Below are 56,007 nucleotides of genomic sequence, written 5' to 3' on the forward strand. Positions count from 1 at the left end.
CCGCCGACGCCGTCGTCGTTGCCGAGCCGGAACCCGCTGAATACGTCAGGATCTGCGACGTCTACGGCGCTGGCTACTTCTACATTCCCGGCACCGAAACCTGCCTGCGCATCGGCGGCTATGTCCGCTACGACATCGGCGTCGGCGACGTCGGCGCGTTTACCGGTGCTGAGAACGGCGACCACGAGGACGGCGACTTGCAGGATACCTACCGCAAGCGTGCCCGCTTCGCGCTGAAGACCTGGACCGGCCAGGAAACCGAGCTCGGCACGTTGAAGACGTACACCGAGACCCGCTTCAACTTCAACAACGCCAATGACCGTCTTTTCTACAACGAAGCCGACAACAGCGGCGCCTCGCTGAACTTCGCCTGGATCCAGCTCGGTGGTCTCCGCGTCGGTAAGGACGAATCGGCCTTCGATACGTTCATCGGCTACGCCGGCAACGTCATCCAGGATACGCTGGTTCCCTATGGCGGCTTCGACACCAACGTCGTCCAGTACTACTTCGACGCCGGCAACGGCTTCTCGGCCGTGGTTTCGCTCGAAGAAGGTTATGGCGACTTCACGATCGACAGCTACGTTCCGCATGTCGTCGGCGGCGTGAAGTGGACGCAGGGCTGGGGCGCCATCACCGGCGTCATTGCTTACGACAGCAACTACGAAGAAGTTTCCGGCAAGGTTCGCCTGGACATCACCCCGATGGAGAACCTGTCGCTGTTCATCATGGCCGGCTATGGCACGGACGACAACTTGACGGACGCCACCTGGGCAAAGCCTGCTGGCGGCCGCGGCATGTACAAGCTGTGGAGCGGCAACTGGGCAGTCTGGGGCGGTGGCACCTACACCATTAACGAGAAGACCTCGTTCAACGTCCAGGCGTCGTATGACGAAGGCGAAAACCTCGGCATCGCTGCCAACATTGCTTACGACGTCGTCCCCGGCCTCACGGTCACGGCCGAAGTCGACTACGTGCACGCAGGCGAGTTCGGCGAGCCCGGCTTCGACAACTGGACCAATGCCGACGACGAGGACAGCTTCGGCGGCATGCTCCGCTTCCAGCGCTCGTTCTAAGGGTTGAACTAATACAAGTGAAATTCAGCCCGGGCGCATCAATGCCCGGGCTGTTTTTGTTTCGTGACTGGAACATGGTCAAACAGAAGGAACAGGGGGTAACGGTAGCTGAATAAGGTCCGTGGGAAGATTTCGTGGGATCCGTCGATGGCGGATGAAATCACAACTGCGTGATCAAAAACTCTTGAAAGGGCGCTTCCAAGCGGATAGGTCTGATCCATCCACTCGGGGGTGTGGCGAATGATGACGAACGAAGCGATTCAAGAGGATGAACCCTCTGATCATTTTTCGGTTTTTTCTTCTCAAGTTTCCAAGATAAAATACAGTTACAACAAGGTAAGAGAAGTAAAATCGTACAGGGTTGGAGAGCTTTTTTCAGCATACCGGGACATACTTTGGGATGATGGGCGGCATAAATACAATGTCAGCTCCTTCATCGGCGAAATAGACGAGATTCTCCTCGGGGAGCGTTTCAGCGCCTTCGACCAAAGTACCTTGGACAACCTTATCGGCACCTTGCGCCAGCGCGGTAACAGCAACGCAACCATCAACCGGAAGATGGCTGCCCTCAGCAAACTGCTGCGCAAGGCTCACAAGATGGGAGATATCCACAGCCTGCCCGAGTTCCGCCGCCAGAAGGAGCGGGCGGGGCGGATTCGCTTCCTTGAGAGGGACGAAGAGGCCAGGCTGTTTGCCGCCATCAAGAGCCGCAGCGAGGATGCTTACCGGCTCTCTGTCTTTCTTGTTGACACCGGTTGCCGCCTCGGCGAGGCGCTGGGCTTGATCTGGAACGATATCCAGGAGCATCGCGTCAGTTTCTGGATCACCAAATCCGGCCGCAGTCGCACCATTCCGATGACCGAGCGGGTAAAAGAGGTGATCAAGCTGCCGCCCACCGAGGGCCGTCGGCCCAAGGGTCCGTTCACCAAGCTGAGCCAGGCACAATTTCGCGCCATCTGGAACGATGCAAAGGCCGAAATCGGCCTTGGCGCCGACGATCAGGTGGTGCCGCATATCTTGCGCCACACCTGCGCTTCGCGTCTTGTCCAGGGCGGTATTGACATCAGGCGTGTGCAGATGTGGCTCGGCCACCAGACGCTTTCGATGACCATGCGTTACGCGCATCTAGCCACCAATGACCTCGATGGCTGCGTCACTGTGCTGGAAACGCCTCGCGGCGGGGCGGCTGGGGGTGCCGAAAGCTCTGTGTTTTCGTCCCCATTGACGACGCCTTCCGCATCGCCGAGCGAGCATAAGGCGGAGCCTGCAGCCGCAAAGGCACCGAGGAAAAGCTCGAAAGCCAAGTAATCCCGGGCCATTGTCTATACTGCTGTAACCACCCCGGGACCGATCAGGTCTTGGGATTTTACTTTATTTGAACTTGAGTTCTGCCTGATTCAAAAAAGCGGCAATGGCACCGGGCAGGCCGCCGGTCTCAAGGAAAGGGGCATGGCCCTGGCCCTCGACCGTGATCGTCTCGATATGGGGATGACGCTTTCGCATCTGTTCGAGCGTTTCGACGGACAGCAGCTTCGAATTGGCGCCGCGTATGGCGAGCACCGGGATGGCCGCCAGCGCGTCGAACTGCGGCCACAGATCAGGCAGCTTCTGGGTGAAGTCGAGACCAGTCAGCGTGTCGACCAGCTTCGGGTCGAAATCCGAAACCAGCCCTTCATCCGTCTCGCGGTAAAGGGCCGCGACCATCCGCTCCCAATCCGCCTCGGCGAGCGCTGGAAAGTCGCTGCCATGCACGCCGCGCTGGGCTCCGAGCGCCTCGGCATGGGTTTTCGGCTTTGGCGCGCGCTCGAGATAGGAGCGGATATGGGCGAGACCGCCGGCTTCGACCACCGGGCCGATGTCGTTGAGCACGATAGCCCGTAGGATGGCCGGCCGCATCGCGCCGAGCACATGGATGATCAGCCCGCCACGCGACGTGCCGATGAACGACGCGCCCTCGATCCCCAGCACCGCCAGCCCGGCGAGGATATCGCTGGCTTCGACGCCGACATTGTAGTGGCCGATATCGGGGTCATAGGCGGACTGCCCGCGCCCGCGATAGTCGAAGGCGACTATTTTTCGTGGACTTTCCGCCCGCCTCGACAGGTGCAGCGCCAGCTCGTGAAAATCGCGGCAGTTGCGGGTCAGGCCAGGCAGGCAGACGACCGGCCTGCGGCCGGTATTCGCTTCGCCGTAGATGCGGGCGTGAAGTTGCAGCCCGTCCGGCGAGGCGTAGAAAAAATCGGAAAAACCGCTCGACATTTGGACTCGATTCCTCTCCGTTGCCGGATCGTCTCCGACTGCTACAGATGAGGACGGGCAGGGTCAAATCGAAGCGCCGGCGCACTGAGAACCTTCGAGATGTTGGAGGGACAGCGCCCCCCTCAGTCCTGCCGGACATCTCGCCCACAAGGAGGGAGATCGGCAGTTTCGCTGACTGCGCTTTTTCTGCAACGTTAACGTTGCAGGTTAGCGAAAACGGAGATGACAGCTAATCTCCCCCCAAGTGGGGGAGATGTCCGGCAGGACAGAGGGGGGCGCGAAGATCGCCGGCCTGTGCTGTGGCTGCTCGGCTCAATGGTCCCTCCCGTCAACTCCGCCCGTTCACCAGATCTCCCACAATGTCGTACTTGCCGGAAATACGCATCTTGTAGACTTCGTAATTCTCCATCACGCGCTGGACGTAACTTCTTGTTTCCGTGTAGGGAATCCGCTCGATCCAGTCGACGACGGCGTCGATGTCCATGCCGCGTGGGTCGCCATATCTAGCCACCCACTGGGCGGCGCGGTTGGGGCCGGCGTTGTAACCGGCGAAGGTCAGCACATAGGAGCCGTTGAAGCGGCCGAGCTGCTCGCCGAGGAAGGCGGCGCCCAGCGTCGCATTGTAGCCGGCGTCGGTGGTCAGCCGCGCCTGCGAGAAAGTCATTCCGGCCTTCCTCGCCAATTGCTTGGCGGTCCCCGGCATCAGCTGAAGCAGCCCGCGCGCGCCGGCGCTGGAGACGGCGCCGATGTTGAACTCGCTTTCCTGGCGGGCGATCGCATAGGCCAGCGCCTTGCCCGAGCCGGAAATGTCGGCGGTGTCGGGAATGACGCCGAGCGGATGTGACAGCGCGCCGACATCGATGCCGCGCGCGCCGGCGATCTTGCCGACTTTCAGGGCAAGGAAATGATTGCCCTGCTTTTCCGCCATCATGGCGAGCAGCGCCAGCTCTCCTGGACTGGTCAGTTGTCCGGCGAGGTCGCGGTAAAGCGTGTCGGCATAGCGCTCATAGCCCGCTTCCTGCAGCCGCTTGATGGCACTGACCGCTTCGCGATTGGCGAAACTCCGGCGGTCGGCGGCGCTCGGCTGTGGATGGGCGATGTTGAGGATCCGCCGGCCGACGCGCTCGCCGGCGAGCTGGCCGTAGAAGGTCGTGCCGTAACTGGCGGCACGGGTGAAATGATCCTTCGCACTGCCGGGACCGCCGGCTTCGGCCGCACGGCCCAGCCAGTAATAGGCGCGCGACAGCGACATCGGTCCCTGGGCGAGATCGGCGATCCGCGCGAAATGCCTGGCGGCGGTGTTGGGATCGTTGAGGCCGCGCAGCGCGTACCAGCCGGCATGGAACTCCGCATCCGCCGCGTTGGCGGCACTTTCGGCGGCATGTGCCGCGACGACTTTATAGGCGGTCTTCATGTCGCCCTGATCGACCAGTTCGCGCGATAGCACCCGGCGCTCGGCCCACCAGGCATCCGGGTCGACCAGCGCGTTGCGGTCGCTCGGCGCCTTCATCATCAGTGCGGCGGCGTCGGAAAATTTCTCCTGCTTGCGCAGATATTCGGCTTGCGCGAAGACATAACCGGCCGAACGCTGCGCTGCCGGCACCGCCTTCAGCAGTTTGGCCGCTTTCTTGTCGCCTTTGGATACCGCCGCCCAGGCGTCGGCCAATTGTTGGGCACCGGCGGGGCCGGCGACGCGCAGCGCGGAATTGACCCGGTCGGCATAGAACATGCGCTCCATGCGGAAACGGTGGTCGGCGGCTGGTATCAGTTTGCCGAATTCCTGGATGATCGCCGCTTCGTCCTTGGCGTCCAGTTTTTCGGTGCGCCAGAAAGGCGACAGCACCGAGCGCGCCGCCTTGACGTTTCCCTGCCACACATAGGAGCGGGCGAGGATCACCACGCCCTCGACTGTTTGTGGCTGGCTGCCGCCGAATGCCTGCACCACGACCTCAGGCGCGGGGTTCTCGCGGTAGAGTGCGCGTTCGCTGTTCTTGCGCAAGGCGATCATGCCCGGCCAGTTCGGCAGCATTTTCGCAGCATCGGCAATGTCGCCGCTCGGCACCTTGGCGCCGCCATAGAGCGCGATCGCCCAGGCAAGGATGTGCTGGTCGAGCGAATTGACCGGCAGGTCCTTGCGCACTTGACGCGCACCGGCGATGTCGTTTGCCGCCAGCGCATCGAGGCCGCTCTTCAGCCTGGCGACGCTGGCGGATGGAGAGCTGCCTGGATCCTGCCGGCCATCGTTTTTTAAGCCATTATTCTGCAGGTTTGGCATCGGGATGGCCGACGTGACCTGCGCATCGACAGTCCCGGCGGCCACAATGATCGGCGTCAGCAGGAGAATTGCGCCAAGCAGCGCGACAAAATGAGGCTGCCTGGTCGGCATCGTCTTCATCATTTCCTGTCTTACACACTATCAACAGGCACAGATCAACTGAAGCTAGTCGGCCGGGATGAAGGGCCCGTAAACAAAGGACTGCCAGGGTCGTTAAGATTACGCTTGCTGGCACTGCCGCCATGCTTGCCGCGCAACAGTGTCGAGACTATGGTGCGCGGCTTCGCTTTCGGCTAGAAGGCGCGCACGACAAACACCAAGACAAATACCCAAGAACCAAAGAAGTCCCAAGGAGTTGGACGACATGCTGAGAGGCTCGCTTACCGCGCTCGTGACACCGTTCGAAAAGAGCGGGCGTTTCGACGAGAAAGCCTTTCGCGCCTTTATCGCCTGGCAGATCGCCGAAGGCACGACCGGGCTGGTTCCGGTCGGCACCACCGGAGAGTCGCCGACGCTGTCGCATGACGAGCACCGCCATGTCGTCAAAGTATGCGTCGAGGTGGCCAAGGGCCGGGTTCCGGTCGTCGCCGGCGCCGGCTCCAACAACACCGAAGAGGCGGTCGGCCTGGTCCAGTATGCCGAGAAGGCGGGCGCCGACGCAGCACTCGTCGTCACGCCCTATTACAACAGGCCGACGCAGCGCGGCCTCTACGCGCATTTCGCTGCGGTCGCCAAGGCGACCAGCCTGCCGATCATCATCTACAACATTCCGCCGCGCTCGGTGATCGACATGACGCCCGAGACGATGGGTCAGTTGGTGCACGACTTCAAGAACATCGTCGGCGTCAAGGATGCCACCGGCAAGGTCGAGCGGGTTTCCGAGCAGCGCGCCACTTGCGGCAAGGATTTCATCCAGCTTTCGGGCGAGGACGCCTCGGCGCTCGGCTTCAACGCCCATGGCGGCGTCGGCTGCATCTCGGTGACGTCGAATGTGGCGCCGCGGCTATGCGCCGAATTTCAGGAGGCGACGCTTTCCGGCGACAGCGCCAAGGCGCTGGACCTGCAGGACCGCCTGTTGCCGCTGCACAAGGCGATCTTCGTGGAGCCCGGCGTATCCGGCGCGAAATATGCGCTGTCGAAGCTCGGCAAGGTCGAGAACGTGTTGCGTTCGCCGCTGGTGACAGTCGAACCGTCGACCGCCGAGAAGATCGATGCGGCGATGAAGCACGCCGGCTTGATTAATTAGGGATGAGGCGCCACCTCTCCGCATCATGAATCAAGTCAGAAAAGCCGATCCCAACAACAAGACCGTTGCGGAAAACCGCAAGGCGCGGTTTTCCTACGAGGTGCTCGACACGATCGAGGCCGGCCTGGTGCTGACCGGCACCGAGGTGAAGTCGCTGCGCCAGGGCCAGGCCAACATCCAGGACAGCTACGCCTCGGTCGAGGGTGGCGAGATCTGGCTGATCAACTCCTATCTGCCGGAATATCTGCAGGCCAACCGCTTCAACCACGAGCCGCGCCGGCGCCGCAAACTCCTGCTCAACAAGCGCGAGATGGCGAAGCTGGCGCAGAGTGTCGACCGCGAAGGCATGACGCTGGTGCCGCTAAAAATCTATTTCAATGACCAGGGCCGGGCCAAGCTGCTGCTTGCCGTCGGCCGCGGCAAGAAACTGCACGACAAGCGCGAGACCGAAAAGCAGCGCGACTGGTCGCGTGAGAAGGGCCGGCTGCTGAAGGAGCGTGGGTGAAGAGCAGACGAAAAAGTCATCATTTGGCTTTTCGAGCGACGAACGCCCGGAGCCATAGCGGAGGGCAGGGCGGCTTAACAGGGATAGGCCTCTCTTGAACAACCGGATCGTCCTTTGGGGTGCGGCCAGCCTGATCCTGGCGTGCCTCGTCGCGGCCGGCGGCTATTTTTATTTCCAACCGTTTTCTCCGGACCGCGGCCAATATCCGGTCAGGGGCATCGACGTTTCCCATCATCAGCGGCAGATCGACTGGCGGCGTGTTGCCGCCGATGATGTCGCCTTCGCCGTCATCAAGGCGACCGAGGGCGGCGATCATGTCGACGATGCCTTCGCCGCCAATCTGCGTGAGGCTCGCGCGGCCGGTCTGGCGGTCGGTGCCTATCATTTCTTCACCTTCTGCAGGCCTGGCGCCGATCAGGCGAAGAATTTCATCTCCGTCGTGCCGCGCGATCAACCGCTGCTGCCGCCGGTTGTGGATATCGAATTCGTCGGCAATTGTCCGCTGCGGCCATCGCCCGAAGAATTGAATGTCGAACTCTCGGCTTTCCTCGGCCCTGTCGAGGCAGCCTTCGGCAAGACGGCGATCCTCTATGTGACCGACGGGGCCGCGCAGGCCTATGCCGGCCAGATCGCTGGCCGCCCGCGCTGGGTTCGTTCGCTGGCGCTGCAGCCAAGTCATGACGACTGGATTTACTGGCAGTATCACGACAGGGGTCGTGTCGACGGCATCAGCGGCGATGTCGATCTGAACGTTCTTCAGGGTGGGCAGGAAACACTAACGACACTGTTCGCGGCGCCCGAATCTATTTCCTCAGAAACGCTTCTATCTCGCTGAAGACATTGACGAACATCGCTTCCGTCAGCACGCCGGTGTTGGTGTTGTAGCGCGAGCAGTGATAGCTAGAGAACAGCGTGACGCCATTGGCTTGCAGCTGTCCGCCGTGCCGGAAGGGATAGGCGACAACACGCTGGCCGAGCGCCCGCACGGTCGACTGGTGCGCGATCGAGCCCAGCGTCAGCACGGCGCGCAGGTTTTTGAACCGCGCGATCGTCGGCACCAGGAACGTCCGGCACGTGGCAATCTCTGCGCCGACCGGCTTGTTCTCCGGCGGTACGCAGCGCACCGCATTGGTGATCGCCGTGCCGACAAGCTCCAGTCCGTCGTCAGGCCTGGCTTTGAACTGGCCGCGCGCAAAGCCGTGTGCGATCAGCGTGTTGTAGAGAAGGTCGCCGGCATAGTCGCCGGTGAAGGGACGTCCGGTGCGGTTGGCGCCGCGCAGGCCCGGCGCCAGTCCGACGATCAGCAGCCGCACCGCATCCTCACCCTCGGGCGGCAGGAAGGTCGGCACCGGCGCATTGAACCAGGATGGCTCGCGCTGCCGCCACTCAGCGATGAAATCGTGCAGCCGCGGGCAGAGCGGGCAGTCGCGATCGGGCTCGGGAGAGGCGGCCAAGGGCGCGGTCAAGACCGCCGCCGTCAATAGTCGTCCTCGTCGACTTCGGCCGGCTCGGACCGGCGCACCGGCCGCTCGGACGGATCGCGGCCGACCTCGCTCTTCAGCGTCATCAGGTCGATGAAATGGTCGGCCTGGCGGCGCAAATCGTCGGAGATCATCGGCGGCTGCGAGGCCATGGTGGAGACGATCGAGACCTTGCGCCCGCGCCGCTGCAGCGCCTCGACCAGCGTGCGGAAATCGCCGTCGCCGGAAAAGATGACATAATGGTCGACGACATCGGCTATTTCCAGTGCATCGACGGTCAACTCGATGTCCATATTGCCCTTGATCTTGCGGCGCCCGGTCGAATCGGTGAATTCCTTGGCCGGCTTGGTCACCACCTTGAAGCCGTTATAGTCGAGCCAGTCGATCAGCGGCCGGATCGAGGAGTATTCCTGATCCTCGACCAGCGCCGTGTAATAGTAAGCACGCAGCAGGTAGCCGCGCTTCTGGAAGCTAGCCAAAAGTTTGCGGTAGTCGATGTCGAAGCCGAGCGCGCGCGACGTGGCGTAGAGGTTGGCGCCGTCGATGAAAAGGGCGATTTTTTCCCGTGGGTCGAACATGGAAAATATCCTTTTTTTGAAATATGGGGTCGTCTAAATGCGCAGGACCTATCGGCCGGCCTCGTAATAATGCTGCCGGCCTTTTATCATTCGAGATAACGCCAGTTTTACGGCAATCCAAGGGTGTGATGCTGCGCTGCAAGCAATTGTGATCGGCGCGGTATCGCCGCAGGCGGGGCGCGTGCCGATCCGGCATTGGCTTGGTATTCTCCCGATCCCGGTCCGCTATTGCCATGAAGCTTGTATTTTGACGGCGTTCGGGTTATGGACCGCGCCTGTTTTCCATCAAATCCAGGCATGAAAGGGGCAACTCATGGCCCGAGTAACCGTTGAAGATTGCATCGACAAGGTCGACAACCGCTTCGAGCTGGTGCTTCTGGCCGGCCACCGCGCCCGTCAGATCAGCCAGGGCGCGCAGATCACCGTTCCTCGTGACAACGACAAGAACCCGGTCATCGCGCTGCGCGAGATCGCCGAGGAGACGTTGTCGCCCGACGACCTCAAGGAAGACCTGATCCACTCGCTGCAGAAGCACGTCGAGGTCGACGAGCCGGAAGCCGACGGCGAGGCGATCGCCGACCAGACCGGTACCGCCGTTGCGGCAACCGACGCTGACGACGCCGAGGACAACATCGCCTTCGACCGCATGACCGAAGAAGATCTGCTGGCCGGCATCGAAGGTCTGGTGCCGCCCGAGAAAAGCGACGATTATTGATCTTCGCGGCGACTGCCGACACTTTCGCGTTGGCAGTTTCGTGGCTATCTATGACATGCGCCGCACGCCAGTGCGGCGCATGATTCATTTCAGCTTTGCGAGATTCCGCCCATGATGCGTCAGTATGAGCTTGTCGAGCGCGTCCAGCGCTACAAGCCTGACGTCAACGAGGCGTTGCTCAACAAGGCCTATGTCTACGCCATGCAGAAGCATGGTCACCAGAAACGCGCCTCCGGCGATCCCTATTTCTCGCATCCGCTCGAAGTCGCCGCCATCCTCACCGAAATGCACATGGACGAGGCGACCATCGCGGTTGCCCTGCTGCACGACACGATAGAGGACACCACGGCGACCAGGGCCGAGATCGACGAGCTGTTCGGTCCGGAAATGGGCAAGCTGGTCGAAGGCCTGACCAAGCTGAAGAAACTCGACCTCGTCTCCAAGAAGGCCGAGCAGGCGGAAAACCTGCGCAAGCTCTTGCTGGCGATCTCGGAAGACGTTCGCGTGCTGCTGGTCAAGCTCGCCGACCGCCTGCACAACATGCGCACCCTCGACCATGTGCCCGAAGCCAAGCGCCTGCGCATCGCCGAGGAAACGATGGACATCTATGCGCCGCTGGCCGGACGCATGGGCATGCAGGGCATGCGGGAGGAACTCGAGGAGATCGCCTTCCGCTTCATCAATCCGGAAGCCTACCGCGCCGTCACCGCGCGGCTCGCCGAGATCTTCGAGCGCAACAAGGGCGTACTGTCCGAGATCGAAAAGGCGCTGTCCACGCTGTTCGACAAATATGCGATCAAGGCCGAGGTCAAGAGCCGCCAGAAGAAGCCGTGGTCGGTGTTCCGCAAGATGGAAGCCAAGGCGCTGTCCTTCGAGCAGTTGTCCGACATTTTCGGCTTTCGCGTCGTCGTCGACACCGTCGAGGACTGCTACAGGGCTCTCGGCGCCATCCACACGACATGGTCGATGGTGCCCGGCCGTTTCAAGGACTACATCTCGACGCCGAAGCAGAACGACTACCGTTCGATCCACACCACCATCGTCGGGCCGTCGCGCCAGCGCGTCGAGTTGCAGATACGCACCTACCAGATGAACAAGATCGCCGAATATGGCGTTGCCGCGCATTCGATCTACAAGGACACCGGCGGCAAGGTGAATGGCACCGCGCATGCGATCTCGAAGGAGACCAACGCCTATGCCTGGCTGAGGCGCACCATCGAGCAGCTTGCCGAAGGCGACAATCCGGAGGACTTCCTCGAAAACACCAAGCTGGAACTGTTCCAGGACCAGGTGTTCTGCTTCACGCCCAAGGGCATGCTGATCGCGCTGCCGCGCGGCGCCACGCCGATCGACTTCGCCTACGCCGTGCACACCGATGTCGGCGACACCTGCGTCGGTGCCAAGGTCAACGGCCGCATCATGCCGCTGATGACCGAGCTGAAGAATGGCGACGAGGTCGAGATCATCCGCTCCAAGGCGCAGGTGCCGCCGGCGGCCTGGGAATCGGTCGTCGTCACCGGCAAGGCGCGCTCGGCGATCCGTCGCGCCACCAAGAATGCCATCCGCAAGCAATATTCGGGTCTCGGCATCCGCATACTGGAACGCGCCTTCGAGCGCTCCGGCAAGACCTTTACCAAGGAAAGCCTGAAGTCGGTGCTGCATCGGCTGGCGCGCAAGGACATCGAGGATGTGCTGGCTTCGGTCGGTCGCGGCGAACTTGCCTCCGCCGATGTCATGAAGGCGGTATTTCCAGACTACAAGGACGAGCGCGTTACGCTGGCCGCACCCAAGCAGCGCGAGGAGGGCTGGTCGAAGATCCGCAACGCCGCCGGCATGCTGTTCCAGATCCCCGGCCGCACGGCACGCAAGGACAAGGGTCAGCCGAAGGACGGCGCCGTGCCGATCCGCGGCGTCCGCGGCGACCTGCCGGTGCGCTTCGCGCCGGAAGGTGCTGTGCCCGGCGACCGCATCGTCGGCATCGTGCAGCCGGGAACAGGCATCACCATCTATCCGATCCAGTCGCCGGCGCTGCAGGCCTTCGACGACCAGCCCGAACGCTGGATCGACGTGCGCTGGGACATAGACGAGCGCACCAAGGAGCGGTTTCCGGCGCGGGTCTCGGTCACCGCCATCAACGCGCCGGGCTCGCTGGCCGACATCGCTCAGGTCGTTGCGTCCAACGACGCCAACATCCATACATTGTCGATGGTGCGCACCGCGCCCGATTTCACCGAAATGCTGATCGATCTCGAAGTCTGGGATCTGAAGCACCTGAACCGGCTGCTGTCGCAGCTCAAGGACAATTCGAGCGTCAGCGATGCGCGGCGCGTGAATGGCTAGACCATGATCCCGAACCGAAGGTCCGCGTAGCGAAAAGTGGGAACCGGTTTTCGGAAAAGATCATGGTCAATCAAAAGAGGCGCAGATGAACACCGACGAAGTGCTGGGCATTTTCCGCGAAGCCGGTGCCGTTCTCGAAGGGCATTTCATCCTCACCTCCGGCTTGCGAAGCCCGATCTTCCTGCAGAAGGCGCGGGTCTTCATGCATGCCGACAAGACCGAGCGCCTGTGCAAGGCGCTGGCCGAAAAGATCCGCGCCGCCGTGTCCGGCAGGATCGATTATGTCGTCGGTCCGGCGATCGGCGGGCTGATCCCGGCCTACGAGACGTCGCGCCATCTCGGCGCTCCGGCGATCTGGGTCGAGCGGGAAGGGGGCGAGTTCAGGCTCCGCCGCTTCGAGATCGCCAGGGGTTCGCGCGTCGTCATCGTCGAGGACATCGTCACCACCGGTTTGTCGATCCGCGAGACCGTCGACTGCCTGCGCGCGCTTGGCGCCGAGGTCGTTGCCGCGGCCTGCATCATCGATCGCTCGGCCGGCAAGACCGATGTCGGCGTGCCGCTGATCGCGCTCGCCGAATATGAGGTTCCGGCCTACCCGGCCGACAGGCTGCCGCCCGAACTCGCCGCCATACCGGCGATCAAGCCCGGCAGCCGCAACATATGACTGAGGGCGCTGCCGTGATCGCCGGCATCGATCATTTCGTGCTGACGGTGCGCTCCGTCGACGACACCTGCAGCTTCTACCAGCGCGTGCTCGGCTTCAAGCGCCTCGACGAACCGGACCGGCCGACGGCACTGCTGTTTGGAACGCAGAAGATCAATCTGCATGAGGTAGGGCGCACCTTCGAGCCCAAGGCGAAAGCGCCGATGCCCGGCTCCGGGGATTTCTGCCTGGTCGCTGCCCGGCCGCTCGCCGAGATATGCGCCAGTCTCGAGGCCAATGGCGTGGCGATAGAAGTCGGCCCGGTCGAGCGCGTCGGCGCCCGCGGCCCGATGATGTCGGTCTATTTCCGCGATCCGGACGACAATCTCGTCGAGGTCAGCGACTATGGTCGGTAGATAGCTCGCGGTCGCTGCTAACTTCCGTGGGCGAACTCGCCTCGTCAAATCCGCTGCGAGGGGCAAGACGCCGGTCCCGCAGGGCAATTGCACGTGGGCGCCACACGGTTGTTCTGCGGCCAGCGTATCGCTATATCAACTCGTTGTTGCCTTTCGGCGGCTGCGAAGCGCAAGGTGTGGCTGTCGCGCCCGGCCTGTGATGGTCGGAGCGGCATTCTTGGATATCAGGACAGGAACAGAGTGCTTTTTCGACGCCGCAAGCCTGGAACGGCCGGATGGGAAGTTCCCGCCGAATGATCATCGGTATCGGCAGCGACCTGATCGATATCAGACGCATCGAAAAATCGCTGGAGCGCCATGGCCAGCGCTTCATCCAGCGTATCTACACCGAGGTCGAACAGGCCCGTTCCGAAAACCGCGGCGCCCGCGTCGCCTCCTATGCCAAGCGCTTCGCCGCCAAGGAGGCCTGCGCCAAGGCGCTGGGCACCGGTCTGGCGCAGGGCGTTTTCTGGCGCGACATGGGCGTCGTCAATCTGGCAAGCGGCAAGCCAACCATGGCGCTGACCGGCGGGGCGGCGGCGCGGCTCGACAAGATCCTGCCTGAAGGACACAGAGCGGCGATCCACCTCACCATCACAGACGACTTTCCGCTTGCTCAAGCCTTTGTGATCATCGAGGCGTTGCCCGTCGAAGAAGCGCCATATTGATTGCATCTGACCACCGGCATGACGTTGCCCAGCGCGCGCCGAGACTCTATACCAACCAACGCATAATCGAGGACGACATGAGCGTGGCTGAAAAATCCCAGAAGAAATCCGGCGGGCTTGGCGAAACCGTCAGCGTCATCGTCCAGGCGCTTTTGCTCGCTCTGGTCATCCGCACGCTTCTTTTCCAGCCATTCTCCATTCCGTCCGGTTCGATGCGGCCGACCTTGCTCGAAGGCGACTATCTCTTCGTCACCAAATGGTCCTATGGCTTCTCCCGCTATTCGCTGCCGTTTGGGCCGGATATCTTTTCGGGCCGCATCTGGGGCGCCGAGCCGAAGCGCGGCGACGTGGCGGTGTTCAAGTTCCCGCCGGACCCCTCCGTCGATTACATCAAGCGCGTCATCGGTCTGCCGGGCGACAAGATCCAGGTCAAGGACGGCCAGCTCTTCATCAACGGCGTCGGCGTGCCACGCCAGAAGGTCGGGCAGATCGACAATCGCGACATCACCGAGGAAAACGGGCCGGTCGACGTCTATCGCGAGACATTGCCGAACGGCGTCAGCTATGACACGCTCGACCTGACGCCGAATTCGATCGGTGACAACACCCGCGAATTCGAAGTGCCGCCCGGCCACTATTTCATGATGGGCGACAACAGAGACAATTCCTCGGACAGCCGCTTCACCGTCGGTTTCGTGCCCGACGAGAACCTGGTCGGTCGCGCCAACCTCATCTTCTTCTCGATCGGCGGCAGCGCCAGCCCGCTCGAAATCTGGAAATGGCCGTCGCTGATGCGCGCGTCGCGCCTGTTCCATTTCGTCAATTAGGATCATGGCGGCGACAAAACGGCTGACCGCCGACGCGCTCGCCGAAGCGCTCATGGAGCGTACCGGCCACGCCTTTGCCGATCGCCAGCGCCTGCTCCGCGCGCTGACTCATGCCAGCGCCCGCAGCAGCCACGCCGGCGTCGACTATGAGCGTTTCGAATTCCTCGGCGACCGCGTCCTCGGCCTGGTCGTCGCCGACATGCTGCTGGCGGCGTTTCCGGACGCTGCCGAAGGTGAGCTTTCACTCAGGCTCAACGCGCTGGTCAATGCCGAGGCGCTGGCGGAAATCGCCGAGGAGATCGGCCTGCCGGAATTGATCCGCGCCGGCTCGGACGTGCGCGGCCTCGACGGACGCAAGCGTGTCAACCTGCGCGCCGATGCGCTGGAATCGCTGATCGCCGTGCTCTATCTCGACGGTGGTCTGGAGGCGGCCAGCGCCTTCATCCACAGATACTGGCGGCCGCGCTCGCAGGCCACGGGTGCTGCCCGCCGCGATGCCAAGACCGAACTGCAGGAATGGGCGCATCAGGCGGCGGGCGCTACGCCGGCCTACAGCATCGACAGCCGCGAGGGGCCCGATCACGATCCGCTGTTCACCGTCAGCGTCAGGGTTGGCGCCTATTCGCCGGCGATCGGCAGCGGGCGCTCCAAGCGCGAGGCCGAGCAAGCGGCCGCCACCGCACTGCTGCTGCGCGAAGGCGTCTGGCTTAGCGCATCGGCCCAAAAATCGGATTCGATTTTCGATGCATAAATTCAAGGTTTTAGAGCGCCCTTTGCGCGTCCAAAAGGACACGCGGCGCTCAACGCATCGGCCCAAAAATCGAAATCGATTTTTGGAAAGCACGATGCGTAGATTCAAAATTTTAGAGCGCCCTTTGCGCGTCCAAAAGGACGCGCGGCGCTCTAGTGAAGGGAGTGCGGCATGACCGCCACCGAAGACGCCCCACCGGCAACGGAAGCTGCCGCCACGCACTCCGGCTTCGTCGCGCTGATCGGCGCGCCCAATGCGGGAAAATCGACGCTGGTCAACCAATTGGTCGGCGCCAAGGTGTCGATCGTCACCCATAAGGTGCAGACGACGCGCGCCATCGTGCGCGGCATCGCCACGCATCGGAATGCGCAGATCGTGTTCGTCGACACGCCCGGCATCTTCAAGCCGAAGCGCCGGCTGGACACCGCGATGGTGACGACCGCCTGGGGCGGCGCCAAGGACGCCGATATCGTGCTGTTGCTGATCGACGCCGAGCGCGGCATCCGGGGCGACGCCGACGCGATCCTCGAACGGCTGAAGGATGTCCGGCAGCCGATGGTGCTGATCCTCAACAAGGTCGACCGGGTCAAGCCCGAGGCGCTGCTGGCATTGTCGGCGGCAGCCAACGAAAGAGTGCCGTTCAAGCGCACCTTCATGGTCTCGGCGCTGACTGGGTCGGGTTGCAAGGACCTGCTCGACTATCTGGCCGAAACCCTTCCTGCCGGCCCCTGGTATTACCCGGAAGACCAGATCTCCGACCTGCCGATGCGTCAGCTGGCGGCCGAGATCACTCGCGAAAAGCTCTATCTCAGGCTGCATCAGGAACTGCCCTATTCCTCCCATATCGAGACCGAGAAATGGGAGGAGAAGAAGGATGGCTCTGTGCGCATCGATCAGACCATCTATGTCGAGCGTGACAGCCAGAAGAAGATCGTGCTCGGCCACAAGGGCGAGACGATCCGCGCCATCGGCCAGGCGGCACGCATGGAGATATCAGGTATCCTCGAACAGAAGGTGCACCTGTTCCTGTTCGTCAAGGTGCGCGAGAACTGGGGCGACGACCCCGAGCGCTATCGCGAGATGGGGCTGGAGTTTCCACATTAACGTCACTATCGACACAGCTCTCGTGAGCCGGTTGGTCGCCACGCAATTTCCCCGGTGGAAAGATCTCGCCGTCAGGCCGGTTGCATCAGGCGGGTGGGACAATAGGACCTTCCGTCTCGGAGACCACATGCTCGTGCGGCTGCCGAGTGCGGCGGCCTATTCCTTGCAAGTGGAAAAGGAACACCGCTGGCTGCCAAGGCTGGCACCCCTGCTGCCGCTGCCTGTCCCGGTTCCCTTGGCGATGGGGGCCCCGGCCGACAATTACCCCTGGCATTGGTCCGTGTACCGCTGGATCGAAGGCGAGACGGCAACGCGGGAGCGTATTGCCAGCCTGCCGCAATTCGCGGCCAGCCTGGCCCAGTTCCTGGTCGCGCTGCAACGGATCGATCCCGCCGGCGGACCGGCGCCAGGTCAGCACAACTTTTTTCGCGGCGGACCACTGAGCGTCTATGACGGTGAAACCCGGCAAGCAATTGCCGCCCTCGACGGCAAGATCGACACAGGCGCCGCGAGTGCGGTGTGGGAGGCAGCGCTTGCCGCGACATGGCATGGCGCGCCCGTCTGGTTCCACGGTGACGTCAGTTGGGGAAACCTGTTGGTCGGGCAAGGCAGGTTGAGCGCCGTGATCGACTTCGGGACGTCGGGCGTGGGCGATCCCTCGTGCGATCTGGCGATTGCGTGGACGCTGTTCGAAGGGAAAAGCCGAGAGGTGTTCCGCGCCGGACTTCCCGCCGATGAAGCAATGTGGGCGCGGGGCCGTGGCTGGACGCTGTGGAAGGCGCTGATTACGCTCGCAGGACACATAGACGTCAATCCGGTCGAAGTCGAAAAATCGCGACGCGTGATCGATGAAGTGCTTGCCGATCACCAGCGCGCGGCATGATCACGCAGAATGTTAGTTCCGGCGTTGGGCGACTTCGAACGGGGCACCAAAGCGGAAGGCGGGCAAGTTTGTTCTTGCTTTGTGCCATCAGTTATGCTACTGATTTGAGCATGGTGCTGATTTGCGCCAGCGACCGCCGCCGAGGCGGTTTTTTATTTCAGGCTTCGCCATTCGTCGGCGCGGCTGCCCACAGACACTTGGTTAATCCGAGTTCGGAGCCCTGGCATACGAGGCTCCAATCTTGATTTCGCCACCGAACCGGTGACAAGCTCTCCTCATGGAGTGGCGCGACGAGGGAATCATTCTCGGCACCCGCAAGCATGGCGAGACCAGCGCCATTCTTGAGGTCATGACGCGTGTGCATGGACGCCACCTCGGGCTTGTGCGCGGCGGCCGCTCGCGCAAGCAGCAGCCCGTTCTGCAGCCCGGCAACCGCGTCGATCTGTTGTGGCGGGCGCGGCTCGATGAGCATCTGGGCACCTTCCAGACCGAGCCGATCGAGATGAACGCCGCCCGGCTGATGGACAGCGCCGTCGCCATCTATGGGCTACAGACCATGGCAGCGCACCTGCGCCTATTGCCAGAGCGCGACGCCCATGGCGGCCTCTACGAGACGCTGGCCGTGATGATCGCCCACCTCGACGATGCGGACGCCGCCGGCGAGCTGGTGGCGCGCTTCGAGCTGCTGGTTCTCGACGAACTCGGCTTCGGTCTCGATCTCAGCCAGTGTGCCGCGACCGGCGCCAGGCAGGATCTTGCCTATGTCTCACCGAAATCCGGGCGCGCCGTGTCACGCGCGGCAGGCGCGCCATGGCGCGACAAGATGCTGGTGCTGCCCGCCTTCCTCCAGCGCGGCTCCGGCCTGCGCGCTGATCCGGCGGCGATCGAGGATGCCTTCCGGCTGACCGGCTTCTTTTTTACCCGCCATGTCTATGAGCCGCGCGGCATCGAGGCGCCCGGCGCCCGCGCCGGCTTCCTCGCCGCCTTGCGCAAGCACTATGCGGCGGGCAAGGAGATTGGCGGCGAGACCGCCGCCGGAGAAATCATCACATGAGCGAAGTGGAACTTTATCCCGGCCGGGTCTCGCCGCTCGGCCTCGGCACCATTCCGCACAGCGACATCTCTAAGTATACCGGCCTGGAATTGCTCCAGCGCATCATCGACAACAAATACCCGGCGCCGCCGATTTCCTTCCAGCTCAGTTTCGGCCTGGCGGAAGTGTCGGAAGGACGCGCGGTGTTCCGCGGCATGCCGAACGAGCGCCATCTCAACCCTCTGGGCGGGGTGCATGGCGGCTGGGCCGCGACACTGCTGGATTCGGCTCTTGCCTGCGCGGTGCAGACGCTGCTCGACAAGGGCGAGGCCTATACGACGGCGGAGTTCAAGGTGAACCTGACGCGGCCGATCACGCCGAAGACCGGTGAAGTGGTGTGCGAGGGCAGGGTTGTGCATAAGGGCCGCACACTGGCGGTTTCGGAAGCGACGCTGAAGGACGCCAATGGCAAGCTGCTGGCTTTCGGCACCGAAACATGCTCGATCTTTCCGGCAGCCAATCTGGCGGCGCGTTGAGTTCACCTCGCCGCTTGGCGGCCGTATTTGCGTGTCAGTAAACTTGGCCAGGTTTGGGGGAAACCGCCATGTTCGAAAGCCTGATCGGCCTTGTCGCGATCATCGCGCTATTCGTCATTATTTCGCGCCAGCAGAGCCGCATCGGCCTGATTGAGCGCGAGCTTGGGGCGCTGCGCAGCCTCGTGCTTTCCGGTGCCGTGCCGCCTGCGGCCAAACCGGCCGAACAGGCAACGACGGAAGGCAAGCCGGCGGATGCGACCCCGGCCGCAGCGACAGACATTGCCTCGCTACCGGCAAAGGCGCTGGAAACACAGGCCACGGAAGCCGATGCCAGCACCGGCGAGGTCGTATCGGGACCGTGGACTTCCGGCGACGCGGCGCCGAAGGTGGCGGAGCCCGCCAGGAAGGACGCGGCAGCGGTGAAGGCCGCCCGCCAGACTGATGTCGAAACGGCGCTTGGCACCCGCTGGGCGGTCTGGGTCGGTGGCATCGCGCTTGCGCTGGGCGGCCTGTTCCTGATCCGCTACACCATCGAGGCCGGCATTTTCGGTCCCGGCGTCCGGCTTGTCATGGCGGCAATGCTCGGACTGGTGCTGGTCGCCACCGGCGAGTTCATCCGCCGCACCGGCTTCAGGGTGCCGGTGCAGGGGGCGACCGGTGCCTACATTCCCGCGATCCTGACAGCGGCCGGCGCCTTCATCCTGTTCGGCACGGTCTACGCCGCTTATGGCATTTACGGCTTCATCGGTCCGGCGCTCGCCTTCACGCTGCTTGGCGCCATCGGCGTGGCGACGATCGCAGCAGCCCTCGTTCACGGCCAGGCGCTGGCTGGCATCGGCCTGCTCGGCGCCATGGTGACACCGATGCTGGTCGCTTCCCAGGCGCCCAGTCCGTGGGCGCTGTTCGGCTATCTGGCAATCGTGCTTGCCGCCACCGGTGTCATCGCCCGTATGCGCGACTGGGGGTTGCTGATGGCGGCGGCCTTCATCGGCACCGGCCTCTGGACCGTCTTCTACATGACTGATGCGCCTGACGCCAACCTCTCCATCATCCTGTTCATCGATGCCATCACCTTGGCCGTGCTTGCCTTCGTCTGGCTCGGCCGTCGCGGCGGCGAAGCAGAACCAGCCAGGGGCTTCGACTGGCCTTTGATCGCACCTGGCTTCTTCGTCGGTCTTTCGGCGATGGTGCTGTTCATCGACCCGGCATACGGTGCCACCGGCGATGCTCTGCGGGGAACAGCCCTTATCGCAGCCCTGGTCGCGGTGGCGCTCTACCGGCCGCTGGCGCTGGCGCTCCTGCACGCCGCAGGGCTGGCGACGGTGCTGGTCTATCTCGGCATCATTCCGCCAACATCAATCGTTTCCGATTTCTCAGGTGGCGCTCTCGGCGTCGAAGGCCTGCCGGCGGCAGTGGCCGATACGCTGATGCTCAGGATCGGTATCTTTCTCGGGCTTGTCTTCATCGGAGCCGGCTTCTGGGCGGCGCGCAACCTTGCCGCATCGGCAAAAATCCGCGCCGCCTCATGGGCGGCATGGGGCGTTGCCGCGCCGCTGGTCATTCTCCTGACGCTCTGGTTCAGCTTGGGCAATCTCGACCGCGATCTTGCCTACGCGACGGTCGCAGCTCTTTTGGTCGTGGTCTTCGCCATCGGCGGTGAGTGGATCGCGCAGGGCGAGGAGCCGCCGCTACGGGGTGGTGCTGCCGTCTCGTTCGCGCTTGGCGGGGCGGCAGTCGCCACCTTGCTGATGCTGTACATGGCCTTCGGGTCCGGCTGGACCACCATCCTCTTGGGGGCCGCGGCCATCGTGCCGGCGTTGGCCACCCGCTGGCGCGCCTATCCGGTGCTCGGCTGGATTTCGGTCGGTGCGGTCATCGCGGTGCTCGGCCGTGTCGCCTTCGATCCGACAATCGTCGGCGCCGAATTCCTGTCGACGACGCCTGTCTTCAACTGGCTGCTGCCCGGATACGGCGTGCCGGCACTCGCCTTCGGCTTTGCCGCCTGGCAGCTCGCCCGCACCACCAATGGCCGCCCGCGCCTCGCCATGGAAGCGGGCACTGCGCTGTTTGCGCTGCTCACCGTTGCCATGCTGGTGCGCCACGCCATGCATGGCGGTGTCATCGACACCGGTGCTGCGACGCTCACCGAACAGGCGATCTACACGTTGATCGCCATCGGCGCTGGCGCCATCCTCGTTGCCATCGACCTGCGCTCGCCAAGCTCGGTGCTGCGCTACGGTTCGCTTGCCGCGGGCGTGGTCTCGGTTGCCTTCGTCGTCGTCCAGCATTTCCTGGTGCTGAACCCGCTGTTTACCGACGAATCGACCGGACGGATCCCGGTGTTCAACCTGCTGTTCCTGGCCTATCTCTTACCGGCCGTTGCGGCTGGAGGGCTCGCGCTCTATGCACGTGACGTCAGGCCGAAATGGTATGCCGCGATGCTGGCGCTGGTGGCGGCACTGCTTGCCTTCGCCTATGCGACGCTGTCGGTTCGGCGCCTGTTCAAAGGTGAGTTCATCGGCCTGTGGAGCGGCCTCGGCCAGCTTGAAACCTACACCTATTCCGCGCTGTGGCTGATCATCGGTGTGGCGCTGCTTACCGCCGGCGTCTGGCTGAAGTCGCAGGTGCTGCGCATCGCCTCGGCCGCACTGATCTCGGTCGCCGTGTTGAAGGTCTTCCTCTTCGACATGTCGGAACTGGAAGGCGTCCTGAGGGCGCTGTCCTTCATCGGCCTGGGGGCGGTGCTGATCGGCATTGGCCTGTTCTACCAGCGGCTGCTGACAAGAGCGGCGAGGGAAAAGCTTCAGACAAGCAATAGCTAACGGTTTTCAATCTGACCGGGAATAAATCGCCCACTGCCAGCGTTATTCAATCGCTTGGGTGACCGGGGCGGCGGACCGCTTCGCACTGGCCGCTTGCGCCGCGCCGGGAAGGCGCGTTCAATCGGGATAAGAAGGGCGGCTTCAGAACCAGCGGTCATGGACGAAAAGAAGGCAGCAATCCTTGGCGAAATACCGCGCCTGCGCCGTTATGCGCGCTCGCTGCTGCGCGACCGCGATTCCGCCGACGACCTCGTTCAGGACTGCCTCGAACGGGCGCTTGTGCGGCTCGACAATTGGCAGACTGGAGAAAGCCCCAGGAGGTGGCTGTTTACGATTATGCATCATTTGTTCATCGACCAGACGCGCAAGGTGAACCGGCGCGGCGAAGTGGCGATGCTGCCGCTGGAAGCGGGCGAAGCGCAGGCAATACCCGCCGAGCAGGTGGAGAACATCGCCTCGCGCGAGATTATCGACGCATTGCAGGCAATCAGCCCCGACCGGCGCGCTGCACTCGTCATGGTCGCCATCGAAGGCTTTTCCTATGCCGAGGCCGCCAACATACTCGGCGTGCCGGCCGGCACGCTGATGTCGCGCATCGCGCGCGGGCGTGAGGAGTTGCGCGGGCTGCTGGACGACACGGCGCGCCGCCGGGCGATAAGGATCGTCGAGAGATGACCCCGCGCGATTTTTCCGAACGCGACATCCACATGGCCCTCGACGGCGAGTTGCCGGGCGATGAGCGCGTGGCGTATGACGCCTGGCTTGACGCCAATCCTGAAATGAAGGCGAGGAGCGCCCGCTATGTCGCCGACCGCGCAGCGCTGCGTGCCGCCTTCGCCGGTGTGCTCGACGAGCCGGTGCCTGCGCGGTTGCAGAAGATCGTGTTTGGCGAAGCGCCGGTCAAGACGGCGGCATCGCGCTCGCGCTGGTGGCAGGCGGCTGCCGCAGCGGCGATGCTGGCCATTGGCGGTGTTGGCGGTTATGTCGCCGGCATCGACCGTCTCGGCCTGGAAGACCCCGCCGAGGACCATCTCGCCGAGCAGGCGATCGCAGCGCATGTCATCTATGCCGCCGAAAAACGGCATGCGGTGGAGGTGCCCGCCAGTGACAAGGATCATCTGCAGACCTGGCTGTCCAATCGGGTCGGCCTGAAGCTGGTCGCACCGGATCTGGCGGCGGAAGGGTTCCAGCTCGTCGGCGGCCGGCTGCTGCCTGCTGGCGAGAGCAAGGCTGCGATGCTGCTTTATGAGGACGACAAGGGCGAGCGCATCTCGCTGTTCGTCACCGCTGAATCGGCCGAGAAGGCCAAGGGCACCTACGGGTCGGAAGAGAACGGCCCCGAGGCCGTCTACTGGCTGGACAAGGGCTATGGCTGCGCCGTCGTCGGCTCGCTGCCGCGCGCGCAGCTGACTGCGGTGGCGAAGAGCGCTTACAGCCAGCTTCTGGCCGGGCTGGCCGGCTGAACCGCGGCTGTTTTCCCAAGCTGGCGCCACGGTTAAAACAGCGATCCTGTTCAAAGCCGTTGCACTGATCTGCAGTGCCACGCGTCCTCATGCGCCGGGCCGAAACTGTCACAATTCGGCCCGAATCGAGGTGCGATAGCGCTTGACGGATGCTGGCGCTTCGGCTGGTGTTATCGACGTTTCGACCAGGGCCTTTTCCACAACCCAATCGAGGTTTTCTGAGCCCGCATGCCTGCCGAGATTCGCACGGCCCGCGCGTCCGACGTCGATGAGCTCGCCGCCATCGAGAAGGCTGTTTTCTCGGGCGACCGCATTTCCCGCCGCTCCTTTCGCCAGTTGATCGAACGCGAAAGCGCCGAGATGCTGGTCGCCGAAAGCGACGGCCGCGTCGCCGGCTATGCGGTCGTGCTGTTTCGCAAGGGCAGCGGCGTCGCACGGCTCTATTCCATCGCCATCGGCCCCTTTTTTGGCGGGCTCGGCATCGGCCGCATGCTGCTGGAACGGGCCGAGGAGGTCGCTTTCGAGCACGACCGCATGATGCTGCGCCTCGAGGTGCGCGAGGACAACAGCCGAGCCATTCGCATCTACGAGCAGAGCGGCTACCGCAAGATCGGCCGCGAACCCGGCTATTACGAGGACGGCGCCACGGCGCTGCGCTACGAAAAGACCTTGCGCGGCGACATTCCGGTCGCCACCAAGGTGCCGTTCTACCAGCAGACCTGCGAATTCACCTGCGGCCCGTGCTGCCTGATGATGGCAATGGCCAATTTCGATCCCGGCTTCGTGCCCGACCCGGTCATGGAAATCCGTCTATGGCGCGAGGCGACCACCGTTTTCATGATGTCGGGACCGGGCGGCTGCGAGCCGTTCGGCCTCGCCGTTGCCGGCCACGAAAGCGGGCTCTCTGCCGAGATCTATGTCTCCTTCCACGGCGCGCTGTTCCTGCAGTCGGTGCGCAGCCAAGACAAGCGCCGGGTGATGGAGCTGGCGCAGGTCGACTTTCGCCGTCGCGCGGAACGTTACGGTATCCCGGTGAATTACCGTCCATTCGCCATAGACGATATCCGCGCCGCGATCGCAGAGGGAAAACTGGTGCTGGTCCTGATCAGCGGGTTCCTGATGTTCGGCAAGAAGGTTCCGCACTGGGTGCTGGCCATCGGCGACGACGGCGACCATATCCTGATCCACGATCCCTGGGTCGAGGACGAGAGACAGGAGACCATCCTTGATGCTGCCAACATTCCGGTGCCTTACGGCATCTTCATGAACATGGCGCAGTTCGGCCGCGATGGATTGCGTGCCGCCATCACTCTCGGAAAGCGCGACAGACAATGACCTGGGTCATCCTTACCGGCCGACAGAACGATCTCGACCAGGTGGCGACACCGCACAAGATCATCACCAATCGCGACTATCTAGCCCATCCGGCGCTATTTCGCGGCCAGCGGCCGAAAGTCATCAACCTGTCGAACAATTACGGCTACCAAAGCCGTGGCTACTATGCCTCGCTGCTCGCCGGCTCGCGCGGCCATAAGGTGATCCCGACGGTCGAGACGATGATCGACCTGTCCGAGCGCAAGCTCTACGAGCACGCGCTGCCGGAGCTGGAACTCGCGCTCAACAAATGCCGCAAGGATCTGGGCGGCGCCTTTCCGCAAAAAGTCTGCATCTTCTTCGGCATCGGCCCGTCGAAGATATGGGATCGCTTCGCCAAGCTTTTGTTCGACTGGTTCCGGGCGCCGGCGCTGGAAGTCCATATCACGGACAGCGCCGAATGGGCGTCGATCCGCAAGATCGGCTTCCATCCGCTGGCCAGGATGAGCGAGGAGGAAGAAAAGCGCTTCCTTCAGTGCCTCGAGACCTACACCAACCGCGAGTGGCGCGACACCAAGGGCCGCACGCCGGCGCGCTACACCTTCGCCACGCTGGTCGATCCGCATGAGGAATTGCCGCCGTCGCAGATCTCGTCGCTGCGCTACTGGGCCAAGATCGCCGAAAAGATGGGCGTCGAAATCGAGCCGATCACCAGGAAGGATCTGGCCAAGCTCGCCAATTACGACGCACTGTTCATCCGCGAGACGACCTCGATCTCCAACCACACCTACCGCTTCGCCCGCCGCGCCCAGCAGGAAGGCATGCCGGTCATCGACGATCCGCTGTCGATGATCCGCTGCACCAACAAGGTCTATCTCAACGAGCTGATGACCTACAACAAGGTGCCGGTGCCGCCGACGGTGATGATCGCCGGCATCTCGGACCTTGAAGTGGCGGCGCAGACACTGGGTTTCCCGCTGGTGCTGAAGATCCCGGACTCGTCGTTTTCGCGCGGCGTCAAGAAATGCGCCACCTTCGAGGAGCTGAAGACGCTTGCCACCGAATGGCTGGAGGACTCCGACCTCCTGATCGCGCAGAAATTCATTCCGACCGAATATGACTGGCGCGTCGGCGTCCTCGGCGGCCAGCCTCTGTTTGCCGTGCACTATCTGATGGCCAAGAAGCACTGGCAGATCGTTAACCACAAGGCCAACGGCAAACCCGACCAGGGTGGCATCAAGACCTTCACCTTGAAGGAGGCGCCGGCCCATGTCGTCGAGACGGCGGTGAGGGCGGCGCGCTGCATCGGCGACGGCCTCTACGGCGTCGACCTCAAGGAGACCAGGGACGGTGTCTTCGTCATCGAGGTCAACGACAATCCCAACCTCGACCATGGCTGGGAGGATTCCGGCGAAAAAGATGAGGTCTGGGTGCGGCTGACGCAGTGGTTCCTGGACCGGCTGGACCGGCCGGGACGACAATCATCCGAGTAGGGCACGGGTGGAGACTGATGATGTCATGCTCCTGCAGCGGCGGGTCATCGAATGGGCGGATCTGGTCGAATTCGAGATCGTTCCCGTGGCGACGAACAAGGACATGGTGGAGGCATTGAGCGGACACCTCTGACCGAAGAACTGCCGTCACTGGTCCGCCGATGGCCGAGTGATCAACGCCGGCGAACCCACTGAGCGCAGGCATTCATCGATCAGCCACTGCCTGAACGCTGCCACCACGTCGCGCCTCAAGCTTCGTTGCGGGATCGTCAGGCAATAGGGTTGGCGCAGCTCCAGCGCCTGTGCGACGGGCCTGACCAGCCTGCCGTCTTCCACCGCCTCGGCGCAGAAGACGCCCTGCGCAAGCGCGACGCCGAGGCCGGAGATGGCGAGGTCGAGCGCCGCCCGCGACGAATTCGCCGACAGACCGCGCTGGCTCGCGCGGCTGGACTCGATGCCAGCCGCCTCGAACCAACGGCGCCAGGACGGAAAGGAGGCGCCTGTCGGTCCCCAATCCGTGTGGATCAACGGCAAGCGGGCGAAGGCGGCGGCGCCTTCAAGATCGCTGATCCCCCTTGCCATCAAAGGTGCGCAAACGGGATAGACGGCGTCCCTCACGATGTCTTCCGTTGCCTGATCGCGATAGTGGGAGCGCCCATAGGAAAGACGTATGTCGATCGGGTCGCGGTCGAACGACACCGGATCGTCTTCGCCTCTCAGGGATATGTCGACCGCGCCATGGCTGGCGACAAAGCTTGCCAGTCGCGTCGAGAGCCAGCCCATCGCCATGGACGGCGGCACCGAGACGACAAGCCGCGATCGAAACTCCGCGCCGCTGAGTTCGCGTGACACGCTGCCGATCTCCTCGAAGGCCGTTGTCAGTCGAGGCAGCATTTCCCGGCCCGCATCGGTCAGCACGGCACTGCGGTTGACCCGGTGAAACAGCTTGCGGCCCATTTGATCCTCGATGGTCCGGATCAATTGGCTGACCGCCGCCGCGGAAATCGAAAGTTCTTCGGCTGCGGCGGCAAAGCTGCCGCAGCGCGCCGCAGCCTCGAAAGCCTGGAGTCCCCGTAAGGATGGAAGTGCGACCATGATAGGCCAACAGATAAGTTGAGCTTATCTAAATTGCAGAAATTCTCGTTTTGCGAAAGCTATTTTGGCGATTAAGCCATCTGATCGACAGTGCGGGATAAAGACCAATGGACCATCGCGACGTGATCGCATCGCTGACGCAGCAAGAGCGCGATCGGCTGACCGCCAAGTCAGATCGTCTCGGCTTGCTGCAGCTTGCCGGTCATTGGGGCGCGATCGTCGTTATCGGCTCGCTGATCGCCGCCAAGGTGCCGTTCTGGCCGCTACTGATGCTGCCGCAAGGCATTCTCATCGTTTTCCTGTTCACGCTTCTTCACGAGACGGTTCATCGCACGGCTTTCGAAACACAGCGGCTGAACGATTTCGTGGCGCGCGTCTGCAGCCTTGCGATCGCATTGCCGGCCGACTGGTTCCGCTATTTCCATTTCGCCCATCATCGCTTCACCCAGGATCCGGAGAACGACCCGGAACTGGCCTTTCCAAAGCCGGAAACACGCCGACAGTATATCGTTCACGTTTCCGGCATTCCGGTGTGGTGGGGCCACGTCAAGACGCTTTACGCCAACGCCACCGGCCAGTGTCGGGACAGTTACGTGCCGCCAAAAGGCTACGCCAAGGTGCGCGCCGAGGCCCGCGCCATGATTGCTTTCTATGCCATCGTGCTTGTGCTGACCCTCTGGTTCCGGGCAACCACGCTCATCTATGTCTGGATCGTGCCGGCGCTTCTCGGGCAACCGTTCCTGCGCCTCTATCTCTTGGCTGAACATGGCCGTTGTCCGTTGGTGGCAAACATGTTGGAAAATACCCGGACCACGCTGACCAACTGGTTTGTTCGCAAGCTGGCCTGGAACATGCCCTTCCACGCTGAACATCATGCCTACCCGGGTGTGCCGTTCCATCAACTGCCGGCGTTTCACACCCTGATTGAGCGCCATCTCAGAGAGATCGAAAACGGCTATGTGCGCTTCCACGAAAAATATATAGAAACATTGCGCTGATGGCCGATGACTGGCTCGGCCCTGTCGCACTCAGCCGGAGTGGCTGAGCGCCACGCTCGCCTTCAGCAGGCGCTGGATGTCTGCCGCCTTCGACGGTACGCCTATCAGGTAGCCTTGGGCCTCGACACAGCCTTCCTTTCGCAGGAACTCAAGCTGCGCTTCGGTTTCGACGCCTTCGGCGGTAACGGTGATCCCAAGCTGCGCACCGAGCCCGATGACCGTCCGCACGATCGCGGCGGTGTCGCGGTTGTCGATGTCGCGGATGAAGGAGCGGTCTATCTTGATCTTGTCGACCGGGAAGCGGCGGAGATAGCCGAGCGACGAATAGCCGGTGCCGAAATCGTCCAGCGCGATGCGGATGCCGAGGTCGCGCAACTGCCGGAGCGTCTTCAGCACCGTATCGCTCTCGTCCATCAGCACTGTTTCGGTGATTTCCAGTTCAAGCCGGTCGGCCGGTACACCGGAAAATGCCAGCGCGGAAATGACGCTGCGGGCAAAGGTGCCGCTTTTGATCTGCACAGCCGAGACATTGACCGCGATACGCAGCCCACGCGGCCAGCCCGCCGCAACCGTACAGGCTTTCCTCAGCGCCCATTCTCCCAGCGGCACGATCAGCCCAATCTCTTCGGCGACCGGGATGAAATCGTCTGGCGGCACCAAGCCGCGTATCGGCGAACGCCACCGCATCAAGGCTTCGGCGCCGACGATTTCGCTGGAAGCGATGTTCATGATCGGTTGGAAATCCAGCTCGAATTCACGCCGCGACAGCGCCGCCTCCAGATCGGTTTCGAGTGCGCGTCGTGCCCGCACAATCGCATCCATGCCCGGCTCGAAGAATCGATAGACGTTGCGTCCTTCGCTTTTCGCTCTGTAGAGGGCCATGTCGGCGTTTTTCAGCAGCGTGTCGGCATCCCTGCCGTCATCGGGGAAAAGGGCGATGCCGAGGCTGATGCCGACATGCATATCGCGGCTTTTGTCGCGAAAGGGTCTTCCGATGATGTCGACAATGCGTTTTGCCAGTTTTTCCGCATCACCGGCGCCTTTTGGGCCGGCACCTTTTGGATTGAACTGGATGATGACGAACTCGTCGCCGCCGAAACGGGCGACCACATCCGTTTCGTTGCGCAGGCACCGTTGCAGCCGCTCGGCGACGCATTTCAGCAGCCAGTCGCCGGCCGGGTGCCCCCAGGTGTCGTTGACGGCCTTGAAGCGGTCGAGGTCGAGCGAGAATATCGCCAGGTCGGTGGCCTCACCCAAGGCTTGGTCAAGCCTTTCGCGAAACATCGAGCGATTGGGCAGGTTGGTCAACGTGTCGTAATGCGCAAGATGGGTCATGCGCTCTTCGACGCGCCGGCGCTCGGTGACGTCGTCGAAGGTCGCGACCCAGCCGCCGCCACTCATCGGCCGCCGCACGACCAAAAGGGTTCTGCCGTCGGCAAGATGACGGTAGGTCGACCGCATTTCCCCGGCGTGAAGGCAGGCCGTGGTTTTCGAGATTTCGCTGTCGATGTCGATCTCTGCATAGATACCCAGACGCACGAGCTGCTCGAGCGTGTCGTGGTGACTCATGCCAAGCGGAAAATCGGCCGGCGTCACGTGGTAGAGTTCCAGGAAGCGTTCGTTGCGAACGATCAGCCTGCTGTCCGCGTCATACATCAAAAGGCCTTGCGACATGTTGGCGAGTGCTGCGTCGAAACGGCGGTGCTGTTCCTTCAACGCCTGCTCGGCGCGCCGTTGCTCGGTGATGTCTTCATAGATCGACACCCAGCCGCCCGAAGCCAGCGGCCGGTGCGAGATGTTGATGATGCGTCCATCCGACAGCGTTTCCTCATAGGTCGAGGGTTTCGCCTGGTCGATATAGGGTTTGCGGATGGCATAGAGTTCTTCGGCGCTGTGCGAGGCGACGCCGATGTCGACGCTGTGCTGGAGGATGTCGAAAAACCGGATGCCGGGCTGCACGATCTCGGCGTCGAGGCAGAAGATGCTGATATAATTGCTGTTGCAGATGATCATGCGCTCGTCGGCATCGAACATGCCCAAGCCATGCGACATGTTCTCGACGGCGGCCGAAAAACGATCATCCTGTTTGCGCAGTTCGTCTTCTATCCGTCGCGGCAGGCCTGTGCCTTTGGCCCTCCGTCCGCGGACGGGCGAATCAGCCTTGACATGGGTGACGGACATGAGGCGTGCCTGCAGACCGTGATCGAACACGGCACAATGTCCTTTTCCGGTTAATTTACCGTTTTTTCAGTCGGCAGGCTGCACCGTTTGGCGCCGTGATTTCTCGATCGCCGCATACCGTTTGAGGAAAGCGTTTTGCGCCCAGGTGACCGAACGCGGAGTGAAATCGAAGCGGTCGGCATTGAAGCCGCGCGGCCGGCCGAAGAATTCGGTTGCCTCGGCGGTCGAAAAGCCGGCAAGCAGCGTCGCCTCGAAATAGGCGGCGATCTGGTCGGCGCGCTTGATCTCCTTGCGCAGGCCCGCACCCGGTTCGACCGGCAGCGAAAAGCGCAGATGGATGGCGCGCTGCAGCCTGAGCTCACACTCCTTGTAGCTGCCGCCCATCACCGATTTGAACGGTGAGATCATGTCGCCGATGACATATTCCGGTGCGTCGTGCAGCAAGGCCGCCAGCCGCGCGTCGGCCGGAGCATCCGGTACCAGCTCGCCGAAAAGCGCTTCGACCAGCAGCGAATGCTGGGCGACGGAGAAGGCGTGTTCGCCGCTGGTCTGGCCGTTCCAGCGGGCGACGCGGGCAAGTCCATGGGCGATGTCGGAAATCTCGATGTCGAGCGGCGAAGGGTCGAGCAGATCGAGCCGCCGGCCCGACAGCATGCGCTGCCAGGCGCGCGGCGGCGCGCCGGCACGGTCGGCCGCCATCAGGCCTCCTCCGCGCCGACGGATTCCTGCGGGAAGGTGAATTTCGCCCAGGCAGGGATGGCGAGCGACACAGTGACGTCATCCGCCATGATCGGCTGGCCGGCGTCGAGCGCTGCCTTGACGCGGTCGATACGGGCTATGGCGAGGCCTGTCGTGCCGGCGGTGGAGCCAAGCGTGCCGACCGGTCGCCCGGCAACTGTCAGTTCGGTGCCATGAGCGGGCAGGGGCCGTTCGGCCGAAACGATCAGCACGCGCCGCCTGGCGGTGCCGCGATGCTGCATGCGCGAGACCACCTCCTGGCCGACATAGCAGCCCTTCCTGAAGCCGACACCACCGGTCTCGTCGAGCAGCACATCATGCGGGAAGGCATCGCCGAGCTGATAGTCGCTGCCGCTTTCGGCAATGCCATGAGCGATGCGCAGAACCTGCCATGCAGCCGGGTCGCCGCCCTCGGCCGTACCGCGATAAAAGCGGCTGACGGCCGCATCGAGGAACCGCGCATCGGCAACCGGCGCTGAATCGAATTGTGAAGTGGTTGAATCATCCCCCCACGCAACAATGACAACCCCCTGATCGGCCTTGGCAATTTCGACCTTGGCGCGCAGTTTATAGAGCATCAGCCGGCGCATGAAATCGCCTGATATATCGGCCCGGCATTCGAGGCGGAAGGAATTCTCGCCAGCGCGCGAGATCAGGAAGTCGAACAGGATCTTGCCTTGCGGCGTCAGCAATGCGCCGGGCTTTGCTTCGCCGGCAGCCAGTGCGTCGAGGTCGGTGGTCAGAATGTTCTGCAAAAAGTTCTCGGCATCCGGGCCTGACACGGAAACGAGTGCGTGGTCTTTCAACTGAGCAAAGGACATGGGCGGAAAAAGAACCTGATCTTGCAAAACGGTCGGCCATTACGTAAGCCGCTGACACTCCCCCCGCAAGAGACTGGATCAGCATGGCCACGACCTACGACCTCATCCTGACAGGCGGCACGGTGGTCAACCACGATGGTGAGGGCCGGCGCGACGTCGGCATCAATGGCGGGCGCATCGCCGCCATCGGCGATCTCGGCCAGGCATCCGCCGGCGAGACGGTCGACTGTCGCGGCCTGCACATCCTGCCGGGCGTCGTCGACAGCCAGGTGCATTTCCGCGAGCCGGGGCTTGAGCACAAGGAAGATTTGGAGACGGGCTCGCGGGCAGCGGTGCTGGGCGGCGTCACCGCCGTCTTCGAAATGCCCAACACCAACCCGCTGACCACCAGCGAAGCAGCCCTTGCCGACAAGGTTCAACGCGCCACCGGCCGCATGCATTGCGACTTTGCCTTCTGGGTCGGCGGCACCCGCGAGAATGCGAAGGACGCCGGCGATCTTGAACGGCTGCCGGGCGCGGCCGGGATAAAAGTCTTCATGGGCTCGTCCACCGGCGACCTGTTGGTCGAAGACGACGACGGCGTCGCCTCGATTTTGAGGAATACGCGCCGTCGCGCCGCCTTCCATTCTGAGGACGAATTCCGGCTGCGCGAGCGGCTTGGCGAACGCATCGAGAGCGATCCGTCCTCGCACCCGGTGTGGCGTGACGAGATCGCGGCACTGCGCTGCACCGAGCGCCTGGTGCGCATCGCGCGCCAGGTTCGCGCCCGCATCCACGTGCTGCACGTCTCGACCGCCGAGGAGATCGCCTTCCTCGAACAGCACAAGGATGTCGCGACCTGTGAGGCGACGCCGCATCACCTGACGCTGAGCGCGGATGACTATGCGCGGCTGGGCACGCTGATCCAGATGAACCCGCCGGTGCGGGCGGTGCGCCACCGCGACGGTATCTGGCACGGCATTGCGCAAGGCATCGTCGATGTGCTGGGCTCCGATCACGCCCCGCATACGCTGGCCGAGAAGGCAAAACCTTATCCGGCCTCGCCGTCGGGCATGACCGGCGTGCAGACGCTGGTGCCGATCATGCTGGATCATGTCAATGCCGGCCGGCTGACGTTGCAACGTTTCGTCGACCTGTCCAGCCACGGTCCGCAGCGCATCTTCGGCATGGCCAGGAAAGGCCGCATCGCCGCCGGTTACGATGCCGATTTCACGATTGTCGATTTGAAGCGCCGCGAGACCATCACCAATGCGCAGGCAGGCTCGAAGGCCGGCTGGACGCCCTATGACGGAAGGAAGGTGACGGGTTGGCCGGTCGGCACCGTCGTGCGCGGCCGACGTGTGATGTGGGAAGGCGAGATCGTCACCCCCGGACAGGGCAGGGCGGTGGAGTTTTCCGAGGCGCTGCCGGTCTAAATGGGCTTGTAGGCAAAGGCTGACGCTAACGCCGCTCAGTCTCCAGCGACGAAGAACGCCCACTGCCCATCCGGCGTGATGCCGACGCGGTAGAAGATGTAGGCGCCGAACTGCTTCATGCTGTCATAGTCGCCGGCGGTGACGATCTTGAACAGCTCGACCCGCTGCCTGGCGTCGAGCTTGTCCAGCGGCACCGCGAAGAAATACGGCCAGACATAGAGTTCCTGCGGCGTGCCGGCATCGACATGGACATAGCCGGCATTGAGCACCTCTTCCATGATGGCGAGGATCTCCTGGCCTTCCGCGTCGCCCGAAAGACCCTTCAGGAAGGTGATCGGGTCGCCTTCGATCTCGCTCAACGACAATTGGGTCATCGTGTCGCCCTTGCCGATCAGCGGCCGGAGCCTTTCGATATCGCCACTCTTGCAGGCCTCGACGATCAGGTCGTGCATGCGCCTGACCGGCTCCGGCAGCGTGCCGAGATCGTAGACGACCTCGGGCAAGGGTTCGTCCGGATCGGCACGCGGGTTGGCCATGCCACCATCGTCCGTTGGCCCCTCCGGTTCGACCTGCTCCGGCTCGTCGGGGGACGTCGGCTGGCTAGCCGCGGGCGGTGTCGTGCCGAGCGGGCCAGGCATCGGTACCCCGGTTCCGGGCGGCGACATGTTGTCGTCGGGGGGCGGCGCGACCGGAGAAGGAAGGTCCTCGCGCTTGATTTCACTCAGCGCATAAGCGGCGCTGCCTGCGAGGCAGAGCGCTAGCGGAACCGCGGCGCAAAAGACAGCGAGCCGGATGCTGAGGACCAAGCCACGCGGCTGGCCTGACATCGAAAAATTCACGGCTTGCCTCTCCAAAGAGCCTGATGCGGGTTCAGTGCCGCAGCCGTCCTGGTTCGAAGGCCCCGGCTATCACCTTTTCACGCATGCGGTCGAGCAGGGCAAGGGCCGAGGTTTCGCCATTGGCGCGCAGCATTTCGCCGAACGCGGTTTCAAGGGCTGCCTCGGCGATGATTTCCGGCTCGATTCCGGCCGAAAGTCCTTCCGCCCAGGCCTCGCTGTGGCTTTCCACGGCGGTCAGGCGCTTCTCTTCCCTGACCAGCGCGTCGATGTCGTTGACGCCATGTTCCATTGCGATGTCCACCCTTTTCAAGCGGCGATCCGACAGGTGCGGATCAGGCTTGGGCTGTCCCTTTTTACACGCAGGCTAAGTAAGTACTTGTAAATACGACATTTCTAGGGTCGTTTTCGACAAGGTCGGTAGCGTTTTGCAGACCTGCGTTCGATCCGACTTAAACTTAGCCGATTAGGCCGGCGAGGGGGACGAAAACCTTCAGTTTGAGTTAATTCCACATCCGCGCGATAAGGTTTCATTAATGCTGTTGCAGAAGTGCAACACAAGGATTGCACTAAGACATCACCAGATACAAGCCGGGAGGTGGCAAGTCAGTTGCCGTAGCGCGAGGCGATGTCGCGTGACAGCGTCTCGCCTTCCTTCATGTAGCGGCTGATGGCTTCCGTCGCCGAAGCGGTGCACTGCGTGTAGGTGCCGCTGAAGGAGCGGTAGCCGCGGTTGAAGCTGGCGATAAAGCGGGCGCGCCGCTCCGGGTCGGGATTTTCCGACGCGATCAGCTTTTCCATCTCGACCCGCCACTGGTCGCCCTTTTCGCCGCACAGATTGCGCAGGAAATGCAGCGATCCAAGCACCTCCGCCAGCCGCATCAGCCCGGGCTCGAACGGCGATTCGGCGGCCAAAGCCGGCCGCGCCCCGATTGCCGTGCTGGCGGCGAGGCAAGCTGCGAGAAAAAACACGGCGCGGATCATAAGTCTTTGTGGCGAAACAATTTGCCGCCCGCAAGGCGATTTTGGAGGTTTACGCCCCTGCATTCCTGAGCAATTCGTCGGCAACGGCAAACACCGAAGCGGCAAGCGGCATCGCCCTCATTTCGCTGAGCGTATAGAAGGCGGCGGTTTCGGCGTCGTCGCTGGCCACGGGTTCGCCGCTGGCATAGGTGGCGCCGAACACCGTCAGCAGATAGTCGACCGGATGCCCGTCGCTGCTGCCGTCGATGTGGATTTGCAGGAGGGGGCGGTAGTTGTGCGCCTGCAAGCCGGTTTCCTCACGCAACTCGCGTCGCGCGGCTTCTTCCAGCGTTTCTCCGGCCTCGACCTTGCCGCCCGGAAACGCATAAAAGCCTTGCGAAGGCTGCCGCGCCCGCTTGACCAGCAACACCGTGTTGCCGCGGACGATGGCGACCGAGACAGCCGGGAGTATCTTACGCACTTCGTCCATGGATCTCCGTTCGACCGCTGCATCACCTTGTGGACCAGCCGGCGGTGAACAGCTTTAGCGGTTGCGCGACGCCGGTTCCATCGTCACCGTCAGATGACATCAATTCGAAGAGCTTAGTTCATGTGCGGACGTTTTGCCTTGACCGCCACGCCTGACCAGACCGCCGCCTTTCTGGGGCTGGCGGAGCTGGAGGATTTTCCGCCGCGCTACAACATCGCACCGACGCAGCCGGTGCTGATGGCGGTCGCTGGTTTGCCGCAGGCGCCGGGCTCGAACCTTCCCGACCGGCAGCCGATGCTGGTGCGCTGGGGGTTGATCCCGACCTGGGTGAAGGACACACGCGCCTTTCCGCTGCTGTTCAACGCCCGCTCGGAGGGAGCAACGGAAAAGGCCTCGTTTCGCACCGCCATGCGCCACCGCCGCGCTTTGGTGCCGGCTTCCGGCTTCTACGAATGGCATCAATCAGGTGGCAAGAGGGGACAGCCCTATTGGGTGCGGCCGAAGCATGGCGGGCTTGTCGCCTTCGCCGGGCTGATCGAGACCTATGCGGAACCAGGCGGTTCGGAAATGGACACCGGCGCCATCCTGACCGTCAACGCCAATGCCGACATCGCCCATATCCACGACCGGATGCCGGTGGTGATCCATCCGCAGGATTTCGCCCGCTGGCTGGATTGCCGCACACTGGAGCCGCGCGACGTGGCCGACCTGCTCAGACCGGCACAGCTCAATTTCTTCGAGGCCGTCCCGGTTTCGGACCTTGTCAACAAGGTCGCCAACACCGGACCGGAGATTCAGGAGAGGGGCGTCGTGGGGCCGGAGCCCGAGAAGGCCAGGCGCCAGAAGCCCGGCGCGGACGACAGTCAGATGACCTTGTTTTAGCAGTATCTGCTATTTTCCTGAGGCGCTTCAGCGCCTTCATTGCCGGCGTCCCATTTACTGGCGACCGGCTGGCCGCACGTCACATCAGGCAGCGCGCGGCGATATGATCTTCTGCACCGGCTTTTTCTTCTTCGCTGTGTGGAGAAGGGCGGCGACGATCGCGGCCGGGCCGATCGCCCGATATTGACTGGCAAGCGCCGGTTGCTTGGCGCCGCTGGGTTCCTGCTGGGTTCGGGGCATTTCTCTCTTCCCTGGTAAGGTCTTCGTGTCCGCGTTTGCTGGTCGAATCCGACCAAATCGTGACACCTGGTGATCTAGCCGACGAATGTTTCATGACTGTGCCGAGATGTTTAATAAAATGTTTCGGTGCGTCATTACCTGTGATCCAGCGACCCTTTTGCCGAAAGTTGCGACTTGACGGCAACAGTGGGCGAGGCGATAAAGCCGCTTATGAGAACGTCTTTCGCCATTTGTGGCATTTGCATTATTGACTAGCTTCGCGCTGGTCCGGACGTTTTCGCCTATCTTCCTTCTAGAGTGGACAAACGCCCCGGCCAGCAGGCTGGAGCCTGATTTGCGTCTCGGCGCAAGGAAGGCTCCAACTCGAACAAGAGTATCGGACCGGGAAGGCACGGAATGTCTGACGCATCGAAGGGCCTGCGCCTCTACAACACGCTGACGCGGACAAAGGAGGATTTCTTCCCGATCGATCCGCGCAATGTGCGCATGTATGTCTGCGGTCCGACAGTCTACGACTTTGCCCATATCGGCAACGCGCGGCCGGTGATTGTCTTCGACGTGCTGTTCCGTCTGCTGCGCTATCTCTATGGGCAAGCGCACGTCACCTATGTGCGCAACATCACGGATGTCGACGACAAGATCAACGCCCGCGCCCTGCGCGATTTCGGCGGCGAGATCGCCTCGGGAAGACTGTCGCTGAACGAGGCGATCCGTCGGGTCACCGAAAAGACCGCCGACCAGTTCCACAAGGACGTGGCGACGCTCGGCTGCCTGGAACCGACGGTCGAGCCGCGCGCCACTGAGTTCGTCGAGCCGCGCGCCGATGGCAAGACCGACATGATCTCCTTGATTCAACGCTTGATCGAACGCGGCCATGCCTATGTCGCGGCAGGCGAAGTTCTATTCGACACCGTCTCGATGTCGGACTATGGCCAGTTGTCGAAGCGTCATCTCGACGAGCAGCAGGCCGGCGCCCGCGTCGCTGTCGATGCGCATAAGAAGAACCCTGGCGATTTCGTGCTATGGAAGCTGTCCTCGCCGGAAGAGCCGGGCTGGGACAGCCCGTGGGGCAGGGGCCGGCCGGGCTGGCACATCGAGTGCTCGGCGATGTCGGCCGCCTATCTTGGCGAGGTCTTCGACATCCATGGCGGCGGCCTCGACCTGATCTTCCCGCACCATGAGAACGAGATCGCCCAGTCGCGTTGCGCCCACGGCACTGGCGTGATGGCTAAGGTTTGGATGCACAACGGCTTCCTGCAGGTCGAAGGACAGAAGATGTCCAAGAGCCTGGGCAACTTCTATTCGATCAACGAGTTGCTGGAGACGGAGACCTTTGGCGGCCGCAAATGGCCGGGCGAGGTGCTGCGGCTCGCGATGCTGATGACGCATTATCGCGAGCCGATCGACTTTTCCGTGCGCAAGCTGGAAGAGGCGGAAAATACACTGCGCAAATGGAAGCGGGCGGCGGATCTGGCGCCGGCGGCGGCAAAGCAACTGCCGATGGAAGTCGTGGATGCCCTCTCGGACGATCTCGCCACCTATGCCGCGTTCCAGGTGATGACGCAGCTGGCCGGTGAGGCGGCCGACGGCAACGATGCTGCTGCTTCGCTGAAGGCAGCACTTTTGTTCCTCGGCTTCGATATCGGCGCAGCTAAGGTCGATGAAGGCGAGATCGCCAGGGCGATCGCCAAGCGCCTGGAACTGATCGCCGCCAAGAACTGGGCCGAGGCCGACCGCATCCGCGACGAGTTGCTGGCGCAAGGCATCCAGCTGAAGGACGGCAAGGATCCCGTCACTGGCGCTCGCATCACCACCTGGGAGGTAAAAAGATGATTGATCATCTTGGCATCACCGTTTCCGATTTCGACGCTTCCAAGGCCTTCTACGACAAGGCGATGGCGCCGCTGAGGGCCGCGCTTCTTTACATGGTGCCGCAGGAATACACTGGCAGCGCCAAGGTTGGCGGCTATGGCCGCGACCGGCCGGTGTTCTGGCTGCATGCGGGCAAGGACAAGCCGAAGGACCGCCAACATGTCGCCTTCACCGCACGCAGCCGCGCCGAGGTCGATGCCTTCCATGCCGCGGCCATCGCCGCCGGCGGTGAAGACAATGGTGGGCCGGGCCTGCGTCCGCACTATCATGCGAACTATTACGGCGCCTTTGTCTTCGACCCCGACGGCAACAATATCGAAGCCGTCTGCCACGCCCCGGAGTGACGCCATGAGCCTCGACAACAGACCGGTCTACACAGGCGGCTGCCAGTGCGGCGCCGTGCGCTTCCGTGTCGAAGGCGCACTGGGTGACGCCTCCGTCTGCCATTGCCGCATGTGCCAGAAGGCGAGCGGCAATTTCTATCTGCCGTTGGTGTCCGTGCGTGACGCAAAACTCGACTGGACGCGCGGTGAGCCCAAACGCTTCCGCTCCTCCAACGCCGCATTGCGTGGTTTTTGCGCCGATTGCGGCACGCCGCTGACCTTCGAGGCGCCCGACGGCATCGCGCTCGCCATCGCCGCCTTCGACGCTCCGCAGGAGATTGCGCCGACCATCCAGTGGGGCACCGAGGCAAAGCTCCCCTATGTGGATCACATCCACGACTTGCCCGGCGAGGACACGATGGCCGACATCTCGTCGGCCTCCTATCTTGCCGATCTTGTCTCTTATCAGCACCCCGACCACGACACCGAACAATGGCCGCCGGAGGACAGATCATGACCGATACCATTCGAACCGGCGGCTGCCAGTGCGGCGCCGTGCGTTTCCGCATTCGTGGGGCACTCGGACGCCCGTCCATCTGCCATTGCCGCATGTGCCAGAAACAATTCGGCTCGTTCTTCGGCGCGCTGGTGACGGTGCCCAAGGACGGCGTCGAATGGGTGCGCGAGGAGCCGAGCTATTTCCAGTCGTCGGTCAACATCGATCGCGGCTTCTGCGCTCGCTGCGGCACGCCACTGACCTACCGGCAGCCCGGTGGGCTCGAGATCGCCATCGGCGCTTTTGATGACCGCTCCGACCTCGCACCACAGATCCAGGTCAATTACGCCGCCCGGCTGCCGTGGGTGGAGAAGATCTTCGACGCGCCGATCCACGACGATCCCGATTACTACACCCGGCAGGAATCGATCATCTCCTTCCAGCATCCGGATCACGAGACGGCCAACTGGCCGCAGCAGGGCCTGAAATTATGAGCAGCGCGTTGCGTACCCTCTATCCCGAGATCGAAGCCTTCGAGACCGGCATGCTGGACGTTGGCGACGGCCACCAGGTCTATTGGGAACGCTCTGGCACCAGGGGCGCCAAGCCGGCTGTGTTCCTGCATGGCGGGCCGGGCGGCACCATCTCGCCGAAGCATCGGCGGCTGTTCGACCCGAAGCTCTACGACGTCATCCTGTTCGACCAGCGTGGCTGCGGAAAGTCGACGCCCAATGCCTCGCTCGAGGCCAACACCACCTGGCATCTGGTCGCCGACATCGAGCGCCTACGCGACATGTGCGGCTTCGACAAATGGCTGGTGTTCGGCGGCTCCTGGGGCTCGACTTTGGCGCTGGCCTATGCCGAGACGCACCCCGAGCGGGTCAGCGAGTTGGTGGTGCGCGGCATCTACACGCTGACGCGCGCGGAACTCGAACGGTATTACCAGTTCGGCGTCTCGGAAATGTTTCCCGACAAATGGGAACGCTTCCTGGCGCCGATCCCGGAGGCCGAGCGCGGCGACATGATGGCCGCCTATCGCAAGCGGCTGGTTGGCAGCGACCGCAAGGCGCAGATCGAGGCCGCCCGCGCCTGGAGCCTGTGGGAGGGCGAGACGATCACGCTGTTGCCGGATCCGGAAACCAGCGGCCCTTTTGGCGAAGACGACTACGCCGTCGCCTTCGCCCGCATCGAGAACCACTATTTCGTCCACGCCGGCTGGCTGGAGGAGGGGCAGCTGCTGCGCGACGCCTTCAAGCTTAGGGATATCCCCGGCACCATCATCCACGGCCGCTACGACATGCCGTGCCCGGCGCGCTATGCCTGGGCGCTGCACAAGGCATGGCCGAAGGCGGATTTCCATCTGATCGAGGGCGCCGGCCACGCCTATTCGGAACCGGGCATTCTCGACCGGCTGATCCGGGCGACGGATGAGTTTGCGGGGAAATGACCATGGCTCGCGAGCGCCTCTATATCTTCGACACCACACTGCGCGATGGTCAGCAGACGCCGGGCATCGACTTTTCCGTCGAGGACAAGATCGCCATCGCCAAGCTGCTCGACGAGTTCGGCATCGACTATATCGAGGGCGGCTATCCCGGCGCCAACCCGACCGACACCGCCTTCTTTACCGAGAAGCGTACGGCTAGAGCCAAATTCGTTGCCTTCGGCATGACCAAGCGGGCAGGGGTGTCGGCTTCGAACGATCCAGGTCTTGCCGCACTGGTCCAGTCGAGGTCGGACGCCATCTGTTTTGTCGCCAAGAGCTGGGACTACCATGTCCGCGTCGCGCTGGGCTGCACCAACGAGGAGAACCTCGAGGCGATCAAGGCTTCGGTCGAGGCGGCGGTCAGTGCCGGCAAGGAAGCACTGGTCGACTGCGAGCATTTCTTCGACGGCTTCAAGGCCAATCCGGACTTCGCCCTGGCCTGCGCCAGGATCGCCTACGACGCCGGCGCGCGCTGGGTGGTGCTGTGTGACACCAATGGCGGCACGCAGCCGTCGGAAGTGCGCGCCATCGTCGAGAAGATCATCGCGGCGGGCATCCCCGGTGACCGTCTGGGCATCCATGCCCATGACGACACCGGCCAGGCTGTTGCCAATTCGCTCGCCGCCGTCGAGGCCGGCGTGCGCCAGATCCAGGGTACGCTGAACGGCATCGGCGAGCGCTGCGGCAACGCCAATCTGATCTCGATCGTGCCGACGCTGGCGCTGAAGCCGGCCTTTTCCAACCGCTTCACAACAGGCATATCGGCCGAAGCGTTGGCCGGGATATCGCGCCTGTCCCGCGCCTTTGACGAATTGCTGAACCGCGCGCCGGAAGCGCAGGCGCCCTATGTCGGCGCTTCCGCCTTCGCCACCAAGGCCGGCATCCATGCCTCGGCGCTGGCCAAGGAGCCGGCGACCTACGAGCATGTGTCGCCGGAAGCGGTCGGCAACCGCCGCCGCGTCATGGTCTCGGACCAGGGCGGCAAGGCCAATTTCCTCGCCGAGCTGAAACGGCGCGGCATCGACGTGCCGAAGGACGACCATCGGCTCGACGCGCTGATATCGGTGGTCAAGGAGCGCGAGGCCGAGGGCTATGCCTATGAGGGCGCCGATGCCAGCTTCGAGCTTCTGGCGCGCAAGATGCTGCACGGTCTGCCGGAATTCTTCAGCGTCACCTCGTTCCGCTGCATGGTCGAGCGCCGCTTCGACGCCAACGGCCAGCTGAAGACGGTCTCCGAGGCGATCGTCAAGGTGCTGGTCGACGGCGAGGAGAAGATGTCGGTGGCGGAAGGGCACGGCCCGGTCAACGCGCTCGACATCGCGCTGCGCAAGGACCTCGGCAAGTTCCAGAGCGAGATCGTCGACCTCGAGCTTGCCGACTTCAAGGTGCGTATCCTCAATGGCGGCACCGAGGCGATCACCCGCGTGCTGATCGAATCGCATGACAGCACCGGCGCCCGCTGGTGGACGGTCGGCGTCTCCGAAAACATCATCGACGCCTCGTTCCAGGCGCTGATGGATTCGATCGTCTACAAGCTGATGAAGAACCGCGAGATGGCCGGGCTGGTCGCGGCGGAGTAGGTTGCTGCTCTTCTTCGCCCCCACTTCGTGGGGCGAGGAACCCAGGTTCTGCGAAGGCAGCCTCTTGAACCATCAGCGAAAGTCCATTGATCCATCAGAACTTTGCGATGGTCTTGGGCAAGCCGCTGGCGCATAGCATTGGGCCATGGCCACGCATTCAATTCAGCTCGAAGCAGACTCGAAGGCCCGTCGCGGCTTCCTGCTGGCGCTGGGCGCCTATCTCCTGTGGGGATTGCTGCCCTTCTACATGAAGGCGGTCGCACACCTGCCGCTGGCCGAAGTCATCGCGCACCGCATCGTCTGGTCGGTGCCGATCGCGGCCGTCGTTCTGGTCTGGGCCGGCCGCACCGCGGATTTCAAGGCCGCACTTCGTTCGCCGCGCACCATTTCGATGGCGGCGCTGACGGCGGCGCTGATCTCGGTCAACTGGGGCATCTATGTCTGGGCGATCGCGGTCGACCGTACCGTCGAGACCGCGCTCGGCTACTACATCAACCCGCTGGTCAATGTCGTCGTCGGCGCGCTGCTGCTTGGCGAACGGCTCGACCGGCTGCAGATCGCGGCGGTGGCGCTGGCCACGGTCGCGGTCACTGTGCTGACGATCGAGGGCGGCAAGCTACCCTGGGTGTCGCTGGCGCTTGCCTTTTCCTTCGCCGCCTATGCCTTCTTCCGCAAGACGCTGCCGGTCGGCCCGAGCCAGGGTTTCCTGCTTGAGGTGCTTTTGCTGTCGGTGCCGGCGCTCGGCTACATCATCTTCCTCATCGTCACCGGGCAGGACCATTTCGTCTCCGGCAATGCGACCGACACCGCGCTGCTGATCGGCTGCGGCCCGGTCACGGCGGTGCCGCTGCTGCTGTTCGCCTTCGGCGCCAGGCTCTTGCGTCTCTCGACCATAGGCATCATGCAGTACATCGCGCCGACCATCGTGTTCCTGATCGCCGTGCTGATTTTCGGCGAACCCTTCGGCAGCACTCAGGCCATCGCCTTCGGCCTGATCTGGACGGCGCTGGCGATCTACTCCTGGTCGATGTTTTCTTCGGCGCGCAAGGCCGGCGCTACATCCCGCGCCCCAGCCGCCTGACGAACAGATAGACGACCGCCGCGACAACCAGCGATATCGCCGACGCCACCCAAAAGCCCACCGGCGTGTCGACCAACGGCAGGCCGCCGACATTCATTCCGAACAGCCCGGAGATGATCGTCATCGGCAACAGCACCGCCGTCATCACCGACAGCATGTAGAGCAACTGGTTCGACTGCGTCGTCAGCTTGGCCATCAGCTCGTCCTGCAAAAGCCGGGCGCGCGCCTGCAATTGCTCGCCGTCATGGTGCAATGTATGGGCGCGGTGCGAAAGCCGCGCCGCCATGTCGTTGATCGCATCCGGCAAATCGTTGCGATGCGAATGGTCGAGATGGCGGAACAGGCTGGTCAGCGTCGCCATCTGCCGATGGATCACCACCAGATGCCGGCGCGCATCGACCAGCGCCTGCCGCTCATTGTGCCATGCGTCGCAGACAATGCGGTCCTCGATGCCGTCGAGCGTGTCGCCAAGGCTGCCGAGTTCCGTCACCATGCCGTCGAGCGACTGGCCCATGACAGCCTCGATCAATTCAGCCGGAGAGCGGAACTTGCGCGACCCGTTGTCGATCGCCTTGCGGATATTATCGACCGACCGTAGCGGCTGCTTGCGGCCGCCGATCAGCATCGTGTCGTTGAAGGCGAAGCGGAAATGGCCGAGCCCGCGCGCCTCCGCCGAATAGTCGTGGCGCAGATCCGGCAGGTCGCCATGGAGCCAGTCGCCCTCGAGGTCGATATGGCAGCCATGGCCGGCCGACAGGAAGGCGTCGCGCACTGGCGGCGGCAGCGCAGGTTCGGTGGCGATCTCATGGCGGGCACGCATGTCGGAGAGCTGGTAGCTGCGCCATGTCCAGTGCGTGGCGGCCGGGTCTTTGGTTCGCGTGCCCTCGGCGGTGAAATGATAGATGAAGAACAGCCCATGCTCGTCGGGCAGATAAGGCGACAGCTCGCTGCCTTCCGCGTTGAGAGCGATATTCATGGTCGCTTCGCCAGGGTCTCGAATACGGCGCCGCGCGGTGGCGGCCGGACTGTGATTCCTAGCACGGGCGAACCCGGTTTCGTGTGACGGTTTCTTGACGGTGGCTCAGAGCTTGTCGATCACCGACTGCACACCCTCGGTCGGCGCATCGACCGACGATCCAGCGACCATGATGGCGGCGACGATCGCTTCCGGGTCTTCGACCACCAGCGGCTTGACTCGCTGCGCGGTGTGGATGAAGCCTTCGGCCATCATATGGTCGAGCAGCGCCAGCATCGGATCCCAGAATCCGCCAACGTTGCCGAAGACGATCGGCTTGCGGTGATGGCCGAGCTGCGCCCATGTCATGATCTCGATGATTTCCTCGACCGTGCCGATGCCGCCCGGCAGTGCCACAAAGGCGTCGGATTTCTCGAACATGCTGTGCTTGCGCTCGTGCATGTTGTCGGTGATCACGAGTTCGTCGAGCCTATCAAGCGCGGTTTCGGTGGCCTCCCTGTTGATCAGGAAGCGTGGAATGATACCCGTCACCTTGCCGCCAGCCCGCAATGCGCCTTCGGCAACGGCTCCCATGATGCCCCTGGTGCCGCCGCCATAGATCAGACGCAGGCCGGACTTGGCGATCGAACGCCCAAGCAGGTGTCCGGCCTTGGCATAGGTTTCATCGCGGCCCGGAGATGAGCCGCAATAGACACAGACGGATCGAATCGTGTTCATGAGATGATTGGTGATTGGGTCTCTATTCATGGTCAAGCCCCGGGATGGGCTTTTTCTTGCTGGCTCCTTTTCTTGTCGGCCCCCTTTTTCTTGTCGGTTTGGGCAAAACAGGTTAGACCGGCATTAGGTGGCTAAGGGGCAGGGAAATATGGCAATTAATCCATTGAAGGCGTTTTTGTTCGCCGCCGGCGGCTCCGTCGCCGCTGCGGGAACCGCCTATGTGTCGGGCGCGCTCGACCCATATCTCAATCGCGCGCCGCCGGCGGAAGTGGCCTCGCTGAGCCCGCCGGCAGAGAAGCCGGCCGAGCCGGCCACCGAGGGACGGCTTCCGCCTGAGGCTACGGATGCGCCGGCCGCCGATGCGATGGCACCGGCAGCGCCGGCGACGGCACCGGCCGTGGCCGGGGTGGTCGCTCCAAGTTTCGATGTCGTGCGGGTGGAAAGCAATGGTTCCATCGTCGTCGCCGGCAGTGCGGCGCCCAACGCCAAGGTGGAGATCCTCAACGGTTCGACAGTTCTCGGCTCGACGGTCGCCGGTCCTGATGGCGCCTTTGCCATCGTTCTCGACGATCCGCTTAAATCCGGCGACTACACGATCACACTGCGTTCGACGACGCCCGACAATGTCGTGACCCCCTCGGCGCAGACCGCCGTCGTCTCGATTCCCCAGAATCCGGCCGGCCAGGTGCTGGCCATGGTCGAGGAGCCGGGCAAGCCGTCCGAACTGCTTACCGTTCCCACCGCCGAGACAAAGCCTGAGGCGCCCGCCGGCGGCGACCAGGCGGCTGCCCCGGCCCCCGAAGCGCCTGCCGCCGCAGCGCCGGCGCCGGCCTCGCCGGCACCTGCTGCCCCGGCTGCTACAGCCCCAGCCGCACCCGAGCCGGCCCCACCAGCGTCTGCTGCCGCTGTGGCGGAGCCCAAGATCATTGTCGAAGCCGTCGAGATCGACGGCAGCAAGATCTTCGTCGCCGGCCTCGCCGACCCCGGTCGCAAGGTGCGTGCCTACGCCAACGATATCTTGCTCGGCGACGCGAAAACCTCGCCCGATGGCCACTTCCTGGTTGAGGCGACGCGCGACATTCCAGTCGGCACCTACACGATTCATGTCGACGCACTCGATGCCGACGGGGTCAAGGTGGTGGCGCGTGCCGCCGTGCCGTTCGAGCGGGAGCCAGGCGAGTCGATCGCCGCCGTGGCACCCGCCGAGCCGAAGCCAGCCGAGGTCCAGTCTGCCACGCCGCCCGCCGCTGACGCGACCGCGCCTGCTGCTCCCGCTGCTGAAGCCCCGGCCGGAGTGGCGGCGGCAACGCCGGCGGCCAAAATTCCCGAGACGACGGCGCCCCAACTCGAGCATGCCGATGGCGCCGTCATCATCCGCCGCCACGACACGCTGTGGCGGATCTCGCGGCGGGTCTATGGCCACGGCGTGCGCTACTCGACCATCTATCTCGCCAATCAGGATCAGATCAGCGATCCCGACCGTATCTGGCCGGGACAGGTGTTCAAGGTTCCGGAAAGATCGCAGGAAGGCGAAGCCGCCGACCTCAAGGCAATGGGCGACCAGATGACAACGACCCCGACCAAACCCAACTAGACGTTTAACATCAGTTAGACGTTCAAGACTCCGTAGAAATCAATTTTCTTGGTTCGGGTCTCTTGCAGAAAGTTTGTTCATCGTCTATCGGCGATAGACGATGAACGCTCCCCTGATCGAGAAGACCTGCGGCTTCGCCGATAGCCAGTCCGTCGCCGCGAAGCTTGCCGCGCTTTCGCATCCGGCGCGGATCGAGATCCTCAGGCATCTTTCGGCCAACCGCTCCTGCTGCTGCCGCGAGGTCGTGGATCATCTCGACCTGGCGCAGTCTACCGTTTCGCAGCATCTGAAGATATTGGTCGACGCCGGGCTCGTCCGCTACGAACCGGACCGGCAACGCTCGCGCTACGAAGTCGACGGCCATGCGCTTGCCGACGTTTCCGCATCGCTGGCCGCGCTCGTCAATTCCTGCTGCTCCGGCCGCTAGACCATGATCCCGAAGCGGAGGACCGCGTCAGCGAAAAGTGGAAACCGGTTTTTACTGCGCTGACCTACGGTTCGGAAAGATCATGGTCAGGCAATAAGAGATAAGAAAAAAGGCAATAAAAATGGCCGAAAAAACCGTTTCCGCCGACTCGGGTTCGACTTTCAAGACATTGCGCAACCTTTGGCCCTATATGTGGCCCGCCGACCGCGCCGACCTAAGGGCACGGGTGGTGTGGGCGACCGTGCTTCTTGTCGTCGCCAAGCTGACGCTGGTTGCCGGCCCCTATTTCTTCAAATGGGCGACCGATGCGCTGGCCGGCGACGCCAGGTCGGTGCCGCCGCTGCCGGCCTTCCTGCTGGCGCCGGTCATGCTGGTCGTCGCCTACAATATCGTGCGGCTTTTGCAGCTCGGCTTCAATCAGCTCCGCGACGCGCTGTTTGCCCGCGTCGGGCAGTATGCGGTGCGCCAGCTCGCCTTCCGCACCTTCATCCACATGCATCAACTGTCGCTGCGCTTCCATCTCGAACGCCGCACCGGCGGCCTGTCGCGCATTATCGAACGCGGCACCAAGGGTATCGAGACGATCGTTCGCTTCACCGTGCTCAACACCTTGCCGACCATCCTCGAGTTCGCGCTGACGGCCGGCATTTTCGCTTATGCCTATGGCTGGAAATATGTCGCGGTCGTCGCGGTCACGGTCTGGCTCTATGTCTGGTTCACGGTAAGGGCGAGCGACTGGCGCATCGGCATCCGCCGCGACATGAACGACAGCGACACCGATGCCAACACCAAGGCGATCGACTCGCTGCTCAACTTTGAGACGGTCAAGTATTTCAACAACGAGGCCATGGAGGCCCAGCGCTTCGACCGTTCGATGGCGCGCTACGAGATCGCCGCGACCAAGATCTGGACTTCGCTTGGCTGGCTGAACTTCGGCCAAGGTGTCATCTTCGGTCTCGGCACAGTCATCGTCATGTGCCTTTCGGCGCTGGAAGTGCAGGCTGGCACGCAGACTGTCGGCGACTTCGTCTTCATCAACGCCATGCTGATGCAGCTATCGGTGCCGCTCAACTTCATTGGCTTCATCTACCGTGAGATTCGGCAAGGCTTGACCGACATCGAGCAGATGTTCGACCTGCTCGACGTGCCGCAGGAGATCGTCGACAAACCAGGTGCCAAACCGCTGGTCGTCGGCGCTGGCAAGGTCGAGTTCCGCGACGTACATTTTTCCTACGATCCCAACCGCAAGATACTGAAAGGGATCAGCTTCGAGGTGCCGGCCGGCAAAACGATTGCCATTGTCGGGCCGTCAGGCGCCGGCAAGTCGACCATCTCGCGGCTGCTGTTCCGCTTTTACGACATCCAGGGCGGCAAGATCCTGATCGACGGGCAGGACATTCGCGACGTGACCCAGGAGAGCCTGCGCGCGGCGATCGGCATGGTGCCGCAGGACACCGTGCTGTTCAACGACACCATCGCCTACAACATCCGCTACGGCCGCGTCGAGGCCAGCGAGGAGGACGTCCGCAAGGCGGCCGAACTCGCTCAGATCGGGCCGTTCATCGAGCGGTTGCCCGACGGTTACCGGTCGATGGTCGGCGAGCGCGGACTGAAACTGTCCGGCGGCGAGAAGCAGCGCGTGGCGATCGCCCGCACCATTTTGAAGGCGCCGCCGATCCTGATGCTCGACGAGGCGACCTCGGCGCTGGACAGCCATACCGAACAGGAGATCCAGGCGGCGCTCGATCTCGTCAGCCAGGGCCGCACCACCCTCGTCATCGCCCACCGCCTGTCGACGGTGATTTCGGCCGACGAGATCATCGTGCTGCAGGACGGCCAGATCGCCGAGCGCGGCACGCATGCCGCCTTGATGCGCAAGGCCGGTCTGTACGCCTCGATGTGGGACCGCCAGCGCGAAGCGACGGAGGCCGAGGAGCGGCTGCGGATTGCGCGCGAGAGCGACGAGTTCGGCGTCGTCGTCCGCCGCCGCACCTCGGAGGTGAGCTGACGTTTTGAGAACGAGTTGATTTTTCCGCTTGACCTCAACTTAAGTTGAGATCGTAGACCGTGATCGAAGGTACGTGGTGCACCTGTTCGCGATCGGAGATACGGAAATGGATCAGCTAAATCAACAATATGGCAATGGTAGTGTGTTCAGGGTCGACAAGTTCGTCGTCCCTGGCGCGGCCCGCGAAGAAATCATCGCCAAGGTCAGGATGACGCATGAATTGCTGCGCCAGCAGCAAGGCTTCGTGCAGGATTTCCTGCTCGAGCAATTCTCCGGGCCGGGCGAGTTCAACCTCGTCACCATTGTCGAATGGGAAAGCCAGGCGGCCGTCGACAAGGTGGTGCCGATCGTCAAGGCTGCGCATGAGCGCATTGCCTTCAACCCGCAGGAGACGATCGCCCGGCTCGGCGTCAAGGCCGACATCGCCAACTATCAGCGGATTCCCGGCGTGTAGGCTCTCTACGGCCAGCCGGCACCTGGTGCCGGTGCCTCGATGCTGAGCACCTGGCCGGTGCGGGCATTGCTGATCATGTATTCAAAGCCGCGCCATTCCGCGGTGACGATGAACAGCGTCTTGCCGTCGGCGCCGCCGAGCATGCAGGCAAAACAGCCGCGATCGGCGTCGATGCTCTCGAGCATCGCGCCGCCTTCGCGCACGCGTACACAGTGCCGGTTGGGCACGTCGGCATACCAGACGGCGCCCTCGGCATCGAGGCAGATGCCGTCGGGAAAGCCGTTGCCGAGGTTGGCCCAAAGCCGCCGGTTGGAAAGGCTGCCATTGGCGGCGATATCGAAGGCGGTCAGCCTGTTGGCGTAGGATTCGGCGACGATCAGCGTCTTGTTGTCAGGCGTCACCGCCATCCCGTTGGCGAAGGCAATCTTGTCCGCCACCTGCCGCATGGACCCGTCCGGGGTAATCAGCACAATGGTGCCGGGGCCGAAATGCTGGCCGGGAGCCGGCACTGGCCCGCCGCCATTGACGTAGATGTTCCCGCGCCCATCGACCACGATCTCGTTCCAAGGGCTCCTTGAAAGACCTCGCAGATCAGCATGGGTGACCAGCGTACCGTCTGTTTCTTGCCGCAGCACCAGTCCCTCACACCCGCAGACGACGAGCAGGCGACCGTCCGGCAGCCAATCGATCGAATAGGGCAGGGTGGCCGGCACGGTTAGCATGATGTCGCTGCTGCCGTCGGCGTCGACGGCGATGATCTGGCCGGTTCCCCAGTTGCAGAACCACAGCCGACCGTCATGCCAGCGCGGCGACTCGCCGAAGGCAAGGCCATTCGTGATGATATTCGCTTTCCTGGCGGCTGATTTCGGCGACGGCATTGGCTTGCTCCCTTGTTGCACGACGCCGCTCTTTCCGGAGCCGTCGCGAAGCGCTATCCGTCCAAGGACGAGCGACGGGGCGATGTTCCGACACGTTCCTCAGGATTCCCTGGCGATTGGCGCGCTTTTCTTCGCGCTTCGCATTGGAAGGCGTCGACAAACCAGATCAGTTGAATGCCTTTTTTCTTTCTCAGCAGATGATATCGTCTAGCCGGCAATAACCCGCCAGCTGTTGCTTGTGCGATTCAGGAGCACTTTGGATGTTCGGATTTTTTTCGCGCAAGCCTAAGAAGACGTCCGGGCAGCCGGCGACGCCTTCTGCAGGGCAGTCGGAAGTCCATCTGCCGCTGCCCATTGTGGTACGTCGCTCGGCCGTGGAAGCGGCGATGGACGAGCCCTTCGAACTCGTCTTCGCGGTCGAGAGGTTCATCCAAACTATGACTTCTGAAGGGGTCTACCATTATTCGGAAATCAGTCCAAAGGCGATGCAAGTTTATCACGCGGACTTGTATTCGGCCGAGGTGAAAAATGGCGGTCACAGCCAATTCATCCACAACGCAGGCCAGGAAATCGACGCCATCATCGCTAGCGCGCGTGCCGGTCTCGCCTCCATGGGCGCGAAGGAGCAGTTGGCAACTCTGGAAAAGATGTCTGTTTGGGTCGCCGAGCATCCTGATGAAGCTGCAGGACAGACCGGCTTCGAGGGCGGCCGCGACGACTTCCTCGATACGCTTGATGATGCTTTCTACGATGCTGACGAGGCTGAGCCGATGCAGCGCCTGACGGCACATTGGATCGCTTCATGGCCCGATCTGAAAATTGTCGATGATGACGACTACGACGATGCCATATATCAGTTGGTGATGGCCAATCCCCAGCGCGCTGGCAGGCTTCTTCATCGCTCGGTTACCAAGCTGGCACGGCAGATGATCGGCTGGCGCGCTGTCGGTGTCGGCCTTGCCTGCGCCAGGCTCTCGCCACCGGAAGTCAAGCTGGCGTTCGGCATGGCGAGGGTACTGAATGTCGAGGGCGAGCAGCAGATGACTTACCAACTCCGCACCAGCGCGAAGGAGCCCAGGCTGTGCGTCGTTACCGACGCGCACGCCGCTATCTATGAATATATCGCGCAGGAGGATCCGCCCATCGTACGCGCAGGTGAGAACCTGTTGGGAGCTAACGCCCCACGTGTCGGCACCAGACTTGCCCGCGTCGAAGCGTCGGAGATCACCACGGTCGTCAATCTGGCAGAGGAATACCACGCGCCGGTCGCCATTGACCTTTTGCTGCGCAAAGCAGGATTTGATCCGACCGACGCCATCGTCTCCGCAAATTCGGTCGTGCCGAAGGATGAAGGAGCGGTCTTGAACTGGGTGGTGATTGCTGGCGGCAAGGCTTTCTTTATCCAATCGTCTCCTAACGGAAGTGCGTTGTTGCGCGGCAAGGACGACGCAAAGCTGGCGGAAGCCTGGATGCCTGAGCTTGAGGAGCATTTTGCCCGCTCTGCCGCTGCGGGCTGAGCCGCTTCTGCGCATTCTGCCTAAACCCACTCCACGGCTACGGTATTGGGGCCGGAGACCTTCCCCATTGCCGCGTTGCGGCCACAGGGTGTTTCCGCTATTGAGGCCGGACCTGAAACAAGGGCTGCTCCCGTCCCATGGACCTCGTCGACACGATCAAGAAAACGTTCGTTCCGATCCATCGCGAAGGCTATCCGTTCATCGCGGCGTTCGCCGCGGTGACGCTTTTCCTCGGCTATTTCTCTTCGATCCTGTTCTGGATCTGCCTCATCCTGACGGCCTGGTGCGTCTATTTCTTCCGCGATCCGGAGCGCGTCACGCCTGTCGACGACCGGCTGGTGGTGAGCCCGGCCGACGGCATCATCACCGCGGTCGGTCCGGCCATGCCGCCGCGCGAACTCGGACTCGGCGGCACCGAAATGACCCGCATCTCGGTGTTCATGGACGTCTTCTCCTGCCATGTGAACCGCGCTCCGGTGCGCGGCCGCATCACAAGGATCGAGCATCGGCCGGGCGCATTCCTCAACGCCGCACTCGACAAGGCGAGTGCCGACAACGAGCGCAACGGCCTGGTCATCGAAAGCCCCAACGGCACAGTAGCCGCGGTGCAGATCGCCGGCCTGGTGGCACGGCGCATCGTCTGCTGGGCCGAGGCCGGCGGCACGATCGGCATCGGCGAGCGCTTCGGGCTGATCCGCTTCGGCTCGCGCGTCGACGTGTTCCTGCCCTCGACGGCGACACCGCGTGTCGCCGTCGGTCAGACCGCGGTTGGCGGTGAGACCATACTGGCCGAATTCGGCGGTGTCGCCGCAACGCCGCTCGTGCGGGTGTCCTGAGCCGTGGGCGCGCCATTCAAGAAATTCGAGGCGCATGGCGGCGGCGGCCCGCGCATCCGTGAAATCCCGATGCGCATGGTGCTGCCCAATCTCGTCACCGTGCTCGCCATCTGCGCCGGCCTCTCCGGCATCCGCTTCGGCTTCGAAGGCCGTTTCGAGCCGGCAGTGGTGATGGTGCTGCTCGCCGCCTTCCTCGACGGCATCGACGGCCGCCTGGCGCGAATGCTGAAGGCGACGTCCAAATTCGGCGCGCAGATGGATTCGCTGGCCGACATCGTCAATTTCGGCGTAGCACCCGCACTGGTGCTCTATGCCTTCCTGCTCGACCGGGCCGGCTCGCCGGGCTGGATTGCCGCGCTCCTGTTCACCATCGCTTGCGGGCTTAGGCTTGCCCGCTTCAACGTGCTCGACGAAGAGACCGACCGGCCGCAGTGGCAGGTCGAGTATTTCGTCGGTGTGCCAGCGCCGGCGGGTGCCGTGCTGGTGATGCTGCCGCTTTATCTGTACTTCCTGCGGCTTGGCCTGGAGCCATCCCGCCCTGCAGCCTACGTCGCCACCGGCTTCACCATTCTGGTCGCCTTCCTGCTGGTCAGCCGGCTGCCGGTCTATTCCGGCAAGAGCCTGAAAATCCCGGGCGACAGGGTGCTGCCGATCATCCTCGGCGTCGTCCTCTACATCCTGCTGTTGATGACCTACCCCTGGTACACGCTGACGGCGTCGGTCGCCGGCTATCTGATCTTCCTGCCGTTCAGCGTCCGCGCCTATAGCAGGCGTGCCAAGCGAGAGGGCGAGAAGGTTCCGCCTTCGGATATCGGTTGACAGGCCTGTCGCCAATTCGCTCCGACGGTCACCTGGTGCGGGAACCTGCCGGGCATCTCGACCGTTCTGTCTCAACGGGCGAGGCGCGCGACCTCCCGAAACGCCTCGCCACCGATCTCTCAAGCTGCTGTCCCAGGTGCAGCACCTGGAGAAGAGCGAGGAGAAATGGCTGTCGTCCTCATCGGTGCGTTGCTTATTGTCGCTGGCGTTGTGTACATGGCTGGCGCAGCCCTCGGGCGAGGGCGGCTCAGCGATCCGGAGCCTGTTCACACGGCGCCGGATCGCCCGACCCCAAAGCTCGCAACGCCAGGCCCGACACTGGAGCCGCGGCGGCGCGGTCTTGGTTTCCTCGGCCTGTCGCAGAACTGGCCGGGCCTGGCAATGATGGCGGTCGGCGTCATCCTGCTGTTGTCGGTGGTGGTCCTCTAGCGCTTTAAGCTGCCGCGTTGAGCCCCAGCCGGTCGATCGCCAGTTTGCGGGTCGAGACATAGTCGGTCTTGCCCGAACCCAGCACCGGGATTTCCTCGACCTTGACGATGTCGTTCGGAACCATCAGTTCGGCGGCACCGGCCTTTTTGCCGAACGTGCGCAATTCGTCGGGGTCGGCGTCATTGGCGGTGGTGACCAGCACGATGCGCTCGCCGCGGCGTTTGTCCGGCACCGCCACCACGGCGTGGTGCTCTTCCGGCCATAGCGACTGCACCAGCATCTCGACCGCGCCCAGCGACACCATTTCGCCGGCGATCTTGGCGAAGCGCTTGGCCCGGCCGCGAATGGTAAGGAAGCCTTCGCGGTCGACCGAAACGATGTCGCCGGTATCGTGCCAGCCGTCGCGCGGCTGCAATTCACCGGGTCGATCTGATGTCATGTAGCCCATCATCAGGTTCGGCCCATCGATCCACAACTGTCCGGCGCCGCTGACGCCCTCGACCGGTTCGAGTTTCATCCGCATGGCCGGCAATAGCCGCCCGACTGTGCCGTCGCGGCCGTGGATGGCTGTGTTGACGGCAACAACCGGCGCTGCCTCGGTCAGCCCGAAACCCTCGATGATCTCGGCCTGGAAGCGTTCACGGTAGACACGGCGCGTCTCCGGTCTCACCGCTTCGGCGCCGGCGACGATGAAGCGCAGGCTGGAGAAATCGCCGTCCTTGGCGGTGCGCGCATAGTTTGCGAGGAACGTATCGGTGCCGAACATGACGGTCGGCCTTGCCTTGCGCGCGACCTCGGGGATCAGCTTGTAGTGGAGCGGCGAGGGGTAGAGGAACAGTTTTACCCCGGTGACCAGCGGCAGGATGGTGCCGCCGGTGAGCCCGAACGAGTGGAACACCGGCAGCACGTTGAGCAGGATGTCGGCCGGGGAGATGGTGATGCGGGCTTCGGCCTGCATGGCGTTGGCGAGAAGATTCCTATGCGAGAGCACCACCGCCTTTGGCGTGCCCTCCGAGCCTGAGGTGAACAGGATCACCGCTGGCTTGGCCGCGTCCTGCCCCTGCAGCGGTAGGCGCCACAGCAAAGCGGCGGCGAGCTTGTCCAGCACGGTTACGCTGGCCCGCACATCCTCCAGCCATAGCAGCCTGGCGCCGCCTTCTTCCACCGCCGCGACGATGTCAGCGAGGCTTGCCTTGTCGATAAAGGCTCGCGACGAGACCACTGTGCGGATCTCCGTCGTGCGCACGGCTGCGGTGACGCTGGCCGGTCCTGCGGTGTAGTTGATCATCGCCGCCACCCGGCTCGCCGACAACAGCCCAATGAGCGACAGCACAACGCCGTTGGCGTTGGGCAGCAGCAGTCCAACCGCTTCGCCCGGTGCCGTCACAGCC

General features: G+C 63.1%; 57 protein-coding genes (1 of these 57 only partly in view). 40 read left to right on the forward strand and 17 right to left on the reverse strand.

Annotation, left to right across the window (positions count from 1 at the left end; translation table 11 throughout):
• On the forward strand, positions 1-1,073 hold a 1,073-nt coding region (locus tag E5X88_RS17045; protein WP_292163323.1), incomplete at its 5' end, for a porin.
• A gap of 240 nt (positions 1,074-1,313) precedes the next feature.
• Entirely contained in the window at positions 1,314-2,381 is a 1,068-nt protein-coding gene (locus E5X88_RS17050; protein ID WP_292163324.1) for a site-specific integrase, read from the forward strand.
• Positions 2,382-2,444: 63 nt separating this feature from the next.
• Here the strand turns inward: E5X88_RS17050 and E5X88_RS17055 are convergent, their stop codons facing one another.
• Positions 2,445-3,332 (reverse strand): alpha/beta hydrolase, encoded by an 888-nt coding sequence (locus E5X88_RS17055; protein ID WP_292163325.1) that lies wholly within the window; start codon positions 3,330-3,332, stop codon positions 2,445-2,447.
• Positions 3,333-3,660: 328 nt separating this feature from the next.
• The gene (locus tag E5X88_RS17060; RefSeq protein ID WP_292163563.1) at positions 3,661-5,718 is read right to left on the reverse strand and encodes a lytic transglycosylase domain-containing protein; all 2,058 of its coding nucleotides are present in this window, start codon (positions 5,716-5,718) and stop codon (positions 3,661-3,663) included.
• A 253-nt stretch (positions 5,719-5,971) separates the two neighbouring features.
• Between E5X88_RS17060 and dapA the strand changes: the two genes are divergently transcribed.
• The 3 genes from dapA to E5X88_RS17075 all read left to right on the forward strand — a co-directional run bounded on the left by dapA (position 5,972) and on the right by E5X88_RS17075 (position 8,193).
• Positions 5,972-6,853 carry a 4-hydroxy-tetrahydrodipicolinate synthase gene (gene dapA, locus E5X88_RS17065; RefSeq protein WP_292163326.1) on the forward strand — a complete coding sequence of 294 codons (882 nt, stop codon included), beginning with the start codon at positions 5,972-5,974 and terminating at the stop codon, positions 6,851-6,853.
• A gap of 25 nt (positions 6,854-6,878) precedes the next feature.
• Complete coding sequence (gene smpB / locus E5X88_RS17070) at positions 6,879-7,358, forward strand: SsrA-binding protein SmpB (RefSeq protein WP_023768487.1); 480 nt, start codon at positions 6,879-6,881, stop codon at positions 7,356-7,358.
• A 94-nt stretch (positions 7,359-7,452) separates the two neighbouring features.
• Complete coding sequence (locus E5X88_RS17075; RefSeq protein WP_292163327.1) at positions 7,453-8,193, forward strand: GH25 family lysozyme; 741 nt, start codon at positions 7,453-7,455, stop codon at positions 8,191-8,193.
• On the opposite strand, the gene E5X88_RS17080 is transcribed toward E5X88_RS17075, so the two are convergent.
• Both E5X88_RS17080 and E5X88_RS17085 read right to left on the reverse strand, forming a co-directional pair.
• Positions 8,162-8,824 carry a uracil-DNA glycosylase gene (locus E5X88_RS17080; RefSeq protein WP_292163328.1) on the reverse strand — a complete coding sequence of 221 codons (663 nt, stop codon included), beginning with the start codon at positions 8,822-8,824 and terminating at the stop codon, positions 8,162-8,164. The two genes, E5X88_RS17075 and E5X88_RS17080, sit on opposite strands and share 32 nt — an antisense overlap.
• A gap of 11 nt (positions 8,825-8,835) precedes the next feature.
• The gene (locus E5X88_RS17085; RefSeq protein ID WP_292163329.1) at positions 8,836-9,417 is read right to left on the reverse strand and encodes an NYN domain-containing protein; all 582 of its coding nucleotides are present in this window, start codon (positions 9,415-9,417) and stop codon (positions 8,836-8,838) included.
• Between the two features lie 313 nt (positions 9,418-9,730).
• On the opposite strand from E5X88_RS17085, the gene rpoZ reads away from it, so the two are divergent.
• The 17 genes from rpoZ to E5X88_RS33650 all read left to right on the forward strand — a co-directional run bounded on the left by rpoZ (position 9,731) and on the right by E5X88_RS33650 (position 26,597).
• Entirely contained in the window at positions 9,731-10,132 is a 402-nt protein-coding gene (gene rpoZ, locus E5X88_RS17090) for a DNA-directed RNA polymerase subunit omega (protein WP_126040481.1), read from the forward strand.
• 111 nt (positions 10,133-10,243) lie between these two features.
• Positions 10,244-12,472, forward strand: a complete 2,229-nt coding sequence (locus tag E5X88_RS17095) for a bifunctional (p)ppGpp synthetase/guanosine-3',5'-bis(diphosphate) 3'-pyrophosphohydrolase (RefSeq protein ID WP_292163331.1) — start codon at positions 10,244-10,246, stop codon at positions 12,470-12,472.
• A gap of 85 nt (positions 12,473-12,557) precedes the next feature.
• Positions 12,558-13,136 carry an orotate phosphoribosyltransferase gene (gene pyrE, locus E5X88_RS17100; RefSeq protein WP_292163332.1) on the forward strand — a complete coding sequence of 193 codons (579 nt, stop codon included), beginning with the start codon at positions 12,558-12,560 and terminating at the stop codon, positions 13,134-13,136.
• The gene (locus E5X88_RS17105; protein WP_292163333.1) at positions 13,133-13,531 is read left to right on the forward strand and encodes a VOC family protein; all 399 of its coding nucleotides are present in this window, start codon (positions 13,133-13,135) and stop codon (positions 13,529-13,531) included. Before pyrE ends, E5X88_RS17105 begins: the two co-directional genes overlap by 4 nt.
• A gap of 293 nt (positions 13,532-13,824) precedes the next feature.
• Complete coding sequence (acpS, locus tag E5X88_RS17110) at positions 13,825-14,238, forward strand: holo-ACP synthase (protein WP_292163335.1); 414 nt, start codon at positions 13,825-13,827, stop codon at positions 14,236-14,238.
• 77 nt (positions 14,239-14,315) lie between these two features.
• Entirely contained in the window at positions 14,316-15,065 is a 750-nt protein-coding gene (gene lepB, locus E5X88_RS17115) for a signal peptidase I (RefSeq protein ID WP_292163337.1), read from the forward strand.
• Between the two features lie 4 nt (positions 15,066-15,069).
• Positions 15,070-15,816: a ribonuclease III gene (gene rnc / locus E5X88_RS17120; RefSeq protein ID WP_292163338.1), complete on the forward strand. Its 747-nt coding sequence runs from the start codon at positions 15,070-15,072 to the stop codon at positions 15,814-15,816.
• 171 nt (positions 15,817-15,987) lie between these two features.
• Positions 15,988-16,920 (forward strand): GTPase Era, encoded by a 933-nt coding sequence (gene era, locus E5X88_RS17125; RefSeq protein WP_292163340.1) that lies wholly within the window; start codon positions 15,988-15,990, stop codon positions 16,918-16,920.
• Positions 16,916-17,803: an aminoglycoside phosphotransferase family protein gene (locus E5X88_RS17130; RefSeq protein WP_292163565.1), complete on the forward strand. Its 888-nt coding sequence runs from the start codon at positions 16,916-16,918 to the stop codon at positions 17,801-17,803. The genes era and E5X88_RS17130 overlap by 5 nt, the downstream gene beginning before the upstream one ends.
• A gap of 277 nt (positions 17,804-18,080) precedes the next feature.
• Positions 18,081-18,857 (forward strand): DNA repair protein RecO, encoded by a 777-nt coding sequence (gene recO / locus E5X88_RS17135; protein WP_292163342.1) that lies wholly within the window; start codon positions 18,081-18,083, stop codon positions 18,855-18,857.
• Entirely contained in the window at positions 18,854-19,372 is a 519-nt protein-coding gene (locus E5X88_RS17140) for a PaaI family thioesterase (RefSeq protein WP_292163344.1), read from the forward strand. Before recO ends, E5X88_RS17140 begins: the two co-directional genes overlap by 4 nt.
• A gap of 68 nt (positions 19,373-19,440) precedes the next feature.
• A complete protein-coding gene (locus E5X88_RS17145; protein WP_292163345.1) occupies positions 19,441-22,194 on the forward strand; it encodes a DUF2339 domain-containing protein in 2,754 nt (917 codons plus the stop codon).
• 156 nt (positions 22,195-22,350) lie between these two features.
• The gene (locus E5X88_RS17150) at positions 22,351-22,869 is read left to right on the forward strand and encodes an RNA polymerase sigma factor (RefSeq protein WP_292163346.1); all 519 of its coding nucleotides are present in this window, start codon (positions 22,351-22,353) and stop codon (positions 22,867-22,869) included.
• Positions 22,866-23,657 carry an anti-sigma factor gene (locus E5X88_RS17155; protein WP_292163347.1) on the forward strand — a complete coding sequence of 264 codons (792 nt, stop codon included), beginning with the start codon at positions 22,866-22,868 and terminating at the stop codon, positions 23,655-23,657. Before E5X88_RS17150 ends, E5X88_RS17155 begins: the two co-directional genes overlap by 4 nt.
• Before the next feature lie 228 nt (positions 23,658-23,885).
• The gene (locus E5X88_RS17160) at positions 23,886-24,992 is read left to right on the forward strand and encodes a peptidase C39 family protein (RefSeq protein ID WP_292163348.1); all 1,107 of its coding nucleotides are present in this window, start codon (positions 23,886-23,888) and stop codon (positions 24,990-24,992) included.
• The gene (locus E5X88_RS17165) at positions 24,989-26,464 is read left to right on the forward strand and encodes a RimK family protein (RefSeq protein ID WP_292163350.1); all 1,476 of its coding nucleotides are present in this window, start codon (positions 24,989-24,991) and stop codon (positions 26,462-26,464) included. The genes E5X88_RS17160 and E5X88_RS17165 overlap by 4 nt, the downstream gene beginning before the upstream one ends.
• A gap of 7 nt (positions 26,465-26,471) precedes the next feature.
• Entirely contained in the window at positions 26,472-26,597 is a 126-nt protein-coding gene (locus E5X88_RS33650) for a DUF3303 family protein (protein ID WP_292242296.1), read from the forward strand.
• A gap of 14 nt (positions 26,598-26,611) precedes the next feature.
• Here E5X88_RS33650 and E5X88_RS17170 read toward each other — a convergent pair whose 3' ends face one another.
• A complete protein-coding gene (locus tag E5X88_RS17170; RefSeq protein ID WP_292163352.1) occupies positions 26,612-27,559 on the reverse strand; it encodes a LysR substrate-binding domain-containing protein in 948 nt (315 codons plus the stop codon).
• Between the two features lie 107 nt (positions 27,560-27,666).
• Here E5X88_RS17170 and E5X88_RS17175 point away from each other — a divergent pair, with 107 nt between their 5' ends.
• Entirely contained in the window at positions 27,667-28,557 is an 891-nt protein-coding gene (locus E5X88_RS17175) for a fatty acid desaturase family protein (RefSeq protein ID WP_292163354.1), read from the forward strand.
• 30 nt (positions 28,558-28,587) lie between these two features.
• Here the strand turns inward: E5X88_RS17175 and E5X88_RS17180 are convergent, their stop codons facing one another.
• From E5X88_RS17180 to E5X88_RS17190, 3 genes are all read right to left on the reverse strand, one after another.
• A complete protein-coding gene (locus tag E5X88_RS17180) occupies positions 28,588-30,738 on the reverse strand; it encodes an EAL domain-containing protein (protein ID WP_366664807.1) in 2,151 nt (716 codons plus the stop codon).
• Between the two features lie 66 nt (positions 30,739-30,804).
• Complete coding sequence (locus E5X88_RS17185) at positions 30,805-31,437, reverse strand: HD family hydrolase (RefSeq protein WP_292163356.1); 633 nt, start codon at positions 31,435-31,437, stop codon at positions 30,805-30,807.
• Complete coding sequence (locus E5X88_RS17190) at positions 31,437-32,297, reverse strand: folate-binding protein YgfZ (RefSeq protein ID WP_292163357.1); 861 nt, start codon at positions 32,295-32,297, stop codon at positions 31,437-31,439. Before E5X88_RS17190 ends, E5X88_RS17185 begins: the two co-directional genes overlap by 1 nt.
• Before the next feature lie 83 nt (positions 32,298-32,380).
• On the opposite strand from E5X88_RS17190, the gene E5X88_RS17195 reads away from it, so the two are divergent.
• A complete protein-coding gene (locus E5X88_RS17195; protein WP_292163358.1) occupies positions 32,381-33,712 on the forward strand; it encodes a dihydroorotase in 1,332 nt (443 codons plus the stop codon).
• 35 nt (positions 33,713-33,747) lie between these two features.
• On the opposite strand, the gene E5X88_RS17200 is transcribed toward E5X88_RS17195, so the two are convergent.
• The 4 genes from E5X88_RS17200 to E5X88_RS17215 form a co-directional block, all read right to left on the reverse strand.
• Positions 33,748-34,551, reverse strand: a complete 804-nt coding sequence (locus tag E5X88_RS17200; RefSeq protein ID WP_292163361.1) for a hypothetical protein — start codon at positions 34,549-34,551, stop codon at positions 33,748-33,750.
• Between the two features lie 31 nt (positions 34,552-34,582).
• Positions 34,583-34,840 (reverse strand): hypothetical protein, encoded by a 258-nt coding sequence (locus E5X88_RS17205; RefSeq protein WP_077381793.1) that lies wholly within the window; start codon positions 34,838-34,840, stop codon positions 34,583-34,585.
• A 314-nt stretch (positions 34,841-35,154) separates the two neighbouring features.
• Positions 35,155-35,532 carry a TIGR02301 family protein gene (locus tag E5X88_RS17210; protein WP_292163363.1) on the reverse strand — a complete coding sequence of 126 codons (378 nt, stop codon included), beginning with the start codon at positions 35,530-35,532 and terminating at the stop codon, positions 35,155-35,157.
• A 49-nt stretch (positions 35,533-35,581) separates the two neighbouring features.
• Positions 35,582-36,001 (reverse strand): NUDIX hydrolase, encoded by a 420-nt coding sequence (locus E5X88_RS17215; RefSeq protein ID WP_292163364.1) that lies wholly within the window; start codon positions 35,999-36,001, stop codon positions 35,582-35,584.
• Positions 36,002-36,121: 120 nt separating this feature from the next.
• Here E5X88_RS17215 and E5X88_RS17220 point away from each other — a divergent pair, with 120 nt between their 5' ends.
• Positions 36,122-36,883, forward strand: a complete 762-nt coding sequence (locus E5X88_RS17220; protein ID WP_292163368.1) for an SOS response-associated peptidase — start codon at positions 36,122-36,124, stop codon at positions 36,881-36,883.
• Positions 36,884-36,967: 84 nt separating this feature from the next.
• On the opposite strand, the gene E5X88_RS17225 is transcribed toward E5X88_RS17220, so the two are convergent.
• Positions 36,968-37,123 carry a hypothetical protein gene (locus tag E5X88_RS17225; RefSeq protein WP_292163369.1) on the reverse strand — a complete coding sequence of 52 codons (156 nt, stop codon included), beginning with the start codon at positions 37,121-37,123 and terminating at the stop codon, positions 36,968-36,970.
• A gap of 396 nt (positions 37,124-37,519) precedes the next feature.
• On the opposite strand from E5X88_RS17225, the gene cysS reads away from it, so the two are divergent.
• The 7 genes from cysS to rarD all read left to right on the forward strand — a co-directional run bounded on the left by cysS (position 37,520) and on the right by rarD (position 43,961).
• Entirely contained in the window at positions 37,520-38,956 is a 1,437-nt protein-coding gene (gene cysS, locus E5X88_RS17230) for a cysteine--tRNA ligase (protein ID WP_292163371.1), read from the forward strand.
• A complete protein-coding gene (locus tag E5X88_RS17235) occupies positions 38,953-39,339 on the forward strand; it encodes a VOC family protein (RefSeq protein ID WP_292163373.1) in 387 nt (128 codons plus the stop codon). Before cysS ends, E5X88_RS17235 begins: the two co-directional genes overlap by 4 nt.
• A gap of 4 nt (positions 39,340-39,343) precedes the next feature.
• Positions 39,344-39,835 (forward strand): GFA family protein, encoded by a 492-nt coding sequence (locus E5X88_RS17240; RefSeq protein ID WP_292163375.1) that lies wholly within the window; start codon positions 39,344-39,346, stop codon positions 39,833-39,835.
• Positions 39,832-40,308, forward strand: a complete 477-nt coding sequence (locus E5X88_RS17245) for a GFA family protein (RefSeq protein WP_292163377.1) — start codon at positions 39,832-39,834, stop codon at positions 40,306-40,308. The genes E5X88_RS17240 and E5X88_RS17245 overlap by 4 nt, the downstream gene beginning before the upstream one ends.
• Entirely contained in the window at positions 40,305-41,261 is a 957-nt protein-coding gene (pip, locus tag E5X88_RS17250) for a prolyl aminopeptidase (protein ID WP_292163378.1), read from the forward strand. The genes E5X88_RS17245 and pip overlap by 4 nt, the downstream gene beginning before the upstream one ends.
• Complete coding sequence (cimA, locus tag E5X88_RS17255) at positions 41,258-42,880, forward strand: citramalate synthase (RefSeq protein WP_292163379.1); 1,623 nt, start codon at positions 41,258-41,260, stop codon at positions 42,878-42,880. Before pip ends, cimA begins: the two co-directional genes overlap by 4 nt.
• A 145-nt stretch (positions 42,881-43,025) precedes the next feature.
• Entirely contained in the window at positions 43,026-43,961 is a 936-nt protein-coding gene (rarD, locus tag E5X88_RS17260) for an EamA family transporter RarD (protein WP_292163381.1), read from the forward strand.
• Here rarD and E5X88_RS17265 read toward each other — a convergent pair.
• Positions 43,936-44,937: a transporter gene (locus E5X88_RS17265; protein ID WP_292163383.1), complete on the reverse strand. Its 1,002-nt coding sequence runs from the start codon at positions 44,935-44,937 to the stop codon at positions 43,936-43,938. The genes rarD and E5X88_RS17265 overlap by 26 nt on opposite strands.
• 105 nt (positions 44,938-45,042) lie before the next feature.
• Positions 45,043-45,654, reverse strand: coding sequence for a TIGR00730 family Rossman fold protein (locus tag E5X88_RS17270; RefSeq protein ID WP_126040556.1), 612 nt, complete (start codon positions 45,652-45,654; stop codon positions 45,043-45,045).
• Between the two features lie 148 nt (positions 45,655-45,802).
• Between E5X88_RS17270 and E5X88_RS17275 the strand changes: the two genes are divergently transcribed.
• From E5X88_RS17275 to E5X88_RS17290, 4 genes are all read left to right on the forward strand, one after another.
• A complete protein-coding gene (locus E5X88_RS17275) occupies positions 45,803-47,248 on the forward strand; it encodes an Ig-like domain-containing protein (protein WP_292163384.1) in 1,446 nt (481 codons plus the stop codon).
• Between the two features lie 100 nt (positions 47,249-47,348).
• Entirely contained in the window at positions 47,349-47,675 is a 327-nt protein-coding gene (locus E5X88_RS17280; RefSeq protein ID WP_292163385.1) for a metalloregulator ArsR/SmtB family transcription factor, read from the forward strand.
• A gap of 121 nt (positions 47,676-47,796) precedes the next feature.
• Positions 47,797-49,683, forward strand: a complete 1,887-nt coding sequence (locus E5X88_RS17285) for an ABC transporter ATP-binding protein/permease (protein WP_292163386.1) — start codon at positions 47,797-47,799, stop codon at positions 49,681-49,683.
• 106 nt (positions 49,684-49,789) lie between these two features.
• Positions 49,790-50,137, forward strand: coding sequence for an antibiotic biosynthesis monooxygenase (locus tag E5X88_RS17290; protein WP_292163388.1), 348 nt, complete (start codon positions 49,790-49,792; stop codon positions 50,135-50,137).
• A 5-nt stretch (positions 50,138-50,142) separates the two neighbouring features.
• On the opposite strand, the gene E5X88_RS17295 is transcribed toward E5X88_RS17290, so the two are convergent.
• Positions 50,143-51,015 carry an SMP-30/gluconolactonase/LRE family protein gene (locus E5X88_RS17295; RefSeq protein ID WP_292163389.1) on the reverse strand — a complete coding sequence of 291 codons (873 nt, stop codon included), beginning with the start codon at positions 51,013-51,015 and terminating at the stop codon, positions 50,143-50,145.
• 260 nt (positions 51,016-51,275) lie between these two features.
• Here E5X88_RS17295 and E5X88_RS17300 point away from each other — a divergent pair, with 260 nt between their 5' ends.
• The 4 genes from E5X88_RS17300 to E5X88_RS17315 all read left to right on the forward strand — a co-directional run bounded on the left by E5X88_RS17300 (position 51,276) and on the right by E5X88_RS17315 (position 54,616).
• A complete protein-coding gene (locus E5X88_RS17300; protein ID WP_292163391.1) occupies positions 51,276-52,532 on the forward strand; it encodes a DUF4375 domain-containing protein in 1,257 nt (418 codons plus the stop codon).
• A gap of 137 nt (positions 52,533-52,669) precedes the next feature.
• Positions 52,670-53,368 carry a phosphatidylserine decarboxylase gene (locus E5X88_RS17305; RefSeq protein ID WP_292163393.1) on the forward strand — a complete coding sequence of 233 codons (699 nt, stop codon included), beginning with the start codon at positions 52,670-52,672 and terminating at the stop codon, positions 53,366-53,368.
• A 3-nt stretch (positions 53,369-53,371) separates the two neighbouring features.
• Positions 53,372-54,187: a phosphatidylcholine/phosphatidylserine synthase gene (locus E5X88_RS17310; protein WP_292163394.1), complete on the forward strand. Its 816-nt coding sequence runs from the start codon at positions 53,372-53,374 to the stop codon at positions 54,185-54,187.
• A gap of 165 nt (positions 54,188-54,352) precedes the next feature.
• Positions 54,353-54,616, forward strand: a complete 264-nt coding sequence (locus E5X88_RS17315; RefSeq protein ID WP_292163395.1) for a hypothetical protein — start codon at positions 54,353-54,355, stop codon at positions 54,614-54,616.
• A gap of 4 nt (positions 54,617-54,620) precedes the next feature.
• Here the strand turns inward: E5X88_RS17315 and E5X88_RS17320 are convergent, their stop codons facing one another.
• A protein-coding gene (locus E5X88_RS17320) for an AMP-binding protein (RefSeq protein WP_292163396.1) crosses the window boundary here: on the reverse strand, positions 54,621-56,007 show its 3' portion. Its footprint extends 836 nt past the window's final position; the window shows 1,387 of its 2,223 coding nt (coding positions 837-2,223); its start codon lies beyond the right edge, outside the window — the gene reads right to left on this strand; it ends in the stop codon at positions 54,621-54,623.

Origin of the sequence: Mesorhizobium sp., from assembly GCF_004962245.1 — a bacterium.
Lineage (GTDB): Bacteria > Pseudomonadota > Alphaproteobacteria > Rhizobiales > Rhizobiaceae > Mesorhizobium.

Coding starts and splice junctions, on each gene's coding strand:
- E5X88_RS17180 (WP_366664807.1), bottom strand. CDS start 30,738: ATGTCCGTCACCCATGTCAAGGCTGATTCGCCCGTCCGCGGACGGAGG.
- E5X88_RS17150 (WP_292163346.1), top strand. CDS start 22,351: ATGGACGAAAAGAAGGCAGCAATCCTTGGCGAAATACCGCGCCTGCGC.
- E5X88_RS17170 (WP_292163352.1), bottom strand. CDS start 27,559: ATGGTCGCACTTCCATCCTTACGGGGACTCCAGGCTTTCGAGGCTGCG.
- E5X88_RS17225 (WP_292163369.1), bottom strand. CDS start 37,123: ATGCCCCGAACCCAGCAGGAACCCAGCGGCGCCAAGCAACCGGCGCTT.
- lepB (WP_292163337.1), top strand. CDS start 14,316: ATGAGCGTGGCTGAAAAATCCCAGAAGAAATCCGGCGGGCTTGGCGAA.
- recO (WP_292163342.1), top strand. CDS start 18,081: ATGGAGTGGCGCGACGAGGGAATCATTCTCGGCACCCGCAAGCATGGC.
- E5X88_RS17185 (WP_292163356.1), bottom strand. CDS start 31,437: ATGGCGGCCGACCGTGCCGGCGCGCCGCCGCGCGCCTGGCAGCGCATG.
- E5X88_RS17085 (WP_292163329.1), bottom strand. CDS start 9,417: ATGTTCGACCCACGGGAAAAAATCGCCCTTTTCATCGACGGCGCCAAC.
- E5X88_RS17215 (WP_292163364.1), bottom strand. CDS start 36,001: ATGGACGAAGTGCGTAAGATACTCCCGGCTGTCTCGGTCGCCATCGTC.
- E5X88_RS17300 (WP_292163391.1), top strand. CDS start 51,276: ATGTTCGGATTTTTTTCGCGCAAGCCTAAGAAGACGTCCGGGCAGCCG.
- pyrE (WP_292163332.1), top strand. CDS start 12,558: ATGAACACCGACGAAGTGCTGGGCATTTTCCGCGAAGCCGGTGCCGTT.
- era (WP_292163340.1), top strand. CDS start 15,988: ATGACCGCCACCGAAGACGCCCCACCGGCAACGGAAGCTGCCGCCACG.
- E5X88_RS17050 (WP_292163324.1), top strand. CDS start 1,314: ATGATGACGAACGAAGCGATTCAAGAGGATGAACCCTCTGATCATTTT.
- cysS (WP_292163371.1), top strand. CDS start 37,520: ATGTCTGACGCATCGAAGGGCCTGCGCCTCTACAACACGCTGACGCGG.
- E5X88_RS17290 (WP_292163388.1), top strand. CDS start 49,790: ATGGATCAGCTAAATCAACAATATGGCAATGGTAGTGTGTTCAGGGTC.
- E5X88_RS17095 (WP_292163331.1), top strand. CDS start 10,244: ATGATGCGTCAGTATGAGCTTGTCGAGCGCGTCCAGCGCTACAAGCCT.
- E5X88_RS17235 (WP_292163373.1), top strand. CDS start 38,953: ATGATTGATCATCTTGGCATCACCGTTTCCGATTTCGACGCTTCCAAG.
- rarD (WP_292163381.1), top strand. CDS start 43,026: ATGGCCACGCATTCAATTCAGCTCGAAGCAGACTCGAAGGCCCGTCGC.
- dapA (WP_292163326.1), top strand. CDS start 5,972: ATGCTGAGAGGCTCGCTTACCGCGCTCGTGACACCGTTCGAAAAGAGC.
- acpS (WP_292163335.1), top strand. CDS start 13,825: ATGATCATCGGTATCGGCAGCGACCTGATCGATATCAGACGCATCGAA.
- cimA (WP_292163379.1), top strand. CDS start 41,258: ATGACCATGGCTCGCGAGCGCCTCTATATCTTCGACACCACACTGCGC.
- E5X88_RS17210 (WP_292163363.1), bottom strand. CDS start 35,532: ATGATCCGCGCCGTGTTTTTTCTCGCAGCTTGCCTCGCCGCCAGCACG.
- E5X88_RS17295 (WP_292163389.1), bottom strand. CDS start 51,015: ATGCCGTCGCCGAAATCAGCCGCCAGGAAAGCGAATATCATCACGAAT.
- E5X88_RS17270 (WP_126040556.1), bottom strand. CDS start 45,654: ATGAACACGATTCGATCCGTCTGTGTCTATTGCGGCTCATCTCCGGGC.
- E5X88_RS17220 (WP_292163368.1), top strand. CDS start 36,122: ATGTGCGGACGTTTTGCCTTGACCGCCACGCCTGACCAGACCGCCGCC.
- E5X88_RS17275 (WP_292163384.1), top strand. CDS start 45,803: ATGGCAATTAATCCATTGAAGGCGTTTTTGTTCGCCGCCGGCGGCTCC.
- E5X88_RS17165 (WP_292163350.1), top strand. CDS start 24,989: ATGACCTGGGTCATCCTTACCGGCCGACAGAACGATCTCGACCAGGTG.
- E5X88_RS17155 (WP_292163347.1), top strand. CDS start 22,866: ATGACCCCGCGCGATTTTTCCGAACGCGACATCCACATGGCCCTCGAC.
- rnc (WP_292163338.1), top strand. CDS start 15,070: ATGGCGGCGACAAAACGGCTGACCGCCGACGCGCTCGCCGAAGCGCTC.
- E5X88_RS17245 (WP_292163377.1), top strand. CDS start 39,832: ATGACCGATACCATTCGAACCGGCGGCTGCCAGTGCGGCGCCGTGCGT.
- pip (WP_292163378.1), top strand. CDS start 40,305: ATGAGCAGCGCGTTGCGTACCCTCTATCCCGAGATCGAAGCCTTCGAG.
- E5X88_RS17160 (WP_292163348.1), top strand. CDS start 23,886: ATGCCTGCCGAGATTCGCACGGCCCGCGCGTCCGACGTCGATGAGCTC.
- E5X88_RS17190 (WP_292163357.1), bottom strand. CDS start 32,297: ATGTCCTTTGCTCAGTTGAAAGACCACGCACTCGTTTCCGTGTCAGGC.
- E5X88_RS17265 (WP_292163383.1), bottom strand. CDS start 44,937: ATGAATATCGCTCTCAACGCGGAAGGCAGCGAGCTGTCGCCTTATCTG.
- E5X88_RS17145 (WP_292163345.1), top strand. CDS start 19,441: ATGTTCGAAAGCCTGATCGGCCTTGTCGCGATCATCGCGCTATTCGTC.
- E5X88_RS17305 (WP_292163393.1), top strand. CDS start 52,670: ATGGACCTCGTCGACACGATCAAGAAAACGTTCGTTCCGATCCATCGC.
- E5X88_RS17315 (WP_292163395.1), top strand. CDS start 54,353: ATGGCTGTCGTCCTCATCGGTGCGTTGCTTATTGTCGCTGGCGTTGTG.
- E5X88_RS17280 (WP_292163385.1), top strand. CDS start 47,349: ATGAACGCTCCCCTGATCGAGAAGACCTGCGGCTTCGCCGATAGCCAG.
- E5X88_RS17195 (WP_292163358.1), top strand. CDS start 32,381: ATGGCCACGACCTACGACCTCATCCTGACAGGCGGCACGGTGGTCAAC.
- E5X88_RS17060 (WP_292163563.1), bottom strand. CDS start 5,718: ATGCCGACCAGGCAGCCTCATTTTGTCGCGCTGCTTGGCGCAATTCTC.
- E5X88_RS17175 (WP_292163354.1), top strand. CDS start 27,667: ATGGACCATCGCGACGTGATCGCATCGCTGACGCAGCAAGAGCGCGAT.
- E5X88_RS17105 (WP_292163333.1), top strand. CDS start 13,133: ATGACTGAGGGCGCTGCCGTGATCGCCGGCATCGATCATTTCGTGCTG.
- E5X88_RS17055 (WP_292163325.1), bottom strand. CDS start 3,332: ATGTCGAGCGGTTTTTCCGATTTTTTCTACGCCTCGCCGGACGGGCTG.
- E5X88_RS17285 (WP_292163386.1), top strand. CDS start 47,797: ATGGCCGAAAAAACCGTTTCCGCCGACTCGGGTTCGACTTTCAAGACA.
- E5X88_RS17205 (WP_077381793.1), bottom strand. CDS start 34,840: ATGGAACATGGCGTCAACGACATCGACGCGCTGGTCAGGGAAGAGAAG.
- smpB (WP_023768487.1), top strand. CDS start 6,879: ATGAATCAAGTCAGAAAAGCCGATCCCAACAACAAGACCGTTGCGGAA.
- E5X88_RS17240 (WP_292163375.1), top strand. CDS start 39,344: ATGAGCCTCGACAACAGACCGGTCTACACAGGCGGCTGCCAGTGCGGC.
- E5X88_RS17140 (WP_292163344.1), top strand. CDS start 18,854: ATGAGCGAAGTGGAACTTTATCCCGGCCGGGTCTCGCCGCTCGGCCTC.
- rpoZ (WP_126040481.1), top strand. CDS start 9,731: ATGGCCCGAGTAACCGTTGAAGATTGCATCGACAAGGTCGACAACCGC.